The organism is Corynebacterium phocae (genome assembly GCF_008693075.1).
Lineage (GTDB): Bacteria > Actinomycetota > Actinomycetes > Mycobacteriales > Mycobacteriaceae > Corynebacterium > Corynebacterium phocae.
In genome coordinates this window covers 172,826-230,496 of the sequence record NZ_VXKJ01000037.1, presented here as the reverse complement: position 1 = coordinate 230,496, position 57,671 = coordinate 172,826, and the positions used below count along the sequence as shown (strand labels likewise).

The following is a 57,671-nucleotide window of genomic DNA, read 5'->3' as shown; positions in this document are numbered from 1 at the left end:
TCCCCCATACCAAGGCAGTGAAGGAGACTAAGGACAAGGTCTTGGCCGTCCGTGACTCCCCCAAGCCGCCGGCGGAGCGCGTGACCCTTACTCTCCCCGCAGTCAATTCCGCCAGCCAGGTGTGGTTCCTGGTAGCGGGCCAGGAAAAGGCGGAGGCGGCAGGCCACATCCTGGCCGGATCTGACTTCCTTCAGTGGCCGGCAGCTGGTGCCCGCGGCACCGCGGAAACCGTCCTATACCTTGCCGATGACGCCGCTGGTCCAGCCGGCGGCACCCCAGCGGCGAACAGTTAGGCACCCGCCGGACCACACTAAGGTGGTTCACACTAGGGCGGTCCGCGCGGGCGAGGCCACGGCAGAAAACAGAGAAAATCCGCGGTGCTCAAGAATTTTTCTTTAAGCAGCGCGGATTCTTGCTGGGTGCGGGTTTCTTAGACCCCGTATGCCTGAATCAGGTTGAGGCCCACAATGCACGCCAACCAGATGATAACCATAACCAGCGTGTAGCGGTCGAGGTTCTTCTCAACCACGGTGGATCCGGAAAGGTTTGACTGTACGCCACCGCCGAAGAGGCTGGACAGACCGCCGCCCTTACCCTTGTGCAAGAGCACGAAGATAGACATCAATAGTGACGCAATCACCAAGATGATCTGCAGTGCCAAAGTCATGAATACATCCTTGTTTTTGTAGAAAATATCTTCTGCGTCCAGCGCCGGAGTCCGGCGCGACGCAACTTCTCGAACAACTTTACACCACTGCGGGCCAGTTGCCAGAACTGACCCGCGTGGTCTAACTATACCTTCGCGGCGTTAGCGGCCAGCTTGGCAAAATCCTCACCGTCAAGCGAAGCTCCGCCCACTAGCCCACCGTCAACGTCAGGCTGGCCAACGATCTCGGCTACGGAATCAGTCTTCACAGACCCGCCGTAGAGGATGCGCATACCAGCGGCAACCTCGTCGTTGGCCAGTTCTTTGACCAGGGCGCGGATTGCTGCACACACCTCTTGGGCGTCGTCGGCGGAAGCCACCTTGCCGGTACCGATAGCCCAGACGGGCTCGTAGGCAATAACAGACTTTGAAAGGTCCTCTGCGCTCAGGCCAGCCAGGGAGTTGCGGGTCTGTTCAACCACGTACTCGACGTGCTTTCCGGACTCGCGCACGTCCAGGGGTTCTCCCACGCACACGATTGGGGAAATGCCGTTGGCGATTGCGGCGCGGGCCTTATCCGCTACCAACTGGTCCGTCTCACCGTGGTACTCACGGCGCTCGGAGTGGCCTACTACGGCCCAGGTGCATCCCAGTTTGGCCAGCATAGCGCCGGAAACTTCACCGGTGTAGGCACCGGATTCGTGCTGGGAGATATCCTGAGCGCCGTAAGTGACCTGCAGCTTATCTCCGTCTACTAGGGTCTGGACGGAGCGCAAGTCGGTAAAAGGAACCATGAACGCCACGTCAACGGACTCGTAGTATTCCTTGGGCAGGGCAAAGGCAAACTTCTGGACCTGGGAGATGGCCTCGAGGTGGTCAAGGTTCATCTTCCAGTTGCCGGCAATAAGTGGGGTACGGGACATATGCATGTCTCTCTTTCTTTTGTTTTAAGGGGGATTTAGGCTTCGAGAATGCTGACGCCGGGCAGTTCCTTGCCCTCGAGGAATTCGAGGGAGGCGCCGCCGCCGGTGGAAATGTGGGAGAAGCCGTCTTCATCTAGGCCCAGACGGCGGACCGAGGCAGCGGAGTCGCCGCCGCCCACAACGGTGAAGGAACCGTTGTTCTTGGTGGCATCGATGATGGCCTGCGCAACGCCCTTCGTGCCGTTGGAAAAAGCGTCCATTTCGAATACGCCCATGGGGCCGTTCCAAAATACCGTCTTGGACTTCGCGATTACCTCGCCGAACTTCTTGACGGACTCCGGTCCGATATCCAAGGACTCCCAGCCCTCGGGAATACCGTCTAGGCCCACGACCTTGTGTTCTGCGTCTGCAGCAAATTCCGATGCCGCTACTAGGTCGACGGGAAGGACAATCTTGTCACCGAAGCGCTCTAGAAGCTCCTTGCAGTTGTCGATCTGGTCTTCTTGCAGCAGGGAATTCTGCACATCGTAGCCCTGGGCGGCCAGCAGGGTGTAGCACATCCCGCCACCGATGATAACGTGGTCGGCTTTGCCGGCCAGCGCCTCAATGACGCCCAGCTTGTCGGAGACCTTGGCACCACCGAGAACCACTACGTAGGGGCTCTCTGGATTCTTGGCAACGGCTGCCAGCGTATTGACTTCCTTTTCCACCAGCTTGCCAGCGAAGGCGGGCAAGCGCTTAGCTACGTCATAGACGGAGGTCTGGGCGCGGTGGACAACACCGAAGCCGTCGGAAACAAAGGCACCGTTGTCGGCCGCTAGGGAGACGAGCTCGTCTGCGAACGCGCCGCGCTCAGCCTCATCCTTGGAGGTCTCGCGGGGATCGAAGCGAACATTTTCTACCAGGAGGACGTCACCGTCGTTGAGTCCGTTGGCGCGCTCATGAGCGTCCTCGCCTACCACGTCACCGGCCAGTGCTACGTACTGCCCAAGCGCCTCGGAGAGTGCCTCAGCTACGGGAGCTAGCGAGTATTTTTCATTAACTTCACCCTTGGGGCGGCCCAGGTGCGCGGTCAAGATAACCTTGGCGCCGCCGTCAACGAGTGCCTTGATGGTGGGAAGGGAGGAGGTGATACGTCCGGGATCGGTGATGTTGCCGTCTTTGTCCAGGGGAACGTTGAAGTCCGAACGGACCAGTACGTGGCGGGATTCCACGCCTTGGGCCAGCAGATCATCTAGGGTTTTGAAAGCCATATGAATGAGGGTTTCCTTTCTCAGTGCGCGGTAGCACGGTGCGGGTTAAGTCTGGTGATAAGTCTATGAGAAAAGCCGGCCCTGCTAGCCCGTCTGGGCAAAGCGAGGGCCGACTTTCAGGCATTCTTGGCTAGTGCGCTAAAAGGGCCTAGCGAGGAGTGCATTATAGGTTGGTTGCTACCTGGTTGGTAACGCGCAGCAGCTGGGAGGTGTAGCCCCACTCGTTGTCGTACCAGCCCAGAACCTTAACCAGGTTGCCGTTGGACACCTTGGTCATGCCGGCGTCGAAGATGCAGCCGTGGGAGTCGGTGATGATATCGGTGGAAACGATTGGATCCTCGGTGTAAGCAAGGGTCTCACCTAGCTCGCCCTGAGCGGCTTCCTTGATGGCGGCGTTGATTTCCTCAACGGTGACGTCGCGGGAGGCGGTGAAGGTCAGGTCGGTTGCGGAACCGGTGATGGTAGGTACGCGCATTGCGTAGCCGTCCAGCTTGCCCTCAAGCTCAGGAAGAACCAAGGAAACAGCCTTAGCTGCACCGGTGGAGGTAGGAACCATGTTCACGGCAGCGGCGCGGGCGCGGCGTAGGTCCTTGTGAGGAGCGTCCTGCAGGCGCTGGTCGCCGGTGTAGGCGTGAATGGTGGTCATCAGACCCTTTTCAACGCCGAACTTCTCATGCAAAACCTTGGTCATTGGTGCCAGGCAGTTGGTGGTGCAGGAAGCTGCGGAGATGACGGTGTGGTTTTCTGGGTCGTACTTGTCGGAGTTGACGTTGTACACGAAGGTGGCGTCCACGTTGGTTGCAGGTGCGGTGATGATAACCTTCTTGGCGCCAGCCTCTACGTGAGCCTTGGCCTTCTCACCGTCGGTGAAGAAGCCGGTGCCCTCGATGACGATGTCAACGTTGTGTGCGGACCAGTTCAGGTTCTTTGGATCGCGCTCAGCGGTAGCGACGATCTTCTTGCCACCAACGGTGATGGAGTCATCATCGTAGGTGACCTCCTCGCCGAGGCGGCCGAGTACGGAGTCGTACTTCAGCAGGGTGGCAAGGGTCTTGTTGTCGGTCAGGTCATTGATGGCTACAACCTCAAGGTCGTAGTCGCTCTGCAGAACGGCACGGAAGAAGTTGCGGCCAATGCGGCCAAAACCATTAATACCAACGCGGATAGTCACTTTAAATATTCTCCTGTAAATGTAGACGTAGGATGTCATGTCATCGGGAATGAAACGAGGCTTAAATTGCGCCCGTGGTCTTCTCTTCGAATCACCGGCCCGGTTACACAACCGAGGGGCTAACCACTGGTTGTATTCCGGCTTCGTTGTCCTCGACAACTTCCCAACACCGTCGAGTGTACCGGGGGTTTTGAAGCGATGCACGAAAATCGTGCAGAATTCCACAATTTCGGACATTTTGGAACGCAACCGGAAATCATCGCGCTACCAAAAGACCACCCCAAGACGGGTATTTTCGCAGTTTAACGCCATAAGTCCGTTTCTGCCCGGTCATTGACTCCGCCAACAGGAGGTGGAGCGAAATTGGTCACATTGCCGGAACTAACACCCGCTTTGTGTAGCGCCGGGGTTGAATTTTAGGGCTTTGCAGGCTTAGCGCACCGGCTGGAATCGTAGCCGGCGCAGCCCAGGAATAGCCGCCCGGCCACCCCAGTCCTACTCCGAGGGGTCGTGGTGGGTATCCGGGATACCCAACCGATCCGCCTTTTTATCGGCCATGGTGAGTAGACGGCGGATACGCCCGGCTACCGCGTCTTTAGTCATCGGTGGGTCGGCGTGGCGCCCTAGCTCTTCGAGGGAAGCCTCCCGGTACTTCACCCGCAGGTAACCGGCGTCTGCCAGGTGCTCGGGCACCTCATCGCCGAGGATTTCCATGGCTCGGGACACCCGGTTAGCGGCCTGCTCAGCCGCGCGGGCGGAACGGCGCTGATTGGCATCATCGAAATTCTCCAACCGAGTATTCGAGGAAACTAGCGCCTCGGTCCGCAGGCGCTTGTTATCCCATTCCAAGCGCGTAACGTGGGCACCCATACGGGTCAGCAGCGCACCTATCGCGTCGCCGTCGCGTACTACTACGCGATCAACTCCTCGGGACTCTTTGGTTTTTGCGGCAATTCCTATCCGTTTCGCGCACCACACCAGGGCCGAGGCCACTTCTGGTCCCGGGCAATATACCTCTAAGGAAGAAGACCGCCCCGGTTCAGTCAAAATACCCTGCGCCAGGAACGCTCCCCTCCACGCCGCCTCCGCGTCTGAAACAGAGCCCAGCACTACTTGGGAAGGCATGCCCACTACAGGGACTCCGGAACGCGTTACCAACCCCAGACGCCTGTTGAGTTCCTTGGCGTTTGGAATTGTTACATGGATGTGCGGGCGTTTAGTAGCGGTGCCTGCGGCCATTACTTCGGCGTTTATCTTCGCACCAAGGAGTTCGTCTAAAAATCCCCGCAACCGTTCAACGACCGCCTGGCTGTCAAAATCCGCCTCGAAACAGATCCCGTCCTCGTCCCGGCTAATCTCACCGGAGAAGCGCAGTAGAGCGGCAGCCTCTGCAATCTTTCCCGACTGCCGGGGAAAATTGACAGCCGCCAGTTCCTGCTTGACCTTGTCAGTCAGCGATACGGCCATCCGCGCGCTCCTTTTTCTTGGAAAGACTAGCTACATTGTTTAAAGGCTACCCTCCCACTTAGACCTCACGCGTGGCGGCCGTGCGGGTGCCCGGGTGGGAATCTAGGATACTGAGGGTCAGTCTTGTCTATCATAAAGACTTGTCAGGACTTGTCCCAATTTAGCCGGGTCGTGAACGCCAAGGGTGGTGCCATCTTCCTTACGTTTGGACACGTCCGCGAATTTAACTTCCGCCCCCAGGACCTCGGCTGCTCTGCACAGATGACTTCTCTCCCCCGCGCTGAACCTCAGGTAATTGTCCACCACAATGTAGTCAACCTCTAACCCCGGGGCGTGCTGGTAGAGCATGTGAATATGCCGTTCGGAGGAAAAGCCTTGGGTCTCCCCTGGCTCCGCAGACAGGTTTAACACCACGACCCGCAACGCGTTGGCTTTTGAGATAGCCGCGACAACGTCCGGGATTACTAAGTGAGGAATTACGGAGGTAAACCAGGATCCGGGGCCAAGCGTGATGAGGTCTGCCTGCGCCAGCGCTTCAAGAGCTAGGGAATTTGCAGGAGGCAGGGCCGGCGCGATCTTCACCCGGTTGACGTTCCCGGGGGTCGTGGCCACTGCAACTTGTCCACGGACCGTGCGCATGACCATCGGATCTTCGTCCAGCCCCGAAACCTCTGCTTCAATTTCTAGGGGTTCGTTGACCACAGGGATAACCCGGCCCTGGGCTTGGGATAACTCCCCTACCTTGTCTAACGCGGCCTGCATGCTTCCTGTCGCTTCAGCCAGTCCGGCGATGAGTAGGTTGCCCACCGCGTGGCCCGCCAAGCCGCCAGTTCCACCGAACCTGTGCTGCAAGACGCTGGCGCTCAAGCCGGTTTCGTCGCTGGACTGCGACAGCGCCGCCAAGGCCATGCGAAGATCACCGGGAGGGATTATATCCATCTCCCGGCGCAAGCGCCCCGAGGATCCACCGTCATCGGCAACCGTGACTATTGCGGATATTTGTTTAGCGTTCATCTCCTGGGCGGCTAGCAACGTCTGATAGAGGCCGTGACCACCACCAAGGCAAGCCATATGCCGGGGGGCGAGATGAGTATTAACCATGGTAAAAGCTTCCTTCCGGACTGCTAGTTTCTGGTGATGTCCCGGTGCAGGGCGCTAACGTCCAAGGAGTCGTCCTTGCGAAGGCGCCGTGCAATCTCCTCGGTCACGGCCACGGATCGGTGGTGCCCGCCAGTACAGCCGATCCCCACCGTGACGAAGTTCTTCCCCTCGTGCCGGTAGCCATCGAGCATGGAGTAAAAGAGGTCGAGGAAGTTATCAATGAACTTTCCGGCGGCCGGCTGGGAGAGCACGTAGTCGCTTACGGGTTGGTCCGTGCCCCGGTATTCGCGCAGCTCCGGGATCCAGTAGGGGTTGGGCAGGAACCTAACGTCCATCACTAGGTCAGCGTCACGGGGAGAACCGTGCTTGAAACCAAAGGATTCGACAGTCACGTGCTGGCGGTCACCGTCAAGCGAGCCCAGCGAAGCCTCGATGGCCCGGCGCAGGTCGTGGACGGAAAGGTTGGTGCTGTCAATAATTACGTCCGCGCGGGCGCGAACGTCAGCCAAGGCTTCGCGTTCGCGTTGGATTCCCAGTTTCAGAGTGTCTTTTTCCTGCAACGGGTGTGTGCGGCGGACGGAATCAAAGCGGCGGATAAGAACGTCATCACGAGCATCCATGAACAGCACAATAGGGCGCGGGCCATTGCTATCAAGCTTGTCTATCGTGCCCTTGAGCGAGCCCGGGAACATCCGGGAGCGTACATCGATTACCACCGCAGCCTTATTGACCGGGGAATCATCCCGCGAGCATAGCTGAAGAAGCTCGATGACCATGCTGGAGGGAATGTTATGGGCAACAAAATACCCTTTGTCTTCCAACACCTTCGCGGCGGTGCTCAGGCCGCCACCGGACATGCCGGTGAGGAGGATGGGGGGCGCTACAAACTGTGACATAGTCCTAGAGTGTAGTCAGTTTTACTGCCCCGGCGGGCAAAGTTAGCTAACCCTTTACTACTTTTTTAATAACGCCTGATAGACCGTCTCCGCCAGCTTGGGACCAAACCCCTTGACCTGCGCTATTTCCTCCACACTGGCTTCCCGCAGTTTCTTCACTGACCCGAAGTGCTTGACCAAGTCGGTGCGCCGCTGTGGACCTAAGCCGGGCACGCTGTCCAAAACTGAGGACCGCATTCGCTTAGAGCGCTGCTGCCGGTGGTAGCTAATGGCAAAGCGGTGCGCCTCATCGCGAATCTGCTGCAAGAGAAACAGCGCCTGGGAGTTCCTGGGCAAAATCACCGGTTCATCATCCCCGGGTACCCAGATTTCCTCCAGCCGCTTGGCTAGCCCGACCAGGGTAACGTCAACTATTCCCAACTCATCGAACACTGCTTGGGCGGCCTTGACCTGGGGTGCGCCACCGTCAACAATGAACAGCTGGGGCGGATAGGCGAATTTACGCGCCGCCTCAGAACTGGACTCCTCTACCTTTTCATCCGCGAAAGTCGCCGCCTCCGCCTCTTCATCGGGAAGGGCCAGCTTATCCTGGCTATGGCGTTTGAACCGGCGGCGGGTGATCTCCGCAATGGAGCCCACGTCATCTGACCTGCCGTCCCCAGCGGCTTCTTTGACGCGGTAGCGCCGGTAGTCCGCTTTACGGGGCAACCCGTCTTCAAAAACCACCAGAGAGGCCACCACGTCAGTGCCTTGGATGTGGGAGATATCCGTACACTCAATGCGCAGCGGGGCGTCTTCCATGCCCAGCGCTTCCTGGATATCTTGCAGCGCGGCCGAACGCGCGGTGAGATCCCCCACCCGCTTGAGCTTGTGCTGGCGCAGTTGGTCCTTGGCGTTGCGGGCCACCGTGTCCAGCAGCGCCCGCTTGTCGCCGCGTTGCGGGACCCGCAGATCCACCTGGGAGCCGCGCAGGGCACTCAAAATCTGGGCTACATCATGGGCTTCCGCGGGCATTGCTTGGACCAGGATTTCCCGGGGCACCGGCTGGACCTGCTTGGCCTGGATGTGGGATTCTTGGTCCACTCCGCGCCTGGTGACGGACTCGGCCAACACTTTGGCGTCCTCGGCGGCTTCTTGCGCCTGGCGCTGGGCGGCATCGGAGTAAAACTGCACCAGGAAGTCTTGCAGCAAACCCGGCAGTGCGGGGTCTTCGTCACCGATCTTTTCCACGACCCACCCGCGCTGGCCACGGATCCGGCCGTCGCGGACGTGGAAAATCTGCACGGCCGCCTCCAACTCATCGGTGTGAAAGGCAATGAGATCTGCGTCCGTGCCGTCGCCAAAAACCACGGCTTGCTGTTCCATGATTTTCTGAACCGCGCCCAGGTCATCGCGCAGCCGTGCGGCCTTTTCAAAATCCAGGTCTTCGGCCGCCTGCTCCATCTTGGTGGTCAGGTCCCGGATGACCTCGTTGGTGCGCCCGTTCATAAAAGACACCAGGCCATTGACTATCTCCCGGTGCTCCGTCACGCTTACCCGGCCCACGCACGGGGCGTCACACTTGCCGATGTAGCCTAGCAGGCACGGCCGCCCCAAAGACTGGTGCCGGTTGTAGACGCCCTTGGAGCACGTGCGCATGGGAAAGACCCGTAACAGCAGATCCAGGGTTTCACGCACCGCCCAGGCGTGCGAATAAGGGCCAAAGTAGCGCACCCCTTTCCGGCGGGGTCCGCGGTAGAAAAAGGCCCGGGGAACCTGCTCCCCTACCGAAACCGCCAGCATGGGATAGCTCTTATCATCGCGGTATTTAACGTTGAAATAAGGGTCAAAACGCTTGATCCAGGTGTATTCCAGCTGGAGCGCCTCAACCTCACTGGCCACCACCGTCCACTCCACTTGGGAGGCGGTGAGCACCATCTGCCTGGTGCGCGGGTGCAGCTGGGTGAGATCCTGGAAATAGCTGGACAGGCGGGAGCGTAGGTTCTTCGCCTTACCCACGTAGATGACGCGGTTAGAATCATCGCGGAACTTGTACACCCCCGGGTCCGTAGGAATACTTCCGGGCGCCGGGCGGTAGGTTGACGGGTCGGCCACCGTTTTAACTCACCTTAATCTTGCGGCATGTAGGCGGCTTCGAGCTCACGGAATGTGCGCACTTTGTCAATTACCTGTGGCTTATCCCCCGCCTGTAGCGCCCATACTGGCACGAATTCAAACTCGGGTAGCTCTATCCGCGCCATCCGCGAGCCCTCCGGGAAAGACAAGCCGTAGATAACCTGCCACGGGTAGAAACGAGTTCCCACGATGTTGCGGATCTCCACGCCGTCGGAGTTAGCCCGCAGGCGCGGACGCGTTAGCGCCAGCCATGCCAGTACGGAGATCAGCAGGCCCACGCCGGGGAAGGCGAACTTGTCAATGGTGGTCACGGTGGCACCGGTGAACTTAATGTCCAACGTCACGCCCATGAAGATGTGGATGGCCATGACCACTACCACCACCGCGATGGCGATTTTGCGCAGGTAGGGCGATTTAGCCTCGTATTCCCACGGCTTGGTGGACGTCATGGCAAAGGGGTCAGCGTTGGTATAGGCCAACACCTCGGATTCGCTTAGCGTGCGTTGGGTTTGTTGAGTACGCGGTGCCTGATCCTCGTGCCGGGGTGTGTCAGTCATTCGCTTCCATCCTTTTCACGGGCGGCTTGGGGGTCTTTCGGGGTTTTACAGACCGCGCTGCGCGGCCAACGTGCTTAGTTTACGCATTTTTAGCACGGTGTCTAAAGCGGCCACCATGGACTCAGCGCCTTTGTCCTCAGCCGAGTCCGCAAAGCCCGCACGGTCATAGGCCTGCTCCTGCTCATTCACGGTCAAGATCCCGTTTCCCACCGGGGTTGCGGTATCCAATGCAATGCGGGTCAGGCCTTGGGTGACGGAGTCACACACGTAATCAAAGTGGGGCGTGCCTCCGCGCACCACGCACCCCAGCGCCACGACGGCGTCGTAGTGTTGGGCCGCTAGCTGCGCGACCACGGGGATCTCTAGGGCACCTATCACGCGGACCTCATCCACGGTTGCACCGCAGGCGGTGGCGGTTTCCACGGCCCGAGCGTGCAGTTGGTCACAAATCTCCGCATTCCACGTGGCGGTAACTACGGCCACGGTCAAGCCGCTGGCGTCTACGTGTGCCACTGCAGGTAGTCCTTGTTTACTCATGATTGTCATTGTCCTTATCCCAGCGCGCCACCTGCGGTAGGTCGTGCTGCATACGGTCGCGTTTAGTGCGCAGGTAGCCGATGTTGTCTTGGTTTGGCTCTACAACCAACGGCGTGCGGGCAACGACCTCCACGCCAAAGCCTTCTAAGCCTTCCCCTTTGTGGGGATTGTTGGTGACTAGGTTTATTGATTTCAGGCCCAGGTCGCGCAAGATTTGCCCAGCGGCAGAATACTCCCGGGAGTCCTCCGGCAGCCCTTGTTCCAGGTTGGCGTCCACGGTGTCTAGGCCCGAGTCTTGTAGCTGGTACGCCTTGAGCTTGTTGATAAGCCCAATCCCGCGGCCTTCGTGGCCCCGGATGTAGACCACCACGCCGCGCCCGGCCGCGGAAACCGCGCCAAGCGCCGCTTCCAGCTGGGGGCCGCAGTCGCAACGCCGGGAGCCAAAGATGTCCCCTGTCAGGCACTCCGAATGGACCCGTACCAGCACGTCGCGCGCCCCGGCTAGGTCTTCCACCTTGCCCGCCACCAGGGCCAGATGTTCTTGTCCGCCCACGCTGTGGCGGTAGCCAATAGCGGTGAAATCACCGAACTTGGTGGGAAGACGCGTTTCCACGGCACGCTCTACCTGCGATTCGTTTTTCCGACGCCATTCGATGAGCTGCTCGATGGAAATCATGGTCAACCCGTGGGTGTCGGCGAAGCTGCGCAATTCCGGTGAGCGGGCCATGTCCGTGGGGTCTTCCTCAGAAACGATTTCGCACAGTACCCCGGCCGGGTGCAGCCCCGCTAGGCGGGCTAGATCTGTGGCGGCCTCCGTGTGCCCGTCGCGGGTGAGCACCCCACCCGCGCGCGCGGTAAGCGGCACCACGTGGCCTGGGCGGGTGAATTCATTGGCCTGGGCATCCGGTTGCGCCAAGCGCCGGATAGTCTGCGCGCGCGAAGTCGCAGAAATCCCGGTAGATCCGTTGGCCAAGTCCACCGTCACCGCGTAGGCGGTGCCCCGAACGTCCTCGTTACGCGCCACCATGGGCGGCAGCGCCAATCGCTGGGCGGCTTCGCCTTCCAAAGTCACGCAGATGTACCCGGAGGTGTAGCGCACCATAAAGGCCACTAGCTCCGGGGTGGCAAGCTCAGCGGCGAAGATGAGATCCCCTTCATTTTCGCGATCTTCGTTATCAACGACAACAACGGCTTTGCCTGCAGCGATATCCGCGATGGCTTGTTCTACCGGATCTAGGGTGACGGTCTGGCTAGTCATGGGGATCTAGCTTAGCCCGTGAAGGACCATTTACCGTTTTTGGGGCTAACGCTGACCCCAACATCTTCTCCGCATATTTAGCCATCACGTCCACCTCCAGGTTGACGCTGGCTCCTTGCAACAGCGTGCCCAGTATGGTCCCGTGCAGCGTGGCTGGAATCAGGGAGACCTCAAACCAGCCTTCCCCTACCTGGGACACGGTCAAGGATGTGCCACTGACAGCAATGGATCCTTTCTCCACCACATACCGCGCCAAAGACGCGGGCAGCTCGAAGCGCAGGACTTCCCAATGCTCCGAAGGCGTGCGTCGCAGCAGCCGGGAGGTGCCGTCCACGTGCCCTTGCATCAGGTGGCCACCCAGGCGCGTGGTGGGCAGCAGTGCGCGCTCGACGTTAACGAGCTCGCCCGGGTTCAGCTGCCCCAAGGAGGTTCGGTCCAGGGTTTCTTGCATGACATCGGCGGTAAAAACATCATCCACCAAGTGCGCAACGGTCAAGCACACGCCATCGACCGCAATGGAATCACCCAGCCGGGCGTCACTGGTGACCTTCGGCCCGCGAATACTTAGGCGAATGGAGTCTCCTTGGCGCGCCTGGGCCTCCACGACGCCAATCTCTTCAACAATTCCGGTGAACATTTCTTTAAGATTTCCCCTAGGTTCGGCTACTAGCTTTGTGCAAGCAACCATAATACGTCCTCACCAAGGTGGCGTACCCCAGCGGTGCGCCAACGGCCGGCATCCGCCAGGGTCCCGGCCAAGCTGGCGCTGACTACACCGCGTCCCTCACCCAACAACACCGGCGCGAGGTAGGCCTGGATAGCGTCTACTTTGCCTGCTTTAAGAAAGCCGTAGGCCAGGCTGGCCCCGCCCTCTACTAAGACATCGCGCGCGCCGGTATCCCATAGCTGGCTAAGCGCTTGGTCAATGGTTCCGTATTGCTCATAGCCAGCCGCGTGGAGCTTAGAAGCAGCGGAAATATCCCTAGTTCCAATGACTACCCGGCGGGGCTGTTTCTCGCGCAACCGCCCGTCCAGGTAGCGCGCCGTGAGCGAGGGGTTGTCGGCTAGCGCCGTCCCCGTACCAATGATGATAGCGTCGCGCCGGGCCCGGTCCTCGTGGACGTGGTTGCGCGCGGTTTCTCCGGTTATCCATTGGCTAGTGCCGTCGGTGGCGGCGGTGAATCCGTCCAGGGTCTGGGCAAATTTCAACGTCACGTGGGGCCAGCCCAACTGAGTCGCGGTTAGCCACGGCAGCAGGGCGTCTTCTGCGCCCTCCGGTGCCTGCACCTGCTGTACCGCAATCCCCGCTTCCTGGAGCGCCTTTGCCCCACCGCTGGCCACTGGGTTGGGATCGCTGTGCAGGAACACCACTTGCGACACCCCGGCGTTAATCAAGGCCTGCGTGCAGGGCCCAGTGCGGCCGGTGTGCGCGCACGGCTCTAGGGTCACAACGGCCAGGCCACCGCGCGCTGTGTTCCCCGCGCTGCGCAGGGCCATAATTTCCGCGTGCGGCCCGCCAACCGGCTGGGTGTGACCCCGGCCAACCACGCGCCCTGAGCTGTCAACTATCACCGCACCCACCGGCGGATTGGGGCTCGTAGTGCCCTTGGCCGCCAGGCCCAGCTCCATGGCAGCGCGCAAGGCCACCTGGTATTCGGCGGTGTTTCCCAGCCCGAAATCGATATTCATTCTTTAACTGCGCCCGTGGGAATACGGTGGCTAAACAGTGGCTTGTTCACGCAGTTTTTCCACCATTGCCGCGCGGTCGGACTGCTTGAACACCGCTGAACCAGCCACGAAGGCGTCGCAACCGGCCCGCGCACCCTCACCGATAGTGTTTTCATCCACGCCACCATCAATTTCAATCAGGGTATCTAAGCCCGCGTTATCGATAGCCTTGCGGAGTTTACGGACCTTTTCCAGCATCTCTGGCATGAACTTCTGGCCCCCAAAGCCCGGTTCCACGGTCATTACTAAGACCTCATCGAAGTGCGCGAGCTTATCTAGCCACGGTTCGATAGGGGTACCGGGTTTGACGGAGAATCCGGCTTTAACTCCCAAGTCCCGAATCTTCGCGGCCAGCGCCAGCGCAGCCTCCTGGTCCGCTACTGCTTCCACGTGGAAGACGATGGTGTCCGCGCCTGCCTTGGCAAAATCTTCGACCCACTTTCCCGGATTCTCGATCATCAGGTGAACGTCTAGGTGCTGGTCTGTGATTGTATTTACAGTTGCGGTAACGTCCGCGCCGAAGGACAGATTGGGGACAAAATGCCCGTCCATTATATCTACGTGGATTCGGTCGGCGTTGGCCACACTGCGAAGCTCTTCACCCAGCTGGGAGAAGTCAGCGGCCAGAATGGAAGGCAAGATAATAGGTGCACTCATGCCCCAAAGTCTAACAGTTTCACCACAGCTTTTAAGCCCACCCCGGCCACACCCAGCCGCCACGCCTGTTCGTTCACTGTTCAGCCGTGGCAGATACGTTCCAAGTTGGCGCTCGTCACCAACATGGCAACGCACCAACATGGCAACGCACCAAGCTAGCGGTATTGGCTTTCCAGACACAGACCAAGGCCAGTCGGCCATCCATACGGGCGTTGATGAGACCGGGCGTTGATGAGACCGATTAGCTAGCTTTTTCCTAAAAGTTTGTTAACCAAGACGGATTAGACTCACCCCTTTTGGGGGTACTTTTATTCACGGTTAATTAAATTTCCCGAGTTTTTTCTCCAAATATGTAACGCTCCAAACCGGCCATTTTTAAAGGTTTTCCGCCAATCTTTTAAACCAGAATTTCGCCACCGGGAGAAAAATCCTCCGGCTGGCCAACTACCCCAAAATACGAATTCGCTGGTCAAACCGCCGAAAATCACGCCAGAGGAATCCGGTCTTAAAATCTGCGCCCCAGCTAAGAGAAAACGATAAAGCCTTAAGGCATACATCTGGAAACACGGACTCTTCTAAACCAGAATTTATGTCACTCATAGAAATATTTGTTAAACAATAAAATCCTAACCCAGCTAGTAGTCTATTGAGATATAGAAACTCTACGGAATATGTAGTCTGCGAAAGCTACTAACCCTCGCTGCTTATTCCCGGTCTTTCTACGGTCCTATGAAACTAATCGAGGTCGCCGTCTCCTTTTTTGACTACACAAAAATCCGGCAGCACCCGACCTATTCACACTTGGAGAATAAATGAGAAAGTGGAAACTTTTTCCCGCACTGGTGACTGCGATAGCAGTTGGCTCAGCTTCCGCAGTAGTGGTCACCCCAGCCGCGTCAGCGAAGACAGAATTCATCGATTACTGGTCAGAATCGGACCAGATGGTCAAAGACCGTCGGATAAATCAACCAGGAGCGCAGGATAGCTGTCACGCCACAACCGGAGGCAGGCTGAATTCAACCAGTTTCACCTTCCCTGGATTGACCTACCACCGCTACCAGGGCCAAAAAACTGCAGCCGGACCGGACGCTCCCGCAGGCGCTACCCATGAAATCACCCAACAATTCGGGGTGTCTTATGATCCTGATGCCGCCAATGCACGCTACATAGCTCGCTCTGGCTTTAGCTTGCACTACGCCCGAACGTTGATTGAAGGCAACCGGCATCCCGCCACTTCCCCAGAACAACTCAAGGCCGGCGATGAAGTCTTTGGTAGCCTAGCCGACTTGGACGGTCTCCTGCCCGCCGATCCAACGCAGGAGTCGACCAAAATAGCAGTAAATGTGAACCCCACCGCCCAGGGCGTTGACGAAGACACCTACTCTTACGAGTTGAACCAAGATCCGGAATTTATGAAGGACTTGCATTCCAGGAAACATGGCTACGCTCTCATCTCCAAAACCTACACCAATAGCAATGCCGGAAACTTCGAATATGACGCGTCCTTCGAGTACCTTCCCTACCCATGGGAACGGCATGATTGCATCAACATCACCCTTAACTCGGACCAAGCCACAACGCTTCCAATCGTCGTTGACGGGCATACGGAAGCCACCGGAATCAAAGTCAACACCAATAGCGAAGATCTGCGAGATCACGCCGCTGACACCCGCTTTGTAGCAGCCGCTTACTACAAGGACGGGGTAACCCCCATCCAAAACCCAGACGGAACACACGCCACGGCAGAGGTTAAAGACGACGGCACCATCGACCTGATGCTGCCAAACGAGGCCTTCGCCAACGGAATTAAAGACACCCAAGGCAACGTCGCGGAAGATACCAACATCACACTCAAGGTATTTGCTTTGCCACGCGACGAAGACGCCATGAAGTTCCAGGTGACCCCTGGTGACCGCTCTACCTCCGGGCCAATGAAGGCAGACTCCCTGACTGAGGTGTACAAAGACGCACTTCGCAATGCACCGCAAGGGTCGGACGGAAATGGTTTGAATGCCTACTTCCGCGATTACTCCTACATCGGTAAAGCCAGTGTCCCGGTCGATGATCAGGTAAATCACCGCTACACTTACGCGGATTCCCGCGAAGATAGTGAACGCGGGTTTATTAAGCCCGGCCAGACCGTGGAGCTTGCCTGGGATTACGAGGCACTCCTTGATTCTCGCTCCGAATACACCGGAAAAACTGCTCAGGAAATCAAAGAAGCCTTCAATGTTGACTTTGGCATCGTTGAAGAAAGCCTTCCACAAGATTGGAAAGTTAGCTTCTCCGATGACCTTTCCAAGCTGCTGGTAACCGCGCCCAAGGACGCGTCCTCCAAGGACACCCTCGTGTTTAACACCGAGCTGACCTTCTCCAATAACTCCAAGTTACAACGCCACTTTATCTTCAAGATTAAGCCGCAGCCAAACGAACTCTTTGCCGCTGAATACCCAACCCAAGGAGTCTGGCAGGGCGCTACGGTCACCTCCTCAATCGACATTCACAGTGATCCAGTTCTGTCTGGCTACGAGAATTCGAAGCCTACGAAGTACGCGCTCAAGGGTGCGGACAATCAACCGGTTTCCACGTTGTCCAAAAACGGTTGGAAATTTAGCATTGACGAGGCAACCGGCGACGTTACCGCTACCGCGCCAGTTGACGCGGATCCGCAAGAAACACTCTCCGTACCTGTCTTGGCTCTTTTCGACCCAAACGATGAACCTTATAAGACCAAGGCAGACTTCTACCCCTTGGAGGTCAAACAGGTTCCGGTCCCTAACTACACTCTGGTCACCGGTGAACCAGGCACCGCCGTGGACAACACGCCCACCATTCCGGAGCTCAAAGACGGCGAAACCCTGACACTTGCCTCCCCAGACACCGTCACTGACGCCCAGGGCCGCGAATGGAAACTGTCCATCGACCCAGCAACCGGTGTGGTAACCGCCCAGATTCCAGATGGCGCGGTAAACGGCGACACCCTCATTGTTCCGCTGGATTACGCTTTCAACCCCGCGAACAGCCCGTCCTTCCAAGGCACCACCAACGCCTACTTCGCCGTGGTCACCAACCTCGCGGACCCCTCCTTCCCGCCATCGGTGACTACTCCGGGAGCAGACCCGTTCCGGGTGGCCATTGACAACGCGGACGACGTTGATCTCTCCACCATCAAGGTCACAGAAGTGCCAGATGGCTGGGACGTCAAGGTTGAAGACGGTGGCATCCTCGTGATAACCCCGCCGGCAGACCAGCCGGAAAGCCCCCTCGTACCGATCAATATCAGTTACGAATTCAACAACGGCAAGCCTGGTAAGACCACGGAATGGGTCACCATCACCGAGGACGCCGTACCGGCTCCACAGCCCATTACTGGCGCTGTTAACAAGGAAGAGCGCAACGAGTTTGATATTCCGGGCAGCACTATCGTCGATATCGCTGATTCCACAAAGATCCCGGACTCCTGGACGGTCGGCATTGAGGGCGGCAAGCTAGTTGTCACCCCGGGCCCGGATTCCACGCCCGGCCAGCGCGGCGAGGTGACGGTCAATACTACCGACGCCGAGGGCAATAAGGTACAGCGCACCTTCATCTTCATCAATGTCCCGAAGTCTGCCACCCCGCGCACAACGCCTGACACCATCGTTGAGGTCGTAGAAAACGGCAAGACCGAAAAGATTAACGTTGGTAAAAAGATCACCAACATCAACAAAACCCCAGACAACTGGAACGTTACCGTTGATGGACCCAACCTGGTTGTTTACCCGGATTCTTCTGTCCCCAACGGTGAGAAGCTCACCATCACCATCACCACCGATGACGGCGAGCGTGAGGTTGTCCTGGTCAATCTGAAGCCAGGCGAAGACAATCCGATCGTGACACCCGGCGTAGGTGACGGCAGCATTGAACTACCCATCCTCATCAACATCACTAACATCGAGTCTTCGGACATCCCCAACGGTTGGGATATTAAGACCGAGGACGGAAAAGTCATTGTTGTTCCTCCGGCGGGTACGCCTCCAGGAAGCTACGAGTTCAACATCACCACTACTGACGGTGACGGCAACAAGACTAATCACAGGATTATTGTGGTAATCCAAACCAAGGAAAAGGAAGTCATTGTCCAGAACAACGGCAGCTCATCTGACGGAATCAACCAGTGCGTCTACAACATTGTTGACTCGCCACTGCTGTTCCTGCTGCCGATAGGCCTCCTGGCCGCCATCGGTGGGCCAATTCTGCAGACCATGGGTCCCGAAGTCCAGCGCGTGGCAGCTTCCATCGGCGCGGAAGCCGGGTCTTCTCAGAACAACAACCCATTTGGACTAGGCAACTTCCAGGAACCGGAGTGGATGCGAAACCTCCGCATCCAGCTCAATACGCTTATCGAGCCGCTTAACCGGGCGCTGGGTATCCGCACCGACGTGGTCCAAATCATCGGAGGCAGTCTGGCTGCTATCGCAGCTATCGCCTACTTCGGTCACATGTGTACCGCAGGGAAAGGCGAAACCGGCAGCAGCACCGGCCTGGGAGCCAAGCTCTTGGGCGACGGCTCTAAAGACGGAGACAAACCCGCCGGTTCTTCCAATTCCGAAAACCCGGAGCAATCCTCCACGGACGCCAAGGGTTCCTCGGACGCCAAGGGTTCCTCGGATGTAAACCCGACCACCACGGCTAAACCGGAGGAAGGTTCCAGCAACTAAACCCTGCTTGTAACCCCCGCGCTAAAGCCCCTCCCGTCACGTAAAAGTGGCGGAAGGGGCTTAAAAGCCTTTTGGCTAAGAATCTTTGCGGCGCAGCGCCGCGAAGAACATGGCGTCCGTGCCGTGGCGGTGAGGCCACATCTGAACTGACTTAAAGCGCCCGGTGTCTCCCATATCGGGGACAAGCTGGTGGGCGTCCAACTCCTGCGCACCCAGTTCCGCCACCGCGCGGTCAACTATAGCGCGCGTTTCCCGCAGATCCGGTGAGCAGGTTGAGTACACCACTACGCCGCCCGGGCGCACCAGCTTAAGCGCTGAGGCAAGCAGCTCGAACTGCAGCGGGACCAGCTCAGCGATATCGGACTCTTCCTTGCGCCAGCGGGCTTCCGGACGGCGGCGCAGCGCACCCAGGCCGGAGCAGGGCGCGTCCACTAGCACGCGGTCATAGCCGGGTTCTAACCCCGGGTCGCGGCCATCAGCCACCTTGACCTTCACCGGCAGGCCTTCGGCGGTCCTGCGTACTAGCTCAGCCCGGTGCGCGGAAACCTCGACGGCGTCCACCGCAGCCTGGTCGATCCGGGCTAGTGCGCCCAGCAAAGCAGCCTTACCTCCGGGGCCGGCACACAGATCCAACCACCGGCCGCTATCTTCGCCTTCCACAGGGGCCTGCGCCACGGCGCGGGCAACCAACTGCGAGCCCTCATCCTGGACCGCCGCCAACTTCTGCTGGATGGGTTCCAACGCCCCCGGATCCCCGGACTCCATATACACGGCGTAAGGCGAGTACTTTCCTTGCTCGCAGCCAGTTATTAGCGCCAATTCTTCCGCCGTGATTTCACCGGGGCGCGCAACCAGGTGGACTATGGGCCGCTGGGAATCCCCGGCAAGCGCCTCGGGAAGCTCACTGAGACCAACGGTCTTGGCAAAGGACTCGGCTATCCACGCGGGGTGGGCGTGCTCGAAGGCAATACCGGCTACTTCGCCATCCGGGCGCAACTCATCCATCCACTTGGGCCCCGGCTTGCGCGTGACCTTGCGCATGATGGCGTTGGCAAAGCCCTTGGCGCGCTCGTGGCCCGCTGCTTCCACCAGGCGCACAGTCGTATCGACAGCCGCGTGTGGCTCCACGCGCGTGTAAAGAACCTGATAGACGCCTAACCGCAGGGCGGTCAGAACCTCCACGCTCAGCTCGCTTAGGCTCCGGTTGGAGCACTTAGCTATAACCGCGTCCAAGACCCCTTGGGTACGCAACGTACCGTAGGTAACCTCCGTAGCAAAGGCGGCGTCCCGGCCGGAAAGCTTAGCTTTGGTCAGCGCCTTGGGTAGCACCAGGTTGGCATAGGCTTGATCTTGTTCCACGCGCAGCAGCGTGTCGAAGGCAACTGCCCGCGGGATGTCTACGCCCACCTTGCCGGCCGCCACAATCATGTTGCTGGCCTGGTGTTGGCGGTGATTTTCTCGCGCCGGGGGGCGCTGTGAACGTCCGCCCTGGTCCTTGTGGGGCCGGCGGCCCTTATCAATGTCCGCCCGCGCTTTCGTGCGCTGCGCAGGCTTTTCTTCTCCGGATTTTGACCGTGACCTAAAACCACCGCTCATTGAAACATCACTCCGCTTTCATCTTTGTCCGCACCCGTCTTGAGGGCACCGCGTGCCCAGTCCGCTGCCGCCATCATCTTCTTTCCTGGTGGCTGGATTTTTCCTAACTCTACCGCCACACTACCGGTGCCCACGAATAGCGCTGACTTGGTCTGTGCTATCTCACCCGGGCTCAGATCCTCCCGCTCCGTGATGGTCACGGGGCCTACCTTGAAACGCTGTCCTTGCAGCTGCGTCCAGGCGCCTGGGCCCGGGGTGTGCGCGCGGATGTGGCGGTCCACCCCAGCGGCATCAGTATCCCAGGGGACGCGGGCGTCCTCGGTGGTGATTTTGTGCGCGTACGTCGCCTGACCCACCTGCTCCTTGCCTGTGATGTCCCCCGCTTCTAGGCCGTCCATGGTCTCTACCAACAGGTCCGCGCCTTTGTAGGCTAGGCGGGTCAAAAGGTCATCGGCAGTGTCGGTGGGCAGAATCTCCTCTTTCACCGTGCCTAAAATAACACCAGTATCCAGGCCTTCATCTATCCGGAACGTAGTAGCGCCCGTGACCCGGTCTCCAGCGGCAATGGCCGCCTGCACAGGTGCCGCGCCCCGCCACGCCGGAAGCAGCGAAAAGTGGAGGTTCACCCAGCCGTGCGGAGCCGCGTCTAACAAATCAGGCGTGATGAGGTTTCCGTAGGCAACCACCGGGATAGCGTCCGGGCGCAACCGCTCCAACGCGGCGCGCAGAGCCTGTCCATCCTCAGTGTCGGGTTTGAGGCTAGTTGGGGTCAACACCTCTATGTCATGCTCCAGGGCTAGCGCTTTCACAGGACTAGGGTGTAGCGTCCTGCCGCGACCCTTACGCGCGTCAGGGCGGGTTATAACGGCCACTACCTCGTGTTTTGAGGCAAGGAGGCTTTCCAAGGCCACCACCGCGGGCTCGGGTGTTCCGGCAAAAATAATTCGCATAATCTTCGTTGCTTTCTGTTGTCGATTGTTTTTAAGACGGTCGGTCCCCTAGGAATTAAACCAGTCAGATTGCCGGATTTCCCGCATGGCCGCCTTGCGGTCCTCCGGATCCAGCCGCTGGAGGAACAGCACGCCGTCCAGATGGTCCGTTTCGTGTTGGACGCAGCGGGCCATCAGGCCAGAGACCACAAAGCCAACTGGGCGGCCTTCCATATCGAAACCGCTGACAGTGACAGTCTGGTAGCGGGTGGTGTCAACCGAAATGCCGGGGATGGACAAACAGCCCTCCCTACCCCGCTGCAACTTTGACCCATACGGCTGCCAGGTGGGGTTGATGAGCACCCCGCGCATTCCGGGCTGCACCTTAGTGCAGTCGTAGACAAAGATTCGCTTGGCAATCCCCACCTGGTTAGCGGCCAGGCCTACCCCGCCGGCGTCTTCCATGGTCTCAAGCATATCGAGCGCCAACGTGCGCACGGAGGGAGAAAATTCCGTGATCTCTGCTGCTTCCGTGTTAAGGATCGGATCTCCGAACAGACGAATGTCCCTAATTGCCACGTGGTGTCCTTTCCAGTGAACGTTTCTGCCCTCAAGGATAGTTGACTGCCGGCTAGCCAAAGTGGATTGGATCAACTTGCACGCGCAGGGGCAGGTCCTCTTTGCGGCCGGCTCGCAGCGCCAGCGCCTTGCGCAGCGCCTTGCCTAAAGCTGCCCGCGGACCCGGTGGCGTGCGAATTATCAGGCGCTGGGCTGGGCCAAACTTGGCTTCATCGTACTCACCGGGCAAGCTGGTTCCAACGGGTAAGGGAACCGGGCCTAGGACCTCGGCTTCTGCGGGCAGCTCCACAGTGTCCACGAATGCCCGCAGGCTAGACGCGGGCCCGTCAACGGCGGCGGTGGGAACTGCCGGGGGAAACCGTACCTCGCGGCGCTGAGACAACTCTGCGCTAGCGGCTCCTGTCATGTTCCACGCCTGCAGATACTGGACAATTTCTAGGTTGGGCTCTGCCGCCACGATAACCGTCCCGCCAGCGCTTGCGGGGGCCACTAAGCGTGCGGCATTAGCCCAGGCCGCCAGCGTTTCTTCCGATGCCCGCAAGTCTTGGCGCCCCAACATCACACCGGTGTCTAGTAGGAGGGCCGCGCCATAGAGCCCGCCTTCTACTCGGGGTTCTGCCCCCGGGGTGCAGATCACTAAAGCCGGCTGGTTTGGCACCGTATCAATAACCTTGTTGCCGCCGGAGATAATCACCCGCGTGGAGGGGAAGGCCTGCCCCATTTGTTCAGCCGTGCGCTCCGACCCCATGACCAGCGCGCGCAGCTTGGGGGAACCGCACTCCGCGCACCGATGCCTGGCTTCTACCCTGCCGCACCACGCACACGTGGGGACTGACGCCACGTTGGAGCTAGGCCCTCCTGAGGACGGTGGAAAACCCAAGGGGCCGTTGCAGGCGCGGCAGCGGGCGGGCTTTTTACAACTGCTACACGACAGGACCGGAACGTAGCCCTTGCGGGGAACTTGCACCACCACCGATTGATCCCGGTCCAGTGCGCTGCGCACAGCTTTATACGCGGGGCCTTGTAGCCGAACGGTTCCGTTTTCATCCCTTGCCAGGTCCACGCCGTACTGGCCTACGGCAACAATGTCCGGGCGGTTAGCCAGAATGGACTTTTCCTCCCCCACCAGGTCGTGCAGCCATCCGGACTCCACCAAGAGTTGGGTTTCTGCGGTGCGCGTATAACCGGCAATGATGAGGCTGGCCTTTTCCATCGCGCTGCGGGTGGTGATTACCTCCCGGGTGTGAATATACGGTTTGTGCGGTTCCACCAGGCTGTCATCGCCGTCGTCGAAGATAACGGCCAGCTGCAGGTTGTCCACCGGAGCGAAAGCGGCAGACCGGGTTCCAATGACTATTCGCGCCTGCCCGGTCACGGCGGAGAGATAGCGGCGGTACCTAGCCTGCGCGCCTAAAGAGTTGGCCAAGACGGTAATCTGCTTTGCGGAAACTAGCTCCCGAAGCGCTGCCTCTAACTGGTCTAGGTCGCGTTGATTGGGCACCACCATGACCACCCCGCCGCCGCCTAGGGCCACCTTAGTTGCCAGGGCTGCCAGCGGCCTTGCCCAGCTGGTTCCCGGTGTCACTTGCCAAGCGGCGCGAGCAATGGTTTCTTTTAGCACAGCGTCCACAAAGGATTGTCCATGGGCATAAGTTGCCCACGCAGAAAGATCCGGTTCGCTGGCGGTGCCCAGTTCCTCCCACGGAGTGTCAAAGTCGGATTCCTCCGCCTTGCCGTTTCGTGGCGGGATTGCCAACCGGACAATATCCGACCTGGTTCCCGCGTAGCGGTCCGCAAGGGACTCAACCAAGTCGCGGAGCAGCTTAGGGTAGACCACGAAGGGAGAAACTACATCGGTGATGTAGAGCAGTTCTCCGGTGAAGTCGGACTGCTCACGCCGCTCAATGACCAGGGCGTCCTGCGTGGTGCCGTTAAAACGCACCCGTACCCGGATTCCGGGCCTAACCTGCTCGTGCAGGCGCTCAGGAACACAGTAATCAAAGGGACGGTCGAGGTGCGCCACGCGCAATAATGGCAACACCCGCACGACTGGCTTGGTCGGTGCGGGCGTATTTTTAGGCATAGTGCCAGATTCTAGCAACCTCTAGACTTTGACGGCGGCGCGCAGCTGTTCAACGCGGTTAGTCTTTTCCCACGGGAGGTCCAAGTCCGTGCGCCCGAAGTGGCCATAGGCGGCTGTCTGCGCATAGATTGGGCGCAGCAAGTCCAGCTCGCGGATAATTGCGGTGGGGCGAAGGTCGAATACCTCCTTGACGGCTGCCTGGATCTGGGCGTCGGTTAGCCCCTCCTTGGCAGTGCCAAAGGTCTCTACGTAGAGGCCCACTGGATTAGCCACGCCAATGGCATAGGCCACCTGGACTTCCGCCTTGGCAGCTAAGCCCGCAGCGACGATATTCTTGGCAACCCACCGCATTGCGTAGGCACCAGAACGGTCAACCTTGCTGGGGTCCTTGCCGGAGAAGGCTCCGCCACCGTGGCGGGCCATGCCGCCGTAAGTATCCACAATAATCTTGCGGCCGGTGAGCCCGGCGTCGCCCATGGGGCCGCCCAGGATAAACGAACCCGAGGGATTGACCATCAGCTTGGTCTGGGCGTCGTAATATTTCTCCAGGCCAGCGTCAGCGATAACCCACTCCACCACATCTTCACGGATTTTCTCCTCCAACCACTGGCTGGTGACCTCTGGATCATGCTGCGTGGATACCACAATGGTCTCCAAGTGAACCGGCTGGCCCAGGTCGTTGTAGGCGAAGGTGACTTGAGTCTTGCCGTCCGGGCGCAAGTGCGGGACAACATCTTCCTTACGAACCTGGGTCAACCGCCGTGAAAGGCGGTGGGCGGTGGCTATGGGAAGTGGCATAAACTCGGGGGTTTCATCAGTGGCGTAGCCGAACATTAGGCCCTGGTCACCTGCACCGGATTCATCACCCGCAGCGAAGTTTCCGGAACGCACCTCACTGGAGGCGTCCACGCTAGCCCCGATCTCCGCTGACTGCTCACCAATAGCCACGTTTACCCCGCAGGTAGTGCCGTCAAAGCCCACGTCGGAGGAGGTGAAACCAATTTCTTTTAAGGTGGTGCGGACCAGCTGTGGGATTTCCACGTAGCCACTGGTGCGGACTTCTCCGACCACGTGAACCTGACCTGTGGTGACCAATGTCTCCACAGCCACCCGCGCGTGCGGGTCAAGGGCCAGCATGGCGTCTAGGATGGTGTCAGAAATGGCGTCACAGATTTTATCCGGGTGCCCTTCAGTCACAGACTCCGAGGTAAAAAGCCGGTGCGCTACGGCGTCGTTAGTCACTATTGGTTGTCCTTTAACTAAAATTTAAAAACTGGAAGTATCTGGTGCGTGGCTATGAGTCCAAGCGTTGACTTCACCAAAGTATAGACCAAGCGGTCTACACGGGCAAACTTTAATTTCTGGCCCTGGCTAAGCCATCAACGCAGTCAAGAATCTGGGCAGCTACCACCTGCTTGGAGCCCGGCTCCACAACAGTGCTTTCCACTTCCCCAGCCGCGGTTTCGCTCAGCACCCAACCGGAGTTGTCCAGCTGGCCAAAAACCTTGCCCCGCCCAACTTCGTTGACCATCAGGAGATCACAGCCCTTGCGACGGAACTTTTCCAGAGCATACTCAAGGGCGGAGCCGCTTTGGTCACCGGTTTCAGCCGCAAACCCCACCAACAGGCACTGGGATTTTATCTGCCCTGCCTCCCGCTTTTCAACCAACCCTTTGAGGATATCCGGATTTTCCACCATCTCTAACGTAGACAATGCGGTACCGCTGCTGCCCTTTTTCAGCTTTGACTCCGCTGCGTCCGCCGGGCGGTAATCCGCCACCGCCGCCGCCATAATCACTACGTCCGCGGCCTGACTGTGCTTGTCCATGGCATCATGCAATTCGCGCGCTGTTTCCACCCGGACTATTTCAGCGCCGCTAGGCACTGGCAGTTCGTCGGTAGCTCCAGCAACCAACACCACCTTCGCACCACGCTGGGCGGCTACCTCAGCTAGCGCGAAACCTTGCCTCCCGGAAGAGCTATTACCAATAAAACGCACCGGGTCCAGGTACTCCCTAGTTCCCCCGGCTGAGATGACAACCTTCTTGCCCGACCAATCGAAATTCAGGCGGTGGCCCGCCAGTTCGGTGCGCACCAGTTCTGCTATCTGCGCTGGATCCGGCAGCCGGCCGGGACCAGTGTCCTTACCGGTTAAGCGGCCGTGAGCTGGTTCCAGGACAGTAATACCACGCCGGCGCAAGGTGGCTACATTGTCGCGGGTAGCGCCATTTTCCCACATCTCTGTATGCATAGCGGGTGCGAGAATAACCGGGCAGGTAGCCACCAAGACCGTGGCGGTGAGCAGATCGTCCGCCCGGCCGCAGGCAATCTTGGCCATGATATCGGCGGTAGCGGGCGCTATCACCACCGCGTCAGCACTCTGGCCGATGTTAACGTGCTGGACCTCGTCGACATTGTCGAATACATCGGTGGACACCGGGTTCCCGGAAAGCGCCTCAAAGGTGGCCTTTCCCACAAACTTCAGCGCGTTGGCGGTGGGGACCACGCGCACATTGTCACCGTGTTCCTTCAGGTTTCGCACCAGGTGGCAGGCCTTATACGCGGCTATACCGCCAGAAACACCTACCACTATATTGCGGGGAGAACTGCCAGGTTGTGTCTTGCTCATTGGGTTGATAATACACCAAACCCCGGAGGCGACCGCAGTGTAGGCGGTGCATCCGGGGATGGGTTACAAGGCTTTTTAGTTGCCTTCTTCGTGGTCCAAAAGACCAGAGTTAATCTCACGGAGGGCGATAGACAAAGGTTTTTCGCCGGGCTTCGGGGAAACCAGTGGTCCCACGAATTCAAAAACGCCCTCGTCTTGCTCCTGGTAAAAGCTGTTAATCTGACGCGCGCGCTTAGCGGCGAAGATTACCAACGCATACTTCGAAGAAACCCTGTCGAGGAGTTCGTCGATGGGGGGATCGGTGATCCCGGTGGGCTTGTCAAAGACAGCTTGCACCTTGGTTTCCGTGTTTACAGTGGAGGTCACGTTAGTCACATGCACCTTTTCGTCGAATGGGTAATACTGAAAATTTTTCCAAGTCAGCGTGTACTAATTACGCGCGTCCTAGGAGGATAGCACTAAGTTCGGCCACAGCGTCATCCAGCGTGTGGTTAACCACAATCTGATCAAACTCCGACTGTGCGGCCAACTCGTTGCGGGCCGTGGTCAAGCGTCGCTCAATAACTTCAGCCGTCTCAGTCCCGCGGCCGGTCAACCGTTCAACCAACACATCCCACGAAGGGGGTGCCAGGAAAACCAAGTGGGCCTCCGGATGAGAGCGCTTAACGTTGCGCGCACCTTCCAAATCAACCTCGACCAAGACCGGCCGCCCGCTATTCATAGCTTCAAAGACTGGGCCTGCCGGGGTTCCGGACCTTTGCAGGCCCCCGTGGATTTCCGCCCACTCGAGCATTTTCCCGGAATCGATACTGTCCTGAAACTGCTCTGGAGTGACAAAGAAATAATCCACCCCGTCGCGCTCACCGGGACGCGGTGCGCGCGTGGTCATAGAAACGCTGAAGTACAAGTCCGCAATGTCTCTGCGCAGGCGCGAGACCACGGAAGACTTGCCCACGCCGGCGGGGCCCGCAAGGACGATGAGACGACCAGTGTTGTTTTCGCCAGACACGATGGGGCTTTTTATGCCTCGTAGCCGAAACGCTCGAGCAGAGCGCGACGCTGACGGTCACCCAGGCCGCGCAGACGGCGGGTCTGAGCAATCTCTAGGTCATCCATGATTTCCTTGGCCTTGACTTTGCCGACCTTTGGAAGGGCTTCGAGGAGTGCGGAGACCTTGGTCTTGCCAATAATCTCGTTGGACTCGGCCTTCTCCAGGACCTCCTTCAGGTTGGTTTCACCGCGCTTGAGGGCTGCCTTGAGCTCTGCGCGAGCCTTGCGAGCCTCAGCTGCCTTTGCGAGTGCTGCCTTGCGCTGTTCGTCGGTCAGTTTTGGAAGTGCCACGTCTTTTCCTCCGATAATAGTAATTGTTTGGTTAGTTTCTTTTGACTGTCGTGCATTGGGGATTAACACACCACGCCGGCCGGGGCCGCCCGTAGGGTCTTGGCAATCCTAGCACTACATGGGTGTGATTCGCGCTAATAGGTTAGCAAAATCTTAAAATACATTATGCCACGTTATAGCGCCGCCTTTCATAAAGTACCAGGTTACGGCCATTTAACTAAAATAAGGACATCCTGAGTGAGTCTATCCCCTGCTCAATGACCCGTTTTAGCCGAATTCCGCCACCTGGTTTAGGACTGCTTCCCGCAATTTCTCTACATTTGGCCCAGCTTGCAAAACCGAGCGGGACACGTTGGCAAAGCCCAATTCGGGTGCCTCCCGCATGATCTTGGCCACATCGCTAGCACCGGCGCCTTGGGCTCCCACCCCGGGCAGCAGGACTGGTCCGGACAAGGACGCCAACCGCGGCGGTGTGGCCAAGGTAGCCCCCACAACAACGCCTATATTGCCGTAGCCGCCCGGATGGGCACTGGCGTTAATGGTCGCACACTCATCCACCACACGCTGGGCAACGGTCCTGCCCTCCCCATCGGTGGTAGCCTGCAGCGCCACGGCCTCCGGATTGGAAGTAGCCGCGAGAACGAATACTCCCCTGCCCGTCTTCTCCGCCAAGTCAAAAACCGGGCGCAACGCACCTACACCTAGATAAGGTGAGACGGTGACGGAATCTGCGCACAAAGGCGAGGTGTCGGACAGCCAGGCATCAGCGTAGCCGGCCATGGTGGAGCCAATGTCCCCGCGCTTGGCGTCAGCCACGGTAAGGCAGCCTGCCTCCCGTAAATCCGCCAGGGCGCGCTCCAAGACGGCAAAGCCGCGAGAGCCAAAGCGCTCGAAGAATGCCACCTGTGGCTTAACCAGCGCCGCAGTGTCAGCGAAGGCTTCCACGCAGGCCATAGTGAAGCGCTCCAGGCCCTCCACGGAGTCTTCCAGACCCCAGGCGGACAGCAGGTGCGCGTGCGGGTCAATGCCCACGCACAGCCGCCCCCGCGTGCGCCCGGCTGCAACTAGGCGTTCGCCGAAGGGTGCACCCAGCAGGGCCTTCGCTGTCTCCGCAGATTCTGGCTTATCAATCGGCTTAGTTGGCTGGTCCATGAGTGAGCTCCTGTAGGGCGCGGACGGTGAGCTCGCCTGCGCGCAGGGCCTCAATACCCTGCACGGCGGCGGTTACGCCCTGGACGGTGGTCACAAGCGGGGTTCCGGAGGCCACGGCGGCGGCACGGATCTCGTAACCGTCGTGGCGCGCTCCGGAAGAACCGGCCGGCGTGTTCAAAATGAGGTTGACCTTGCCAGCCTGGATTTGGTCCACAATGGACTCCTGGCCCTCCTTGGCCTCGTAACCCTTGACGGCAACTTCGCACTCCACGCCGTTGCGGCGCAGCATCTGCGCGGTACCGGAGGTCGCCACGATGTTGTAGCCCATGCTGGCCAAGCGCTGGATGGGGAAAATCAGAGTGCGCTTGTCGCGGTTGGCCACGGAGACAAAGATGGTCCCCTCGGTGGGCAGCTCACCGAAGGCGGCGGCCGACCCCTTGGCATAAGCCGCACCGAAGTTATCGGCCAGGCCCATGACCTCGCCCGTGGACTTCATCTCCGGGGAAAGCAAGGTATCAAGTAAGGACCCGTCCGGCCGGCGGAAGCGGTTGAATGGCAAGACCGCTTCCTTGACCGCAATGGGGTGCTCGATGGGCAGGGATCCGCCGTCGTAATCGGTGGGGATCATGCCTTCCTTCTTCAGGTCGGCGATGGACTCGCCCAGCATGATCCGGGAGGCCGCGCGGGCCAGCGGAACGCCGGTGGCTTTGGACACGAAGGGCACGGTGCGCGAAGCGCGCGGGTTGGCCTCAATGACGTAGAGGGTGTCGTCCTTCAGTGCGTACTGGACATTCATCAGGCCCTTGACGCCAATCCCGAAGGCCAGCTTGCGGGTGGACTCGCGCACCTTCGCGATGTCTTCGGGGCCCAGGGTCATGGGCGGCAAAGCACAAGATGAGTCACCGGAGTGAATGCCGGCTTCCTCAATGTGCTCCATCACGCCGCCCAGGTAGACGTCCTCACCGTCGCACAGGGCGTCCACGTCGATCTCAATGGCGTTGTCTAGGAACCGGTCCACCAACACCGGGTGGTCAGCGGTGATCTCGGTGGCGCGGGAGATGTAGTCACGCAATGCGTCCTCGTCGTAGACAATCTCCATGCCACGTCCGCCCAGGACGTAGGACGGGCGCACCAGCACGGGGTAGCCAATGGAGGCCGCTACCTGCTGTGCCTCCTCGAAGGAGGTGGCGGTACCAAAATCGGGTGCGGGAAGCCCAGCCTTGTCCAAGACCTTGCCAAATTCCCCGCGGTGCTCCGCGAGATCAATGGCGGCGGCGGAGGTGCCCACCACGGGCACGCCGGCATCGGTAAGTTTTTGAGCCAAACCGAGCGGGGTCTGCCCGCCCAGCTGCACGATAACGCCAGCCACAGTGCCGGACTGGGTCTCCGCGTGGTAGACCTCCATGACGTCTTCAAAGGTCAGCGGCTCGAAGTAGAGGCGGTCAGCAGTGTCGTAGTCGGTAGAAACGGTCTCCGGGTTGCAGTTGACCATGATGGTTTCATAGCCAGCGGCGGACAGCTCCAGCGCGGCGTGAACGCAGGAATAGTCAAACTCAATGCCTTGACCAATACGGTTGGGTCCGGAGCCCAAAATGATGACCTTCTCACGCTCACGCTGCTCGGCGACCTCGGATTCTGCTTCCGGGTCCAGCTCGTAGGCGGAATAGTGGTACGGGGTCTGTGCCTCAAACTCGCCGGCGCAGGTATCCACGGTCTTAAATACCGGACGGATCCCTAACTGCCAACGCAGGCGGCGGATTCCGTCTTCTCCCGCGAACTCTGGGCGCAAAACGGCAATCTGCTCGTCGGATAGGCCCAGGTATTTCGCCTCGCGAAGCAATTCCTCGGTAAGCACGGGCTCATCTAGCAAACGCTGGCGGAAATCCACCAGGGCCTCCAGCTCAGCCAAGAACCACGGGTCAATCTCGGAGTATTCATGCAGCTGCTCCACGGTGGCACCCAGGCGGAAGGCCAGTTCCACGTCGTAGAGGCGGCCTTCGGTAGGCCGGCGCAGATCCTCTAGCACGGCCTGCAGGTCATTTTCCCGGCCTTCAGCGAAGTAGCTATCCGGCTTGGTCCAAAAACCGGCCTGCTTTTGTTCCAGCGAACGCATGACCTTGTTGAGCCCAGCAATGTAGTTGCGGCCAATACCCATGGCCTCGCCCACGGACTTCATGGTGGTGGTCAGGGTGTCGTCCGCACCCGGGAACTTCTCAAAGGCAAAGCGCGGGGCCTTAACAATGACGTAGTCTAAGGTGGGCTCGAAGGCGGCCGGGGTAACCCCGGTGATGTCATTGGTGACCTCATCAAGCGTGTAGCCAATGGCCAGCTTGGCGGCCAGCTTGGCAATGGGGAAACCGGTGGCCTTGGACGCCAGTGCGGAAGAACGGGACACGCGCGGGTTCATCTCGATGACAATGATTCGCCCGTCGTCCGGGTTGATGGCGAACTGGATGTTACAGCCGCCGGTATCCACGCCCACCTCGCGGATAATGGCGATACCCAGGTCGCGCAGCTTCTGGAATTCGCGGTCAGTCAAGGTCAGGGCGGGTGCCACGGTCACGGAGTCACCGGTGTGCACGCCCAGCGCGTCAACGTTTTCGATAGACGCGATAACCACCACGTTGTCATCCCCGTCGCGCATGAGCTCGAGTTCGAATTCCTTCCAGCCTAGGATGGATTCCTCGATGAGCACGTTCGCTTCCGGCGAAGCCGCCAGCCCGCCACCGGCAATCCGGTCCAGGTCAGCGTCATTATAGGCCAGGCCGGAGCCCAGCCCGCCCATGGTAAAGGAGGGCCGTACCACTACGGGCAGGCCGAGTTCCGCCACGGTCTCACGGACCTCATCCATGTTGTGGCACACGCGCGAGCGGGCGGACTCCCCGCCCACCGTTGTCACGATGTCTTTAAACTTCTGGCGGTCCTCACCGCGCTCGATGGCGTCGATATCCGCGCCGATGAGCTCGATGTCGTATTTTTCCAAAATTCCCGCGCGGTCTAGCTGCACTGCGGCATTCAGCGCGGTCTGGCCGCCAAGGGTGGCCAGCACGGCGTCGATGGGATGGCCTTCCGCGGCCTCTTTGACAAAGATCTTCTCGATGAACTCCGGCTCAATAGGCTCCACGTAGGTGTGGTCCGCGAATTCCGGGTCGGTCATAATGGTGGCCGGGTTGGAGTTGACCAGGGTCACCCGCAGGCCGTCCTCCTTGAGGACGCGGCAGGCCTGGGTACCGGAGTAGTCAAACTCACAGGCTTGACCAATAACGATGGGTCCGGAGCCGATAACCAGGACGTGGTTGATATCAGTGCGCTTTGGCATAGTGTTATTCCTTAAATCTCTTTCCTGGTTTTCCTATTTACTCTCACCGCTGGTGGAGTTCTTCTCCAACAGCTCGAGGAACTGGTCAAACAACGGGTTGGCGTCCCGCGGGCCGGCGGCGGCCTCCGGGTGGTACTGCACCGAATAAGCCATGCCGTTTTCTAGGGCCACTCCCTCCACGACGTCGTCGTTTAAGCAGGTGTGCGTCACCAGGGCCGGGCCAAAGTCCGACTCCCAGGTAGCGCCCGCGGCAGGTTTTCCCTCACCCGCCGGGTTTTCCAGCGCGAAGCCGTGGTTCTGGGCGGTGATATCAATCTTGCCCGTCAGGTGGTTGCGCACCGGCACGTTAATGCCGCGGTGGCCGAATTTGAGCTTGTAAGTGCCAAGGCCGAGTGCTCGGCCTAGGATTTGGTTACCGAAGCAGATGCCGAAGAAGGGGATCTTGGCAGCCAACACCTCGCGAACAACCTCCACCATGGCATCAGCCGTAGCGGGGTCACCAGGGCCGTTGGAAACGAAGACGCCATCCGGGCTGTACTGCTTAATCTCTGCAAACGGGGTGTTAGCGGGAACCACTACGGTCTCAATCCCGCGCTTGGAGAAGTTCACCGGCGTGGCGGTCTTCACCCCCATGTCGTAGCAGACCACGGTGTAGCGCTTTTTCCCCTCCGGGGCCACGGTGTAGGGGGCATCGGTGGAGACTTGCTCAGCGATATCCATGCCCTCCATGGACGGCTGGGCCTTGACCTCCTCAATAAGCTCTGCGACGGGGCGCAAGGCGGCGTCGCCAGAAAAGATACCGGCCGGCACGGAACCGAAGTTGCGCAGATGGCGCACCAGCGCGCGGGTGTCCACGCCGCGGATACCAATGACGCCCTGGGAGGCCATCTCCTCCGGCAGGCTACGCGCCGCGCGCCAGTTGGACACGCGGTGGGACAGATCGCGGATGACCAAACCGGCCACCCAAATCTTGTTTCCGGCGGACTCGTTGTCCTCATCATTCCACCCCGTGTTGCCAATCTGCGGGGCGGTGGCCACCACAATCTGGCGGTGGTAGGAAGGATCCGTCATGGTCTCCTGGTAGCCGGTCATGCCGGTAGTAAACACGGCCTCACCCAGCTGGGTGCCGGTGGCGCCAAAGCCGAAGCCACGGAAAGTGCGGCCGTCGGCAAGGACCAAGATTGCGGGAATGTTGTCAGTCATGGTTTTACTTCTCCAGCTTGTAGGTCAGGTTGCCGCGCAGGAAGGTGTGCGTGACGTGGGCGGAAAATTCCTCCCCCTCGTAAGGATTGTTTTCACTCTTGGACTCCAGCTTGGCGCTATCGGAGGTCCAGGCGTGCTTGGGGTCCACGATGGTTAAGTTGGCGGGCTCTCCCACCGCGATGGGCCGCCCGTGGTCCGGGGTGCGGGTGATCTCCGCCGGTTTTTCACTCATCACGCGCGCTACGAAACGCCAGTCCGCGAGTCCAGATTCCACGAAGATCTTGGCCACTACGGCCAGGGAGGACTCCAAGCCCAACATGCCTGGCTTGGCGTTTTCGAACTCCACGCACTTGTCCTCCGCGCCGTGCGGGGCGTGGTCGGTGGACACGCAGTCAATCACGCCGTCCAGCAGCGCCTGGCGCAAAGCCAGGGTGTCGTGCTCCTCGCGCAGCGGCGGGTTGACGCGGAAGACGCCGTCGTAAGTGACCAGCTTGTCATCGGTGAGCATAAGGTGGTGCGGGGTGACTTCCGCGGTCAACGGGATACCCTGGTCCTTAGCCCACTTGAGCAGCTCCACGGTGCCGGTGGTAGACGCGTGGCAAATGTGCACGCGGTTGCCGTAGTCGCGCGCCAGGAGGGCGTCGCGGATCACAATGGATTCCTCAGCGACCCGGGGCCAGCCGCGCAAGCCCAGCTTGGCGGCGGTGGCACCCTCGTGCGCGCAGGCGCCGTCGGTCATACGGTGGTCCTCGGCGTGCTGGGCCAGCAGCACGTCCAAGCCCTTGGCGTACTCCAGCGCGCGGCGCATGAGCTGCGGGTCTTGTACGCACTTGCCGTCATCGGAGAACATGCGGACCTTGGCGTCCGAGCGGGCCATCATGCCAAACTCGGTGAGCGTCTTGCCCTCCAAACCCTTAGTAATGGACCCCACCGGGTGGACGTCGCACAGGCCCAGTGCCTGGGACTTGGCCCACACGGATTCGGCGATGATGGGCTGATCGGTTACCGGGCTGGTATTAGCCATGGTGTAGACGGCGGTGAAACCGCCCTTGGCGGCGGCGCGGGAACCGGACTCGATGGTCTCGGTGTCCTCGCGGCCGGGCTCGCGCAGGTGGACGTGCATGTCTACCAGTCCGGGAAGCAACACGTTGCCGCCGCCGTCAATAACGGTGTCGGCGGCGGCGCTGACCTTACCCAGCTGGGTGATGGTGCCGTCTTCTACCAAAACGGAGACGGGCTCACCCTCACCGTAGGGGCGGACGTTGTCAATGCGCAGGCTGCCAGCGGCGGGAAGGTATTGGCGGCCGGTGGAAGGATAGTGAGTCATGGTTATGGGGTTCTCCTTTTAAAATCCGGCGGTTTCGCCATTGGCCAACAGGGTAAATAGGACTGCCATGCGCACATGAACGCCGTTATTGACCTGCTGCAGCACGGCCGCACGGTCGAAGTCTGCTACGCCGTGGTTGATTTCCATGCCACGCAGCATGGGTCCGGGGTGCATGATGATGGCGTCTTTTTTCATAGCGCGCTCGCGCGCCTTGGACATGCCGTAGAGCGTGGCGTATTCGCGGTGGGACGGGAAGAACCCGCCGTTCATGCGCTCCTGCTGGACGCGCAACATCATAATGACGTCCGCGTCCGCGACCTCGGAGTCAAAATCATAGGAGACCTTGACCGGCCACTGGTCCACCCCATGGGGCAGCAAGGTGGGCGGGGCCACCAGGGTGATGTCCGCGCCCAGGGTGCTAAGCAAGTCCACATTCGAGCGCACCACGCGCGAGTGCAGGCAATCGCCCACAATCTTGACCTTCATGCCCTCGAAAGAGGTGGTGGACCCGGTGCCCAGGCCCAAGCGCTGGCGCATAGTCACCGCGTCCAGCAACGCCTGAGTGGGGTGCTGGTGTGAGCCGTCACCGGCGTTGATGACGCTGGGGCCATCACCGTTTGGTGCCACCCACTCGGCCAGCTGCCGACACGCGCCGGAGGAAGGATGCCGCATAATGATGGCGTCCGTGCCAATCGCGGCAATCGTCAGGCCGGTGTCTTTGAGGGATTCACCCTTTTTCACGGAAGAGGTGGAGGCGGAAATATTGATAACGTCCGCGGACATCCACTTGCCCGCCGTTTCAAAGGAAGACCGGGTGCGCGTGGAGTTTTCAAAAAACAGGGAGTAGATGGTGCGCCCACGCAAGGTGGGGAGCTTTTTCATCTCCCGCCCATTGAGCGCCTCGCGGAAGCGGTCCGCCTCATCTAGGATTTCAACAATGTCATCACGCGTTAGGTCCGCGATGTCGATGAGGTGTTTCATTAAAATTAGCCTTTTCGGGTCAAGACAACGGCGTCACGGCCGTCGATATCTGAGATAAGTACGGCAACGTCTTCATCACGCGAGGTGGGAATATTCTTGCCCACGTAGTCCGCGCGAATAGGGACTTCCCGGTGGCCGCGGTCAACCAGGCACGCTAGCTGAATAATCTGGGGCCGGCCGATATCGCGCAGCGCGTCCAGCGCCGAGCGGATGGTGCGCCCCGAAAACAGGACGTCATCGACCAAAATGACCACGGCGTCGTCTACTCCGCCCGCCGGAATGACGGTGGGCAGCAGCGCCCGGTGGGGTTTGCCGCGCAGGTCATCGCGGTACAAGGTGATGTCGAGGGAGCCACAGGCTATGTCTACGCCCGTGAATTCGGAAATCTTTTCGCTCAACCTCTGTGCTAATGGCACGCCCCCGGAGGGAATACCAAGCAGGACTACGCGCGGCGACTCCGGGGAGCCGAGCGCGGTTTTTTCAATAATCTGGTGCGCGATTCGTGCAACAGTACGCGCTACGTCATCGGCCGATAATAGGTCGGTGTCGTGGTGCGATAAGTTATCAACACTCATCGTGACCTCCTTCCCCGCCTCACAGTGCGGTCTTTAAAGGATGCCTACAGTTAATCCGCACACGCGGATGCGCGCGGAGTTCGTTTTTTCAAACAACCACAGCTTAGCAGTTCGTAGAAACGAATACACCCTTTCTGGTCTATTCTAGGTGGTAGCAAAAATTTAACCGAAGGGAACACATAAGTTGAGTTTTCAAGCAACGCATACCGTGGCAGCGCCCCGCGAACTGGTGTGGCAGTGGCACACCCGGCCGGGCGCGCTGACCAGGCTTTCGCCCCCCTTCGTTCCCATGGTGCCCCTCAAGCAAGCCGAACGCCTTTCCGACGGCACCACCATCCTGGGTCTGCCGGCCGGGCTGAAATGGGTAGCGCGCCACGATCTCTCCCGCTACCAGCGCGGCTACCAGTTCGCTGATGTGTGTATCAGCGCTCCCTTGCAGAAGCTGGCCAACTGGCGCCACATCCATACCTTTGCCGACGCCCCGAACTCCCACACCCTTATCACCGACACCGTAGACACCCGTATCCCGGGTGCCGCCCTGGAAAGCGTCTTCGCCTACCGCCAGCGCCAGCTCATCGGCGACTTCGACTTCCTTGCCCGCATGCACTCCCTCAACGGTGCCGCCAAGCCGCTAGTCATTGCCATGACCGGCTCCCGGGGCGGCGTGGGCCGAGCGCTGTCCGCGCAACTAACTACCGCCGGCCATGACGTCATCCAGTTGGTACGCGGCAAGACCAAGCCGGGCCAGCGCCACTGGGATCCGGACTCCCCTGCACCGGAGCTCCTTGAGGGCATCGACGTCCTGGTGCACCTGGCCGGTGAGCCCATTTTTGGGCGCTTCAATGACTCCCACAAGGCAGAAATCCGCGACTCCCGCGTAGGGCCCACCCGGAAACTCGCCCAGCTAGTGGCGGAAAGCAAGTCAACCACGGCGCTAGTCTGCGCCTCCGCTGTGGGCATCTATGGCCCCGACCGCGGTGAGGAACCTCTGGATGAAAATTCCGCCCGGGGGGAAGGCTTTCTTGCCGACGCCGTCTCTGATTGGGAAGCAGCCACGCTCCCCGCCCGGGACGCCGGCAAGCGCGTGGTCAATATCCGCACCGGCGTGGCACTATCCAGCGCCTCCGGACTCCTGCCGCTGCTGCGTTTGCTTTTCCAAACCGGGCTTGGCGGGCCGTTTGGTGACGGCGAATTCTGGTTTAGCTGGATTGCCCACGACGATCTCACGGATATCTATTTCCGCGCCATTGTCGATGAGTCAATGGAAGGGCCCATCAACGCCACCTCCCCCAACCCCGTACTCAACCGGGAGATGGTCAAAGCGCTGGGCAAGGAGCTTGGCCGCCCCACCGTCATCCCAGTGCCCACCCTGGGCCCCGCCCTACTGCTGGGTAAAGAAGGAGCACGTGAGCTGGCCCTTGCGGACCAGCGGGCGCTTCCGGCCTACCTGGAAAACCTGGGCCACACCTTCCGCTACCCGCATATTCAGCAAGCCTTTGCCCACGAGCTGGGGGGCGAGGAACTCGTTTGCGTAGCTGATTAGTTAAGGTGGAGTGTAAACACCGTCGTCTACCGTAAAAGGGACATTTTGTGACCACTCCAGAACCGCAGATTTTGCCGGATACCCCGGTAATTGACGTAAAAATTGACCGCATTGAGGAAATCCTCACCGAACAGGGGCTCAAGTACCGAATTGAAGACGCCCCCGCCCCTGCCCCTAACGGGGAAGACAAGGAAGGCGAACAAAGCGCGGAAACCACCGTCAAGGTGCTGCGCACCGGTTTTATCAACACCGCTATCGCCATGCAGGTGCGCGGCGATGTCCTGGTGATTGACTCCATCTGGCGCGGCCGGATTCCCAGCTCCGAAGGCCCCCAGGTACTCCAGCTCATCAACGAATGGAACTCCCAGCACTTCGCGCCCACCCTGCGCTTTTTCGAATCCCCGGAACAAACGTTGGCCATCTCCGCCGTCCGCGAACTCAACGTAGCGGACGGTGCCAGCCGCAACCAGCTGGGAGCCTTTGTCATGGCCTCGCTCAACGCGTTGCTTGAGGCATTTGCCTTCGTTGAACAGAAATACCCGCAGCTAATCACCTGGCAGGAGCCTCACAATGACTAAGACGCTGAACCCTAACGACCCAAACTCCCTAGCCATCGTTGATATCGACCGGATCATCGAGGCCATGGCCACCTTCGAAATTGAGCTAGAGCGCGTGGAGGGCCGCGATGACGCCGCCACCGCCAACCTCAATGGCTTGCCGTGCCTGTTCGCGGTTCTGGACTCCGTGGCGCTGGTGCGCTGCGACGTCCAAACGGACGCCACCTTCTTGGGCGCGGACGCCGGGCTGTTCCTGGCGGCTAATCAGATCAACTCCGTGGCCTTCGGCGCGCGGGCAGTTATCTCCGAATATGAGGGCACCCTGGTGGTGCGCACCGAACGCGAGCTTCCCATCGCCGCCGGCATGAACGACCAGCAGCTGCGGACCCAGCTCAAGGCCGCCGTGGACGGCGTGCTGCGGGCGCAGGACGCCATGGTTTCCGCCGCCCAGGAGATGGCTAAGTTGGGCTCCGAGACCGCCGGTAACGAAGCCCCACAAGAGTCCTAAATAACCACATCCCATACCGGTGACAATCGGCCACCTGGCCGGCCCCTGGCTGCCCTTGGCGCGGAATGTGAATTCATCAACGCAACGAAGTCCCACTCCAAGGGCAAAGCTTCCTACCGGTGTGGGCGCCGGCCTGGGCTCCAAACAGCTCGAGTACTGTGCGGTTACCGCCTTCGGGGTCTTCGACCACACTTCCCAGCACGTGAAAGAAAGTTTCTCCAGCGCGTGGGAGTCAAGGGAGGAAGCCTCAGATGATGCCACGCCTAAGCACCACGGACGCAGTAGGTCTTTCGGCACAAAATATAAATGGTAGAAAAGGGGCCTTGTCAAGGGGATTACTTAGTCTTGAGCAGAGTTAGATTTAAATCTTTGTAGGAATAATGCAGTGAGCATTAGACTCAAAATACTGGCGAGCAGCATTTTAAAACTGGTAGGGGTATCCAGAACGAATAGTAGGTGCTGTGCTCGCGTGCCACTAAAAACTGTCCATAATGCTGTTTGTGCAATAAATTGAGCAAAAAGCAATAAGGATAAAGTATCTGTTCGTAGCACGCTTCCTAACACGACGCAGACTGCTAGTAGCAAGGTGGCGATATAGGCAAAGCGGGTACTAAAAAGGCCGGCGACTGCGCCAATCCAAGGAGTGAACCAGAGCGTGGCTAAGACACCCAAATCGCTTAACATCCAAGACTTAGGAGAAGCGATTTCTAGCCGGGAAATCTCATTACGGAATACGATGATTGGTAACAGGCTGTAGGCGAAGGCCAGGAGTACGCCAATAGTGAAGAACTGATAGGAATGGAGCCAGGGTATCCCGACTATGACCTGTTCAAATAAAGTTGCGACTATTCCTACGCTGATAATTGCCGGCATGAAAATATGAAGTTTATGGCCACGCGAATAGAGCTTAAGATAGCGGTTCATATCATCACCTTCTTTGCGGACAGTAATTATCTTCGAGCCTTTCGTGCACCACACTAAGCTCAACAACTTGTTCGGGAGGCCACGGGAGGCTCGTCATAATGATCCCTAGCTCCTGAGCGGGGATGCCACATATACTTTTACCTTCACGGATCAGCTGTGCTGAGGCTGCCTGATCTACAAATGCGCCAAGTACTCCGTCTACGTTATTTAGCCCAACAAAAGTTAAAGAATCTCTAGAGCCACTACCCCATAAAATGGGGTTGTTTATATAGCTATTCCAGGATTCTGGTGCGACTTTTCGCAGCTCATCAAGGGCTAGGACGTTGTTTTCAAAATATGAATCGGGGATTTCTGGCCACGCGCAAATATTATCCCGGCACTTCATCTCAGAAGGATCACGTGGAGCGCTACCAGTAGGGTTCATCGATTTACCTATACTGAAGGTCATTGCCATGGAAATGATTCCTAGGCATAACAGCAGCATACCGGTGAACCGTGATAACTTCCAGACTAAGCATAAACCAGTGATGATGAAGGCTGCGCTCGCTATTCCAAGCATTGCCAGAAAGATAGCCTGGCTATTTAGAACTTCCCCGTAAGAACAACAAACCAAAAATTTACCAGTCACCCGGTCGATTGGCCCGGGCGGGATAGCTACTATAAGTGCGTACCATGCGAAGGATATGCCGCCGGATAGACACATTGCCAGAACCGGGCTCAGGGTAAACCCTAATATAGTCCCTATCAACGTCCATGAGACTCCAACAACCAGGGCGTAGAAAAGCATCAGCCAAAAGCTGATCTTAGTGAAAATAAAGGTATTGGAGCTTTGGACAAGGATGGCAAAGAAATATCCAATAGGTACCACGAGACACCACATGAGTGTGCGGTCTCGCCAAATTTTCAGTGCTATAGACAGACCGTGTTCGGCCAAGAACCGGAACCGTGAGGATTCCCATGCAGTTGCTATTGCTACAGCTGGAGCTAATAAAAAAAGTGCCATTGTAGACGCTGCTAATACTTGCTCAGAATAAAATGTTCCGCGAAACTGGAGAATTGGCACCAGGCTGAGTAGAGCCAGCACCAGACATATCCACGCAGAAGGCCTACGTGCCCAGTGTGCTAGACGGAATTCAGGAACCATAGCCCTGCCTCCTGCTTCTGAAAGAACGGGCTAGCACCTGTGCTGCAGAGTTGCCTTCCGTGTCGGCTAACTCTAAGAACTCTTTTCTATCGCCATCAAACTCTATTGTCCCGCTGGCGAGCACGATCACTCTGCTGAAAGGTTCCTGTAGCTCACCGGAGTCGTGGGTGGAGACGACTAGATTTTGGCCTGCATCAACTATTTTCCGGTAAATCTCGGTAATATGCTGCTTATTGACGGTGTCAAGAGCCGCACTAGGCTCATCAAGAAGTAGTGTAGTTGCCCCGGTGTTTAATGCAGTTGCTATCGCCAAGCGGGAGCTTTCACCACCACTTAGATTTTCGCAACGCTGATTCGCCAGATGGTCTAGGTTGGTGAATTCTAGACAGCTTAGGCTATTTTTAGCTGCAGCCTTCCTATCCTGGCCGAACAACCATGCCACATATGCACAGTACTCTGCGCAAGTGAAACCAACGATTGGCTTAAACTGCTGCTCAACGAAGGCTATGGAATCAGTGGCTGAAATTGTTCCGCTAGTTGGTTTCATGCGCCCGGAAATCAGAGATAATAAGGTAGATTTCCCGGCGCCATTTGCCCCCAGCAGTAAAGTCGGCCGGTTGCCTATCTCGAGATGCGGAATATTGAGTACGCACCTCCCCTGCCGAACAACGGTGAGTGCTTGCAGCTCTATAGGCACTAATACACCACCTTGGGCCATTCGATGGTGAGTTGATTCCAGTCGAAGGTCTGCACCTCTCCATAGTAGAGTCCGCTGGCTACGTTACCCCAGTTTCCCCTGTCCCAGCTCCGGTAGCAATGATTGAGGTTTCTTGAACCCAGATTAACGTCTGGCCAGAACTTAATTGCTCGATGCAATGTGAATTCCACCTTTCCGGGAGAACCATGCGGGTTATTTAGACACCGGGACGCTGTTATCTCAGTGTTGTAGCTATCGAGGGCTGCACCTGTCCATGTGCGCGTCTTGAATCCTGTTCTCACCCCATGCATTTGGGTCTCAAAAAATCCTTCAGCGTTGGCAGTTCCCGGTGAGACTACCAGATGAAGGCTAGTAATGGAAAGATCAGTTGTTGGCGATTAATAAATTTCAAAATAGACCCCTTATATCTGTGCGTAAGAAATGTAGATCGATTTTCCAAAGAAACAGCAGGCTTCGCGGTCACTTCGTGAGCCAGCTTGGCCTATTGCTGCTAAGTAGAATATTTTAGCTCACTCTAATCAGTGATTGTTCCAGTGTTAAGCGACATCCCGAAACGTGCTTGCCAGCGTCTCTAAATTGTTCCAGGTTATTGGGTTATTCGATGACTCTACTCCTTGCCAGCTGTTGCTTGATTAAGCCGAACGGATTCGCTTTTGGTGGTGACGGTGCGGGCGTCGTTGCCAGCGCCATCACGGATCCTGCTGTCACGAATGAATTGTTGGCCGGTAAGGAGACTGACTCAAAGACCAACCAGCAGCATTGGCAGCGCCAACGCGACCGAGCTGAAGACCACTTTGCCGCCCAACCCATCGACCAACACCCCAGTACCTAAAATCCCGCCGGATCTGTAAAAAGCTATGACATCGTGTGCGGACCTGACATCATATTAGGAGTTCTTAATCCGTTCACGTTCGGTTTCTGGATCGAAGTCTGCGGGAGGCCACGCCAAATCCAAGTGGCGGAGCAGATCCACCATGAGGGCCTTGAGCGCGGTGCGCGCGTAACGCTTGTTGTCGGAGGGGATGACGTACCAAGGGGCGTGGAAGGCGTCGGTGCGCCGGATGGCGTCCTCGTAAGCCCGCATATAGTCATCCCAGTATTGGCGCTCCTCAACGTCTGAAGGGTCGTACTTCCAGAATTTATCCTCCCGCTCGGTGCGCTCTATGAGGTTTTCTTTTTGGAAGTCCTGTGAGATATGCAGCATAACCTTGATGATCCGCACGCCCTTGGCGGCCAGCTCCGCCTCGTATTCGCGGATGGCCTCGATCCGCCGGTCTATCTCATCCTCGTCCACCCACTCGTGGACACGCTGGATGAGAACATCCTCGTAGTGCGAGCGGTCGAAGGCCACAATCTGCCCTGGCTGGGGATCGTGCTTGCGGATCCGCCACAGGAAGTCGTGTTCCAGCTCTTCCTCGGTGGGCTTGCCAAAGCCGGTGGTATAGGTCCCCTGCGGGTCGAAAGTCGAAAACACGTGGCGGATGGCACCACCCTTGCCGGAGGTGTCCATGCCCTGCAGGATAAGCAGTACCGAAGGAGCGCTGTCACCGTGGGCCCGCCCGTTGGCAAACAGGCGCTCCTGCAGATCATAGAGCTCATCGTCGAACTTGGAAAACTCTTTCTTGAGCTCGTCTTTGTCACCGTCAAAGCCCGGCGTGGAGGTGGGATCCACGTCCGAAATGTGGAAGTTCTTGCCTGCGCGCAGCTTAAGTGCGTCCGCTATTGTGAATTCAGCCATACTCTTCAGCATAGTTGCCGGCGGCCTGTTCCACGAGGAAGTCCCCCGGTTTTGATAAATCGGGGGACTTCGGTGCTCTTGGTTCTTATTAAGGCTCCAGCGGCGGGATGTCGCTGTCTGAACCGTGGTCGTCCTCTTGATCGCGGTCATCATCGAGACCACTGTCCAACTCTTCATCCAAGCCATCGGACTGTTCAGGCTCGGATTCAACGCCGCCCACGTTCATGGGGTTGGCGTCCGAACGCGACTGAGCAATATCATCCAGCACGGCGTGGATGTATGGCGCTGCCTTATCCGTGGAGTATTCAGAGGCAATTTCCACCGCCTCCACAATCGCGGTAGCGGCGGGAACCTCCGGGTTAAACAGCAGCTCCCAGCAGCCCACGCGCAAGATTGCGCGGTCAACGGCAGGAAGGCGGTGGTATTCCCAGTCCTCAGACAAATAACGGGTGATGGCTTCGTCGATAGCGTCAAGCTCGGTGGCCGCACCCTCGATGATTTCGCGAGTGTAATCAGAAATAGGAGCCACCCCGTTGTTTACATCACGAGCCAAGGCCACGCGGTCTTCGACAATGGCCACAGGGTCCACGTCACGGGTTTCCGCCTCAAACAGAATGTCCGCTGCGCGGCGGCGGGCCCGATAGCGCGCCGTGTGCCGCTTGTAGTTGACTTCTTCTGATTTCTTTTCTGCGCTCACTGAAAGTCTCTAACCTAGCTATTCACGCGGGATAGGTACTCACCCGTGCGGGTGTCAATCTTTAGGACGTTGCCGATCTCGATAAACAGGGGCACCTGAATGTCAGCGCCGGTCTCCAGGGTGGCAGGCTTGGTGCCGCCGTTGGAGCGGTCACCCTGCAGGCCAGGTTCGGTGTGCTCAACCTTCAGGTCAACGGAGATGGGGAGCTCGCCGAAGAGGGCTTCACCTTCGTGGAAGGAGATCTGGACCTGCATGTTTTCCAGCAGGAAGCGTCCGGCGTTGCCAAACTTGTCAAACGGAATCTCGAACTGCTCGTAGGTCTTGTCATCCATGACAACAAAGTTCTGGCCGTCGTTGTAAAGGTAGGTCATGGTGCGGCGGTCAACGGTGGCCGTTTCAACCTTGACGCCGGCGTTGAAGGTCTTGTCGGTGACCTTGCCGGAGACAACGTCCTTGAGCTTGGTGCGCACGAAAGCCGGGCCTTTGCCTGGCTTGACGTGCTGGAATTCGATGATTTGCTGCAGCTTGTTGTCGATCTTGAGGACAAGACCGTTCTTGAAGTCAGTAGTATCAGCCATGGATTTAAAGATTCTCCCAATAGTTGGTGTTGAAAACAGGCCTTAAGCGTACCAAAGCACGCGGTTCAAATAACAGTTAAGGAACCCAAGGCCCAAAATAGTCGTTGAGCGCTGAGGCCCTTGAAGATGTTCCAGGAAACCTAGAGGACGCGGAGTTGCTTTGGCAGTGTGGTGATTACCTCCGGGGCACCCTCGGTGATGATGAGTGTGTCTTCGATCCGGACGCCGCCCTTGCCCGGGACGTAGACACCCGGCTCGATGGTCAGGGTCATACCGGGTTTAAGCTCACCGCTGCCCGTGGTGGCGGCGTAGGGGGCTTCGTGGACGTCAAGGCCAATACCGTGACCCGTGGAGTGCACAAAGTATTCGCCATAACCGGCTTCCTTGATAATGTCCCGGCACGCCGCGTCCACGTCAACCAAGCTGGCCCCCGGCACGGCGGCTTTAACGCCTGCCTCCTGGGACTTTAGAACCAACTCGTAGATTTCACGGGCAAACTCCCCCACCTCTCCGAGGACGAAGGTGCGAGTGCAGTCCGAGTTGAAACCATCCACGTGTGCACCGTAATCGATAGTGACAATGTCACCGCTGGCCAGCACGCGGTCGCCCGCGCCGTGGTGAGGCTTGGCAGAGTTTGGTCCCGAGGCCACAATCGTGTCAAAGGACACCCGCTCCGCCCCGGCTACGCGCATACGGTACTCCAAGTCCGCCGCTACCTGCCGTTCGGTGCGCCCGATAGCAACTTCGCCGGCGTCAAGGCACGCCTCCAGGGCATCCGAGGCCAACTGCGCTACCTGTGTCAGACCGTCCAACTCCGCCGCGTCTTTGACCAGGCGGATTTTTTCAATAACCCCGGTCACCGGCACCAGGTCAATGCCCTCGGGCGTCTCCTCTTTTAGCTTGTCTAGCTGTGACACGCTAACGTAATCGGCTTCAAAACCCACGCGGAGCGGAGCTTCGACCGTTGCCAGCAACGCGGGTCCTACTGCACGCCCGGTAATGGCTTCGATATCGGGGACTTCTTCAGCAATCTGGGTCGTGTAGCGACCGTCCGTTGCCATGGTGGCGAAGAGATCCCCGGAGAGCAACAGCGCGCCGTTTGACCCGGAAAAGCCAGTCAGGTAGCGGACATGGGTGAGGTGGGTGACCAACATCGCGTCAACCTGCTGCTCAGGTAGTTGAGCGGCTAGTTTCTGGCGGCGGTTGCTAAAACTTGTGTCTGTCTGGGCCATGGGTGGGCTCCTCCTTAAAGCGAAAAATCAGGGATAGGCCACCCATTTTAACCCGGTCAGGCTTAAGCGAATTAACCCGGTCGGGCTGGGGCCAATTAACCCGGCTGGTCTTGGGCAAAGTATTCCAATGCGGCAAGGTATCCGAAGGTTCCCAGACCAGCGATAACGCCTTTGGCAATGGGGCTGAGGTAGGAATGGTGCCGGAAGGGCTCCCGTGCGTGGACGTTAGAGATGTGGACCTCAACGAATCCGGCGGCGTCGGCAATTTCGGCCAAGGCGTCGCGCAGTGCCACGGAGGTATGTGTCAACCCACCAGGATTGATGATAACGGCTGCTCCCCTGTCCGCAGCGCCGTGCACGGCGTCAATTAACTCACCTTCGTGGTTGGACTGCGCAAAGCTAACGTTGAGCCCTAACTGCGCCGCGCGCTCGCGGATCTGGGCCTCCACGTCTGAGAGAGTGGTGGAGCCGTAGACCTCCGGCTGCCTTTTGCCCAGGCGGTTGAGGTTGGGGCCGTTGAGGACAACAATATCCATCTTTTACTCCGAAATCGCGGCATAAGCCGCGCGTAGTTCATCCACGGTAGCGTCTTCTATCCGCGTGGTGGAGCCAATACCAGTCAAGGCCACAAACCGTATGTGCCCGCCACGGTTTTTCTTATCCCGCGTCATCGCAGAATACAGCTCATCAAAGTGCCCGGGCTGGTAGCGGGTATCAAGTCCCACGGATTCCAAGATCCGGCGGTGTGTCTCCACTAGCTCCGCGTCGATGAGACCGCGGCAATGCGCCAGATGGGCGGCAAACATCATGCCTACTCCAACCGCCCGGCCGTGGCGCCAGGTGTAGTATTCCCGCAGCTCCACGGCGTGGCCGAAGGTATGCCCGTAGTTGAGGGTCTCACGCAGGCCGGCCTCTTTAAGATCCTCGGAAACCACGGCAGCTTTGACCGCCACGGAGCGCGCAATAAGCTCCGGGAGGAACCCGGTAGACTCCAGGCATTCCTTGGAGTTGTCTAGGTAGCGCTCGATAATAACGGGATCATGGATGAAACCAGTCTTGATTATCTCCGCGGACCCGGAAATCAATTCCTCTACGGGCAATGTGTCCAGGCGGTCAATATCAATAAACACTGCACTGGGCTCGTGAAAGGCTCCTACCAAGTTCTTCCCGGCGGCGGTGTTTACTCCGGTTTTTCCGCCAACTGCGGCGTCCACCATGGCCAACAAGGTGGTGGGAACCTGGATGACCTTGATACCGCGCATCCACCCGGCTGCCACGAACCCCGCCAGGTCCGTCACGGCACCGCCACCTAGTCCAACGACCGCGTCGGCGCGGGAGAAGTTCTCCTCCCCCAGGCGGTCCCAGAGGCCTTCGCATACTTGCAAGGTTTTGGCGGCCTCCGCGTCTGGTACCGCAAGTAACACGACCTGGACGTTAAGCGACTCCAGCTCGCCCGCCAGCTGGCGGGCGGGTGCGGCCAACGGCGGTTGATGGATGATGGCTACCTTGTCAATCCCGCGCAATTTTACAAAAGCAACTATATCTTCACCCAGATTGTGCCCGATTTTCACTTCGTAGGGACTAGGGCCGTTGACTTTGATGATGGTCATGATTGCAACCCCTCTGCTGCCTCTAAGAACCCTAAAATGTCACCCACGGATTGCTGGGGTGTTCGGCCATCGGTGCGTACCTTGAAATCGGCAACACTTCTATAACACTCACGCCGCTGGTCAAGGAGCTCTTGGTAGCGGGCTATGGGGTTACCGGAAGCTAGAACTGGGCGCGAGTCATCCTCTCCGGTTCTCCTAACACCTTCTTCAGCGGTGACGTCTAGGTGAATGACGGTCATGGCTTCCAGCAGGTGGCGGGTGGACTCCGCCAGCACGGCGCCGCCGCCCAAGCTAACCACCCCGTTGGATTCCAGAGCCTTGGCCACAATGGTGGCCTCAAACTCCCGGAAGGCAACTTCGCCGAGCTCGGAATAGACCTCACCACAGGGCTTGCCTTTGGCCTGCTCAATCATGGCATCGGAATCAACAAGGTCACAGTTTAGGGCTCGCGATAGCCGCCGCCCGATGGTGGTCTTTCCGGAGCCGGGAGGGCCCACCAGCACTACGCGTGGCTGGTGGCCGAAGTGAACGTTGCCGTTAGTCATGAGCTTCCTCCTCGAAGCTTAGGCGGTAGGATACGTAGTCCAGGTAGGACTCCGCGTTGCGCTTGGTTTCTGCCAGGGAGTCTCCCCCAAACTTCTCCAGTACGGCGCGCGCGAGTACCAAGGCCACCATGGCTTCAGCCACCACGCCGCCCGCAGGAACCGCGCACACGTCCGAGCGCTGGTGGATCGCGGTGGCTGCGGCACCGGTAGACATGTCCACGGTCTTGAGCGCGCGCGGGACTGTGGAGATTGGTTTCATAGCTGCCCGCAGCCGCAAGTCTTGGCCGTTGGTCATGCCGCCCTCAAGTCCGCCGGCGCGGTTGCTCAGCCTGCCAACGCCCCCTTGGGTTTCGCGAACCATTTCATCGTGCGCTTGGGTGCCGCGGCGGCGGGCTTCCTCGAAGCCGTCGCCCACCTCAACGCCCTTAACCGATTGGATACCCATGAGCGCGGCGGCCAACTGGGCGTCTAGGCGGGCCTCACCGGAAATATGCGAGCCTAGTCCTACCGGAAGCCCTGAGACTACTACCTCAACAATGCCACCGAGTGTGTCCCCGGCCTTCTTGGCGCTTTCAATCTCCGCAACCATGGATTCCTCAGCTTCCTTGCTGGCGGAGCGCACTGGAGAGCTATCAATATCATTGAGGTCAGCAAAAGACGGAGCGGCCGCAGAGGGAGTTGACGCGCCAATGCTCACAACGTGGGAAAATACCTCCACGCCCAAGGTTTCACGGAGGAAGTTCCGGGCCAGGGTGGCTGCGGCCACCCGGGCAGCGGTTTCGCGGGCAGATGATCGCTCCAAGATGGGGCGCGCGCCGTCGTGATTGTATTTGACCATGCCCGCAAAATCCGCGTGGCCCGGGCGGGGGCGGGTAAGTTTGGCACCGCGCCCAGAAGTCAGGGCCGCCTGTGTTGCCGGATCCTCCGGGTCTAGGGGGTGCGGGCTCATAATGGTGGTCCATTTGGGCCATTCGGAATTGCCAATCATAATGGCGATGGGAGATCCGATGGTCTTGCCGTGCACGATCCCGGATAGGAGCGTGAGCTCATCCTGCTCGAACTTCATCCGCGCGCCCCGGCCGTAACCAAGCCGGCGGCGTGCGAGCTGGTGGGAGATTTCCTCTGCAGTGACTGGAATTCCAGAAGGCAGATTTTCTACCATGGCAATAAGCGCTTGGCCGTGGGATTCCCCGGCAGTTGTCCATCGAAGCATGGGGACTATTATCGCACGTCCAACCCCCAAAGGTGTGAATTAGGTTAGCTTCATAGCTACCAAAGTCGCCGCCAGCAGCATACTTGGCCCGTGCGGGCAGCCGCGACGCGGTTTCAAAGCCGCAGTCAGGACCACTGTAATCAGACTGGCCGCCACCATGGCCACCAACACTGCCCACAGACCGCCAAGATGCGCGACGACCATCCCCAACGGCAGCGCCAGCTTGATATCCCCGCCACCGATCCCGCCTATGAGCACCGCCAGGACGAGGTACGTCCCACACCAGGCCAACCCGGTGGGGCTAAATACCGCCAGGCTGATTACCGCAGCGGGCAATGTCAGCCGGTCCGGCAAACGCCGGAACCGGATGTCGTAATAACTAAGCGCCAGCGCCCAGATCCCCCATAAAATCCCCCACATACTTGGAAGACCTTAGCGTATCCGGTAGGACAGCGCCTCTTCTAGCTTTGCCACCATGTGCGCGCGCGGGGCCGGGTGCCCGGTAAATTGCTCGAACTGGCTAAAAGCCTGATGCGCCAGCATCACGTGCCCGCCCACGGTTTTGTGGCCATTCGCAGCTGCGTATTTCATCAGCGGCGTGGGCATCCGATCGTAGATGACATCAATGACCGGTGCGTGCCCCAGGTGATGGAGGTAGCCGGCGATAGCCGGGCTGGGAACGGTAGAAATTATTACCCCCGCTGCCATGGCCAATTCACGAAGATCGGTGTGGAAAGTCTGCGGAACCACCTCCATGGGCGGGCGTCCGGCTGTGGCGTTGTCCTCGTTGAGCGCTTCTATCAGCGGGGCGAGCTCGTCGGTACGGTCCCTCCGGTTGAGCAGGTCCACGCGAGTGACGCCGCGCTGGGCCAACGCCCACAGGGTGGGGCGCGCGGTACCGCCGGAGCCGATAACCAAAGCCCGCTCTATTGCGCGTGTGCCCAACAGTTCCCCGAGGGCACCCGCCATTCCCTCAGTGTCGGTGTTATCCGCGCGCCAGCCCTTAGGAGTGCGCAGCAGGGTGTTCGCGGAGCCGATCGTCTTCGCCCGCTCGGTGGCAATATCCGCAAATTCCAACGCCGCGAACTTGCACGGCATGGTCACGGACAGGCCCACCACGTCTTCTTCGAACCTGTCAATAACGGCTGGCAGGGAAAGTTCCGTGACCTCGATACAGCCATACGCCCAGTCATTTAATCCCAGGGCCTTGTACCCGGCATTGTGTAATACCGGCGACAAAGAGTGGTTGATGGGGCTTCCAAGAACAAAGGCGCGTGGCATATCTAATCCTTATCGTTGGGAATCAAGAACACCGTTGTCAAGCGCCTCCTGGACTAAGCCAAGGTGCTGGTCAAAAGTGTCGGAGAATTTGGTCGTGCCGTCGTTGTCAACGGTGACAAAGAACTTCCAGTTACCCTCAGCCGGATTTTCCATGGCTCCGATAGCCTCTTGGGACGGCGACGCGATGGGAGTCTCTGGCAATCCGTCCTTAGCGTAAGTATTCCACGGCGTCACAGCGTTGCGGGCCTCATCCGTGGTGGCTAGCTCCACATCGTCCAGGGAGTAGTTGACGGTGGAGTCGAACTCCAGGCGCATTGGCTCAGCCAAGCGGTTGAGAATAACGCGGGCCACCTTGTCGAACTCCCCGGCGGGTGCTTCGCGCTCCACCAGTGACGCGGCGGTGAGCAGTTCGTACGGGCTCAGTCCAATGGTGCCCGCGCGTTGCTCAATGTTGGTCTTGTTGTATTCCTCTGCGGAACGCGTGATGAGATCGGTAAGGATTTCCTGCGCCCCCATGGTGGGGTCCAGGATGTACTGACCTGGAGCGATGAGGCCTTCAATCCGCTTGGGGTCATCACCGCGGGCCCTGATGGGCTCGTGGGTCCACACCGGCGCGCCCAATTCAGCCGGATCCACGGTGGCGGCAACGCGTTCCAGCTCAGCTTTATCCACGCAGGCACCTTCAGCGCAAGTGACCTGGGAAATCATGGAGTAGATGCCGTAGCGAACATCCCCACCAACGACAACCACGTCAGACAAGGTGGAGCCACCCTGGACTTCGAGCAAATCGACCATATTTTCCAGGTTTAGTAGGGCCTCTACTGCAGATTTCGCGCTCTGCTGCTTACGGAGGGTGAAGAACCCGGGCTTTATGGAAGCTGCATCCGGATTGTTGGCCGCGGCGGTCTGGAAAGCCTGGTTTGAGGCCACGACGTCTTTTTCTTCCAGCACCGGCCCCAGCGCCGACATGGAGGAGCCTTCCGCGACCTCCACGAGTACGGTTTCTTCAATGCCATTGCCTTCATAATCATCGGCTACCGCAGGATCGTTACTAAGCATACGAATTCCTAAATACCCCACAACTCCCACGATGAGCACCAATGAGGCGATAATTATAGCCAGACTGTTTTGCCGCTTGGTTCTTCGTTGGGCCACCACGGCGGTGTCATTGTACCCGGTGTTAGTCATCTAAATTCTCCTTGTTAAACGTTTCGCTAGCTGACGAGCAAGCGCAGTTTGTCAGCACGCGAGCACGTGCATCCAACCACGATTGCAAGATTTCTACGGCAGCGGCTTGGTCGATAACGCTGCGGCCCTTCCGCATATTCACGCCGGAAGCGTGCAACGCTTGAGTTGCCACCACGGTAGTTAGTCTTTCATCAGCCATCCGAACTGGCGGAACCACTTCATCCATAGTCGCACTATTTTTCAGCCTGCGGGTGATCCGGAACGCGATTTCTTTGGCGTGTTTGACACTTTTGGATCCGTTGCCATGTAAATCCCTTGGCAAACCCACTACAATTTCCACGGCTTGGTAGGAGCGGACCAACTCTACTAGGCGGTCGATATCTGCTTTGTCCTGGTCTTTAAAACCGGTTTCCCGCTTTATAGTTTCCACGGGCATGGCCAGCTTCCCGTCCCGGTCAGACACCGCTACCCCGATCCGCACAGTACCCACGTCCAGCCCCAGCCGACGGCCGGGACCTGGGTCTTCCACCCCCGGTTTGTCGGGCTGAATGGACATGCGGACTCCTTGAAAGGTTTTGTGAATGAAATCTTGGGTTCTTATTGTATCTAACTGGCGGCGGATAGCGTAGGTAAACCCCACTAAAAAAGTGGCACCCGCGTGGATGCCACCTTCTGCTCGTGGGGCTGGGGCCAGCTACAGAGTCTCCAGGAGGTCCTTGATTGCCTGGAAACCTTGCTGCGCGCCGTCCGGGTGAGAGCCAGAGCCCTGCGCCATGTCCGGCTTGCCGCCGCCGCGGCCTTCGACATATTCGCCGAAGCGCTTGACCAGGTCACCGGCCTTCACACCACGCTCAATCGCGGGCTTGGTGGCTGCCACGATGAACGGCAGTTTCGCGCCGTCTCGAGCGGTAAGGAGGATGACGGCTGGCTCGTCCTTCACGCGGTTGCGCAGGTCGGTGGCCACGGTCCGCAGGTCCCCGCCGGTAGCACCTTCAGGCAACGCGGCGGTGAGCACGCGGAATCCGGAGACGTCTTGTGCCTGGTTGAGCAGCTCGCCCACGCCGGCCATGAGCTGGGCCTTGCGCAGCTGAGCGATCTCTTTTTCGGCGGCGCGAAGTTTCTCCGTCAGGTTGGCAATCCGCTCCGGCAGGTCCTCAGGTTGGACCTTCAGCTCGCGGGACACGCCCTCGATGAGCGCGGCCTCCTTGGAGTAGTAGCGGAAAGCGTCCATACCGGAGTATGCCTCGATGCGGCGGGCTCCGGAGCCCACGGAGGACTCGCCCAACACGGAGACAGGGCCGATCTCCGCAGAGTTGGCCACGTGGGTGCCGCCGCAAAGCTCAATGGAAAATGGGCCACCGATTTCCACGACGCGGACCTCCGAGCCGTAGTTCTCACCGAACAGCGCCATTGCGCCCATATCCTTGGCGTGGTCCAGGGTGGTTTCAATGGTGTTGACGTCAAAGTGGGCGTCCACGGCCTGGTTGGTGATAAGGGCGATCTCCTCCAGCTGAGCGGGCGTGAGCTGCTCGGTGTAGTTGAAGTCAAAGCGCAGGTAACCCGGCCGGTTCAAGGACCCCGCCTGGACGGCAGTGGGGCCAAGCACCTGGCGCAAAGCGGCGTGGATGAGGTGGGTGGCGGAGTGGGCTTGGACCGCGCCGTGGCGCCAGCGCGGGTCCACCTCGGCGCTGACAGTGGAACCTAGGTCCAGGCCGCCGGCGGTGACCTTGGCCTTGTGAACCCAGAGCTGCTTGCCAATCTTTTGCACGTCGCCCACCTCGAGCAGGGTGTCCCCTGCCACGATCCGGCCGCGGTCGGCTAACTGGCCACCGGCCTCCGCGTAGAGCGGGGTGCGGTCCAAAATAACCTCAACCTCGTCACCCACCTGCACGTCGGTGACCTTCTGACCATCGCGCACCAGGCCCAGGACCTTGGCGTCTGATTCCAGAGTGTCAAAGCCGGTGAACTCGGTGGGGTGATTGTCCAACCACTCGCGGTAGATGGACTGGTCCACGTGCCCATGCTTCTTGGCCTGGTTATCAGCCTTGGCCCGGCGGCGCTGCTCCCCCATGGCGGCGTTAAAGCCCTCCATGTCTACCTCCAGGCCGGCCTCAGCCGCCATCTCCAGGGTCAAATCGATAGGGAACCCGTAAGTATCATGCAGCTCAAAGGCCTTATCCCCCGTGAGCTTTTTCGCAGCAGCAGACTTCAGCCCGGCCACTGCGTCATCAAAGAGCTTGGTGCCGGACTCCAGGGTCTTGAGGAAGGCCTTTTCCTCAGCTACCGCAACGCGCAGGATTCGCTCGCGGTTTTCCCCAATCTCTGGGTAGGAAGGCTCCATGGTGTCCATGATCGAGTTCATGAATTTACTCATGGTGGCGTCTTTGGCACCGAGCAGGCGGGCGGAGCGAATGATCCGGCGCAGCAGGCGGCGCAGGATGTAGCCGCGTCCCTCATTGGAAGGGGTAACGCCGTCCAGGATCAGCATCATGCCGGTGCGTGAATGGTCAGCGACCACGCGGAAACGGATGAGGTCTTGCGGGTCGGCGTCCTCGGTATAGCGCGCGCCGGTGAGCTGTTCGGCCACATCAATGACGGGGCGTAGCAAGTCGGTTTCGTAGACGTTTTCCACGCCCTGCAAGATACAGGCCACGCGTTCGACGCCCATGCCGGTATCAATATTTTTCTTCGGCAGCGGGCCTAAGATTTCAAAGTTGCCTTTGCCAATCCCCTCCCCGCGTTCGTTTTGCATGAATACCAGGTTCCAGATTTCCATGTAACGGTTGTCATCGGCAACGGGCCCGCCTTCTTTGCCGTATTCCGGACCGCGGTCGTAGTAGATTTCCGAACACGGACCACATGGCCCGGGAATACCCATGGACCAGTAGTTATCCTCCATGCCCAGGCGCTGGATGCGCTCGCGGGGAACGCCAATTTTTTCATGCCAAATATCGGCGGCTTCATCATCGTCTAAATACACGGTGACCCACAGGCGTTCCGGATCAAGGCCAAAGCCGCCTTCTTCAACCGAGTTGGTCAACAGGCCCCACGCTAGGGTGATGGCACCTTCCTTGAAATACTGGCCAAAGGAGAAGTTGCCGGCCATCTGGAAAAATGTATTGTGCCGGGTGGTAATGCCCACCTCCTCAATGTCCAGAGTGCGCACGCACTTCTGGATGGAGGTAGCGGTGCCGTTGGCAAAGGGGGGGTTTTGCTGGCCTAGGAAATAAGGCTTGAAGGGAACCATGCCCGCGTTAACGAAGAGCAGGTTGGGGTCATCCAGAATCAGCGAGGCGCTGGGGACGGCCTCGTGTCCAGCGTTAACAAAGTGCTGGGTAAAGCGATTGCGGATCTCATGGGTCTTCACGGCGGTCTGTTCCTTTTTAATTGCCTACACTAACCCGCAATACTTTACCCGCCAGCCCGGCCAGCGCCAACGAGGCGCAGCAAAGCGCCGCTATTTCCCCCGGATAAGCCGCCGCAGCCGCCCCAAGTATTCGGCTATGCGCTTTTCCGCCCCGAATTCCGTGGGCTGGTAATACTCCGCTCCCGCAAGGGCGTCCGGCAGGTACTGCTGCGCCGCCACCCCACGTGGCTGGTCGTGCGGGTAGATATACCCCACCGCGTTGCCCATTTCCTTGGCCCCGGCGTAGTGGCCGTCGCGTAGGTGCGGCGGCACATGGCCCACCTTGCCTGCGCGGATATCGGCCTGCGCTGCACCAATCGCCCGGTAGACGGCGTTGGACTTCGGCGCTGTGGCCAGGTGGATGGTGGCCTGGGCCAGTGGCAGCCGGGCCTCGGGCAGTCCGATGAGCGCGGCGGCATCGGCAGCAGCGACTGCCACCTGCAACGCCTGCGGATCTGCCATGCCGATGTCCTCGGAGGCGTGCACTATCAACCTTCGCGCGATAAAGCGTGGGTCCTCCCCGGCCTCAATCATGCGGGCTAGGTAGTGCAGCGCGGCGTCAACATCACTGCCGCGAATGGATTTAATAAACGCACTAACCACGTCGTAATGCTGGTCCCCGTCACGGTCGTAGCGCACCACCGCGCGGTCAATGTTGGCCTTGATGGTTACCGGCGTGATCTCCCCGCCGTCTTCTACGGCAGCAGCCACGGCCTCCAGGTAGGTCAGCGTGCGGCGCGCGTCACCGGAGGCCAACATGACCAGCTGACTAAGCGCCTCTGGGGTCATGCTTACCCTGCCGCCGATACCCCGTTCATCGGCTAGGGCCCGGGTGGCTAGGGCCTTAAGGTCATCTTCCGCCAGCGGTTTGAGCTGCAATAGCAACGAGCGCGACAACAGCGGCGAAACCACGGAGAAGGAGGGGTTTTCGGTGGTGGCGGCCACCAGCAACACGAAGCGGTTTTCCACGGCCGCCAGGAGCGCGTCTTGCTGGGTCTTAGAAAAACGGTGGACCTCGTCGATAAAGAGTACGGTCCGCTCGCTGCGGATGGCGTCCTGGCGGGCTTGGGTGATGACCTCGCGAACCTGTTTGACCCCGGAGTCTAGAGCGGAGAGCCCCACAAAATTTTGGCCCATGGCCGTGGCAATGAGCGAAGCGATGGTGGTCTTGCCCGTACCCGGCGGGCCGTAGAGAATGACGGAGGCCTCACCGGAGCCCTCCACCAGGCGGCGCAGGGGCTTACCGGGTTCTAGGAGGTGATCTTGGCCCAGGACCTCGTCGAGTGTGCGTGGGCGCATACGCGCGGCCAGTGGGGAGCCGGCGTGGGTGTCGAACATGTTGTGTCCCAGCCGTGCGGGTTGCCCGCTGGGGGTTGTGGCAGCGGGCCCAAACAGCGCGTCCTGGTCCATCTTATTTAGCGGGGCTAAGTCGTTCGGCTACCGCGGCAGCAAAGCCGGCTACGGCACGGCATTTTTCCCCTCCCGTGGAAGAATACCGGGACAAGGCCTCAAAGGTCTCATAAAGATCCTGGCGCACCAGCAGTTCATCCTCAGTAAACGGGCCTTGGGAACTTGGGCGCAGGAACTCCGCCTGCTCCTGCTCATCCAGACCCTGATTAAGCATGGCCAGCAGTGCATCCATGCCGTCAGCGCAGAGCATGCTCACGCTAGATAGAGCCCAGCCAATGAGCGAGGAGACCACTAGGCGGTGAAGGTTGAAGTCATTTTCATAGCGGGGCCAGGTCTCTATGATCTCCCGGCGCCAGGCGCTGAGGAATACTTCCGATTCCTTGTTGGTGAAGGGACGGAAGAACAAAAACTGCGGGAAACCCGCGATGACGGAGGCCGCGTCAAAGCCCACATTGCGAAAGCCCGCCCACTCATAGTCGAGGAAGTGAATCTTGTCCCCCACCACAATGTTGTCCGGGGAAAGGTCAAAGGGCGTGAAGGCGCGTGCGCGCCCCGATTGCTGGATGTCGGCCGCGTGCTGTGCGTAGTCGCGGAACTCTGCGGGCGGTTCCAACCCGGCCGCCGCCAAGATGTCCTGGCCAATCTTGATGGAGTAC

General features: G+C 59.1%; 53 protein-coding genes (2 of these 53 running past the window's edge). 6 read left to right on the top strand and 47 right to left on the bottom strand.

The window, feature by feature from the left end:
* Positions 1–293, top strand: the final stretch of a protein-coding gene (pgl, locus tag F4V58_RS05370) for a 6-phosphogluconolactonase (RefSeq protein WP_075734012.1). 496 nt of this gene lie to the left of the window's left edge; 293 of the gene's 789 nt are visible here — the last part of the coding sequence; the start codon falls outside the window, past its left edge; the stop codon is at positions 291–293.
* A gap of 137 nt (positions 294–430) precedes the next feature.
* Here the strand turns inward: pgl and secG are convergent, their stop codons facing one another.
* The 14 genes from secG to rpe form a co-directional block, all read right to left on the bottom strand.
* A complete protein-coding gene (gene secG, locus F4V58_RS05365; protein WP_075734010.1) occupies positions 431–667 on the bottom strand; it encodes a preprotein translocase subunit SecG in 237 nt (78 codons plus the stop codon).
* Positions 668–792: 125 nt separating this feature from the next.
* Complete coding sequence (tpiA, locus tag F4V58_RS05360; protein WP_075734009.1) at positions 793–1,569, bottom strand: triose-phosphate isomerase; 777 nt, start codon at positions 1,567–1,569, stop codon at positions 793–795.
* 35 nt (positions 1,570–1,604) lie between these two features.
* Positions 1,605–2,822, bottom strand: coding sequence for a phosphoglycerate kinase (locus F4V58_RS05355; protein ID WP_075734007.1), 1,218 nt, complete (start codon positions 2,820–2,822; stop codon positions 1,605–1,607).
* A gap of 163 nt (positions 2,823–2,985) precedes the next feature.
* The gene (gap, locus tag F4V58_RS05350) at positions 2,986–3,993 is read right to left on the bottom strand and encodes a type I glyceraldehyde-3-phosphate dehydrogenase (protein WP_075734005.1); all 1,008 of its coding nucleotides are present in this window, start codon (positions 3,991–3,993) and stop codon (positions 2,986–2,988) included.
* Between the two features lie 495 nt (positions 3,994–4,488).
* On the bottom strand, positions 4,489–5,460 hold the full coding sequence (gene whiA / locus F4V58_RS05345) for a DNA-binding protein WhiA (RefSeq protein ID WP_075734003.1): 972 nt from the start codon (positions 5,458–5,460) through the stop codon (positions 4,489–4,491).
* 117 nt (positions 5,461–5,577) lie between these two features.
* Positions 5,578–6,561: a gluconeogenesis factor YvcK family protein gene (locus F4V58_RS05340; RefSeq protein WP_075734002.1), complete on the bottom strand. Its 984-nt coding sequence runs from the start codon at positions 6,559–6,561 to the stop codon at positions 5,578–5,580.
* A 23-nt stretch (positions 6,562–6,584) separates the two neighbouring features.
* The gene (gene rapZ, locus F4V58_RS05335) at positions 6,585–7,457 is read right to left on the bottom strand and encodes an RNase adapter RapZ (RefSeq protein WP_075734000.1); all 873 of its coding nucleotides are present in this window, start codon (positions 7,455–7,457) and stop codon (positions 6,585–6,587) included.
* A gap of 57 nt (positions 7,458–7,514) precedes the next feature.
* Positions 7,515–9,551: an excinuclease ABC subunit UvrC gene (gene uvrC, locus F4V58_RS05330; RefSeq protein ID WP_075733998.1), complete on the bottom strand. Its 2,037-nt coding sequence runs from the start codon at positions 9,549–9,551 to the stop codon at positions 7,515–7,517.
* Between the two features lie 14 nt (positions 9,552–9,565).
* Entirely contained in the window at positions 9,566–10,129 is a 564-nt protein-coding gene (locus F4V58_RS05325) for a PH domain-containing protein (RefSeq protein ID WP_075733996.1), read from the bottom strand.
* A gap of 45 nt (positions 10,130–10,174) precedes the next feature.
* The gene (gene ribH / locus F4V58_RS05320; RefSeq protein ID WP_075733994.1) at positions 10,175–10,666 is read right to left on the bottom strand and encodes a 6,7-dimethyl-8-ribityllumazine synthase; all 492 of its coding nucleotides are present in this window, start codon (positions 10,664–10,666) and stop codon (positions 10,175–10,177) included.
* Entirely contained in the window at positions 10,659–11,924 is a 1,266-nt protein-coding gene (locus F4V58_RS05315; protein ID WP_075733992.1) for a bifunctional 3,4-dihydroxy-2-butanone-4-phosphate synthase/GTP cyclohydrolase II, read from the bottom strand. Before F4V58_RS05315 ends, ribH begins: the two co-directional genes overlap by 8 nt.
* Positions 11,917–12,561, bottom strand: coding sequence for a riboflavin synthase (locus tag F4V58_RS05310; RefSeq protein ID WP_075733990.1), 645 nt, complete (start codon positions 12,559–12,561; stop codon positions 11,917–11,919). The genes F4V58_RS05315 and F4V58_RS05310 overlap by 8 nt, the downstream gene beginning before the upstream one ends.
* Before the next feature lie 29 nt (positions 12,562–12,590).
* Positions 12,591–13,613 carry a bifunctional diaminohydroxyphosphoribosylaminopyrimidine deaminase/5-amino-6-(5-phosphoribosylamino)uracil reductase RibD gene (gene ribD, locus F4V58_RS05305; protein ID WP_075733988.1) on the bottom strand — a complete coding sequence of 341 codons (1,023 nt, stop codon included), beginning with the start codon at positions 13,611–13,613 and terminating at the stop codon, positions 12,591–12,593.
* Positions 13,614–13,643: 30 nt separating this feature from the next.
* Positions 13,644–14,309 carry a ribulose-phosphate 3-epimerase gene (gene rpe / locus F4V58_RS05300; protein ID WP_075733986.1) on the bottom strand — a complete coding sequence of 222 codons (666 nt, stop codon included), beginning with the start codon at positions 14,307–14,309 and terminating at the stop codon, positions 13,644–13,646.
* Positions 14,310–15,121: 812 nt separating this feature from the next.
* Between rpe and F4V58_RS05295 the strand changes: the two genes are divergently transcribed.
* Positions 15,122–19,009: a hypothetical protein gene (locus F4V58_RS05295; protein WP_075733984.1), complete on the top strand. Its 3,888-nt coding sequence runs from the start codon at positions 15,122–15,124 to the stop codon at positions 19,007–19,009.
* Positions 19,010–19,084: 75 nt separating this feature from the next.
* Here F4V58_RS05295 and F4V58_RS05290 read toward each other — a convergent pair whose 3' ends face one another.
* The 15 genes from F4V58_RS05290 to pyrR form a co-directional block, all read right to left on the bottom strand.
* Positions 19,085–20,605, bottom strand: coding sequence for an RsmB/NOP family class I SAM-dependent RNA methyltransferase (locus F4V58_RS05290; RefSeq protein WP_075733982.1), 1,521 nt, complete (start codon positions 20,603–20,605; stop codon positions 19,085–19,087).
* Positions 20,602–21,555, bottom strand: a complete 954-nt coding sequence (gene fmt, locus F4V58_RS05285) for a methionyl-tRNA formyltransferase (protein ID WP_075733980.1) — start codon at positions 21,553–21,555, stop codon at positions 20,602–20,604. Before fmt ends, F4V58_RS05290 begins: the two co-directional genes overlap by 4 nt.
* Positions 21,556–21,603: 48 nt before the next feature.
* Positions 21,604–22,113 carry a peptide deformylase gene (gene def / locus F4V58_RS05280; RefSeq protein WP_075733978.1) on the bottom strand — a complete coding sequence of 170 codons (510 nt, stop codon included), beginning with the start codon at positions 22,111–22,113 and terminating at the stop codon, positions 21,604–21,606.
* Between the two features lie 52 nt (positions 22,114–22,165).
* Entirely contained in the window at positions 22,166–24,196 is a 2,031-nt protein-coding gene (locus F4V58_RS05275) for a primosomal protein N' (protein ID WP_075733976.1), read from the bottom strand.
* Positions 24,197–24,217: 21 nt separating this feature from the next.
* Positions 24,218–25,438, bottom strand: a complete 1,221-nt coding sequence (metK, locus tag F4V58_RS05270) for a methionine adenosyltransferase (RefSeq protein ID WP_425429753.1) — start codon at positions 25,436–25,438, stop codon at positions 24,218–24,220.
* A gap of 112 nt (positions 25,439–25,550) precedes the next feature.
* Positions 25,551–26,825 (bottom strand): bifunctional phosphopantothenoylcysteine decarboxylase/phosphopantothenate--cysteine ligase CoaBC, encoded by a 1,275-nt coding sequence (coaBC, locus tag F4V58_RS05265; protein WP_075733972.1) that lies wholly within the window; start codon positions 26,823–26,825, stop codon positions 25,551–25,553.
* Positions 26,826–26,900: 75 nt separating this feature from the next.
* Positions 26,901–27,200, bottom strand: a complete 300-nt coding sequence (rpoZ, locus tag F4V58_RS05260; protein WP_075733970.1) for a DNA-directed RNA polymerase subunit omega — start codon at positions 27,198–27,200, stop codon at positions 26,901–26,903.
* Between the two features lie 58 nt (positions 27,201–27,258).
* Positions 27,259–27,834 carry a guanylate kinase gene (gene gmk, locus F4V58_RS05255; RefSeq protein ID WP_075733968.1) on the bottom strand — a complete coding sequence of 192 codons (576 nt, stop codon included), beginning with the start codon at positions 27,832–27,834 and terminating at the stop codon, positions 27,259–27,261.
* An 11-nt stretch (positions 27,835–27,845) separates the two neighbouring features.
* Positions 27,846–28,166, bottom strand: coding sequence for an integration host factor, actinobacterial type (mihF, locus tag F4V58_RS05250; RefSeq protein WP_075733966.1), 321 nt, complete (start codon positions 28,164–28,166; stop codon positions 27,846–27,848).
* Positions 28,167–28,433: 267 nt separating this feature from the next.
* A complete protein-coding gene (gene pyrF / locus F4V58_RS05245) occupies positions 28,434–29,318 on the bottom strand; it encodes an orotidine-5'-phosphate decarboxylase (RefSeq protein WP_084559694.1) in 885 nt (294 codons plus the stop codon).
* Positions 29,302–32,637 (bottom strand): carbamoyl-phosphate synthase large subunit, encoded by a 3,336-nt coding sequence (carB, locus tag F4V58_RS05240; protein ID WP_075733964.1) that lies wholly within the window; start codon positions 32,635–32,637, stop codon positions 29,302–29,304. The genes pyrF and carB overlap by 17 nt, the downstream gene beginning before the upstream one ends.
* Positions 32,638–32,670: 33 nt before the next feature.
* Entirely contained in the window at positions 32,671–33,840 is a 1,170-nt protein-coding gene (gene carA, locus F4V58_RS05235; RefSeq protein ID WP_075733962.1) for a glutamine-hydrolyzing carbamoyl-phosphate synthase small subunit, read from the bottom strand.
* A 4-nt stretch (positions 33,841–33,844) separates the two neighbouring features.
* Complete coding sequence (locus F4V58_RS05230; RefSeq protein ID WP_075733960.1) at positions 33,845–35,167, bottom strand: dihydroorotase; 1,323 nt, start codon at positions 35,165–35,167, stop codon at positions 33,845–33,847.
* An 18-nt stretch (positions 35,168–35,185) separates the two neighbouring features.
* Positions 35,186–36,148, bottom strand: a complete 963-nt coding sequence (locus tag F4V58_RS05225; RefSeq protein ID WP_075733958.1) for an aspartate carbamoyltransferase catalytic subunit — start codon at positions 36,146–36,148, stop codon at positions 35,186–35,188.
* A 5-nt stretch (positions 36,149–36,153) separates the two neighbouring features.
* Positions 36,154–36,723 carry a bifunctional pyr operon transcriptional regulator/uracil phosphoribosyltransferase PyrR gene (pyrR, locus tag F4V58_RS05220; RefSeq protein WP_075733956.1) on the bottom strand — a complete coding sequence of 190 codons (570 nt, stop codon included), beginning with the start codon at positions 36,721–36,723 and terminating at the stop codon, positions 36,154–36,156.
* A gap of 184 nt (positions 36,724–36,907) precedes the next feature.
* Between pyrR and F4V58_RS05215 the strand changes: the two genes are divergently transcribed.
* Genes F4V58_RS05215 through F4V58_RS05205 form a run of 3 tightly spaced genes read left to right on the top strand, consistent with a single transcriptional unit; the run spans position 36,908 to position 39,331 of the window.
* Positions 36,908–38,266, top strand: a complete 1,359-nt coding sequence (locus F4V58_RS05215) for a TIGR01777 family oxidoreductase (RefSeq protein WP_075733954.1) — start codon at positions 36,908–36,910, stop codon at positions 38,264–38,266.
* Between the two features lie 47 nt (positions 38,267–38,313).
* Entirely contained in the window at positions 38,314–38,844 is a 531-nt protein-coding gene (locus F4V58_RS05210; protein ID WP_075733952.1) for a YbjN domain-containing protein, read from the top strand.
* The gene (locus F4V58_RS05205; RefSeq protein ID WP_075733950.1) at positions 38,837–39,331 is read left to right on the top strand and encodes a YbjN domain-containing protein; all 495 of its coding nucleotides are present in this window, start codon (positions 38,837–38,839) and stop codon (positions 39,329–39,331) included. The genes F4V58_RS05210 and F4V58_RS05205 overlap by 8 nt, the downstream gene beginning before the upstream one ends.
* 339 nt (positions 39,332–39,670) lie before the next feature.
* Here F4V58_RS05205 and F4V58_RS05200 read toward each other — a convergent pair whose 3' ends face one another.
* Genes F4V58_RS05200 through F4V58_RS05190 form a run of 3 tightly spaced genes read right to left on the bottom strand, consistent with a single transcriptional unit; the run spans position 39,671 to position 42,096 of the window.
* Positions 39,671–40,255 (bottom strand): hypothetical protein, encoded by a 585-nt coding sequence (locus F4V58_RS05200; RefSeq protein WP_075733948.1) that lies wholly within the window; start codon positions 40,253–40,255, stop codon positions 39,671–39,673.
* Between the two features lie 4 nt (positions 40,256–40,259).
* The gene (locus tag F4V58_RS05195; RefSeq protein ID WP_150385715.1) at positions 40,260–41,339 is read right to left on the bottom strand and encodes a hypothetical protein; all 1,080 of its coding nucleotides are present in this window, start codon (positions 41,337–41,339) and stop codon (positions 40,260–40,262) included.
* Between the two features lie 49 nt (positions 41,340–41,388).
* A complete protein-coding gene (locus tag F4V58_RS05190; protein WP_245803037.1) occupies positions 41,389–42,096 on the bottom strand; it encodes an ATP-binding cassette domain-containing protein in 708 nt (235 codons plus the stop codon).
* Positions 42,097–42,745: 649 nt separating this feature from the next.
* On the opposite strand from F4V58_RS05190, the gene F4V58_RS05180 reads away from it, so the two are divergent.
* Positions 42,746–42,949, top strand: coding sequence for a hypothetical protein (locus F4V58_RS05180; RefSeq protein ID WP_150385713.1), 204 nt, complete (start codon positions 42,746–42,748; stop codon positions 42,947–42,949).
* A 54-nt stretch (positions 42,950–43,003) separates the two neighbouring features.
* On the opposite strand, the gene F4V58_RS05175 is transcribed toward F4V58_RS05180, so the two are convergent.
* The 15 genes from F4V58_RS05175 to F4V58_RS05105 form a co-directional block, all read right to left on the bottom strand.
* Positions 43,004–43,855 carry a PPK2 family polyphosphate kinase gene (locus tag F4V58_RS05175; RefSeq protein ID WP_075733940.1) on the bottom strand — a complete coding sequence of 284 codons (852 nt, stop codon included), beginning with the start codon at positions 43,853–43,855 and terminating at the stop codon, positions 43,004–43,006.
* 88 nt (positions 43,856–43,943) lie between these two features.
* Positions 43,944–44,552, bottom strand: a complete 609-nt coding sequence (gene nusB, locus F4V58_RS05170; RefSeq protein WP_075733938.1) for a transcription antitermination factor NusB — start codon at positions 44,550–44,552, stop codon at positions 43,944–43,946.
* A gap of 14 nt (positions 44,553–44,566) precedes the next feature.
* Positions 44,567–45,130 carry an elongation factor P gene (gene efp, locus F4V58_RS05165; RefSeq protein WP_075733936.1) on the bottom strand — a complete coding sequence of 188 codons (564 nt, stop codon included), beginning with the start codon at positions 45,128–45,130 and terminating at the stop codon, positions 44,567–44,569.
* Positions 45,131–45,270: 140 nt separating this feature from the next.
* Positions 45,271–46,362 (bottom strand): M24 family metallopeptidase, encoded by a 1,092-nt coding sequence (locus F4V58_RS05160; protein WP_075733934.1) that lies wholly within the window; start codon positions 46,360–46,362, stop codon positions 45,271–45,273.
* Positions 46,363–46,457: 95 nt separating this feature from the next.
* On the bottom strand, positions 46,458–46,898 hold the full coding sequence (gene aroQ / locus F4V58_RS05155) for a type II 3-dehydroquinate dehydratase (RefSeq protein WP_075733932.1): 441 nt from the start codon (positions 46,896–46,898) through the stop codon (positions 46,458–46,460).
* A gap of 3 nt (positions 46,899–46,901) precedes the next feature.
* Complete coding sequence (aroB, locus tag F4V58_RS05150; protein ID WP_075733930.1) at positions 46,902–47,972, bottom strand: 3-dehydroquinate synthase; 1,071 nt, start codon at positions 47,970–47,972, stop codon at positions 46,902–46,904.
* Positions 47,969–48,517 (bottom strand): shikimate kinase, encoded by a 549-nt coding sequence (locus F4V58_RS05145; protein ID WP_075733928.1) that lies wholly within the window; start codon positions 48,515–48,517, stop codon positions 47,969–47,971. The genes aroB and F4V58_RS05145 overlap by 4 nt, the downstream gene beginning before the upstream one ends.
* Complete coding sequence (aroC, locus tag F4V58_RS05140) at positions 48,510–49,730, bottom strand: chorismate synthase (protein WP_075733926.1); 1,221 nt, start codon at positions 49,728–49,730, stop codon at positions 48,510–48,512. The genes F4V58_RS05145 and aroC overlap by 8 nt, the downstream gene beginning before the upstream one ends.
* Before the next feature lie 39 nt (positions 49,731–49,769).
* Complete coding sequence (locus F4V58_RS05135; protein ID WP_075733924.1) at positions 49,770–50,150, bottom strand: prepilin peptidase; 381 nt, start codon at positions 50,148–50,150, stop codon at positions 49,770–49,772.
* A gap of 12 nt (positions 50,151–50,162) precedes the next feature.
* A complete protein-coding gene (locus F4V58_RS05130; RefSeq protein ID WP_075733922.1) occupies positions 50,163–51,011 on the bottom strand; it encodes a shikimate dehydrogenase in 849 nt (282 codons plus the stop codon).
* Between the two features lie 9 nt (positions 51,012–51,020).
* The gene (locus tag F4V58_RS05125) at positions 51,021–52,199 is read right to left on the bottom strand and encodes an endolytic transglycosylase MltG (RefSeq protein ID WP_075733920.1); all 1,179 of its coding nucleotides are present in this window, start codon (positions 52,197–52,199) and stop codon (positions 51,021–51,023) included.
* The gene (ruvX, locus tag F4V58_RS05120; protein ID WP_075733918.1) at positions 52,192–52,755 is read right to left on the bottom strand and encodes a Holliday junction resolvase RuvX; all 564 of its coding nucleotides are present in this window, start codon (positions 52,753–52,755) and stop codon (positions 52,192–52,194) included. The genes F4V58_RS05125 and ruvX overlap by 8 nt, the downstream gene beginning before the upstream one ends.
* A 138-nt stretch (positions 52,756–52,893) precedes the next feature.
* The gene (gene alaS / locus F4V58_RS05115) at positions 52,894–55,566 is read right to left on the bottom strand and encodes an alanine--tRNA ligase (RefSeq protein ID WP_075733917.1); all 2,673 of its coding nucleotides are present in this window, start codon (positions 55,564–55,566) and stop codon (positions 52,894–52,896) included.
* A gap of 90 nt (positions 55,567–55,656) precedes the next feature.
* Positions 55,657–57,015, bottom strand: a complete 1,359-nt coding sequence (locus F4V58_RS05110) for a replication-associated recombination protein A (RefSeq protein ID WP_075733916.1) — start codon at positions 57,013–57,015, stop codon at positions 55,657–55,659.
* A 1-nt stretch (position 57,016) separates the two neighbouring features.
* Positions 57,017–57,671, bottom strand: partial view of a phosphotransferase gene (locus F4V58_RS05105; protein ID WP_342743306.1) — the 3' portion only. It continues 581 nt past the right edge of the window; only the last 655 of its 1,236 coding nucleotides appear in the window; the start codon falls outside the window, past its right edge; it ends in the stop codon at positions 57,017–57,019.

What these genes read in the sequence shown, in the direction of transcription:
- secG (WP_075734010.1), bottom strand. Translation starts at nt 667, where the DNA reads ATGACTTTGGCACTGCAGATCATCTTGGTGATTGCGTCACTATTGATG.
- tpiA (WP_075734009.1), bottom strand. Translation starts at nt 1,569, where the DNA reads ATGTCCCGTACCCCACTTATTGCCGGCAACTGGAAGATGAACCTTGAC.
- F4V58_RS05355 (WP_075734007.1), bottom strand. Translation starts at nt 2,822, where the DNA reads ATGGCTTTCAAAACCCTAGATGATCTGCTGGCCCAAGGCGTGGAATCC.
- whiA (WP_075734003.1), bottom strand. Translation starts at nt 5,460, where the DNA reads ATGGCCGTATCGCTGACTGACAAGGTCAAGCAGGAACTGGCGGCTGTC.
- F4V58_RS05340 (WP_075734002.1), bottom strand. Translation starts at nt 6,561, where the DNA reads ATGGTTAATACTCATCTCGCCCCCCGGCATATGGCTTGCCTTGGTGGT.
- rapZ (WP_075734000.1), bottom strand. Translation starts at nt 7,457, where the DNA reads ATGTCACAGTTTGTAGCGCCCCCCATCCTCCTCACCGGCATGTCCGGT.
- F4V58_RS05325 (WP_075733996.1), bottom strand. Translation starts at nt 10,129, where the DNA reads ATGACTGACACACCCCGGCACGAGGATCAGGCACCGCGTACTCAACAA.
- ribH (WP_075733994.1), bottom strand. Translation starts at nt 10,666, where the DNA reads ATGAGTAAACAAGGACTACCTGCAGTGGCACACGTAGACGCCAGCGGC.
- F4V58_RS05315 (WP_075733992.1), bottom strand. Translation starts at nt 11,924, where the DNA reads ATGACTAGCCAGACCGTCACCCTAGATCCGGTAGAACAAGCCATCGCG.
- F4V58_RS05310 (WP_075733990.1), bottom strand. Translation starts at nt 12,561, where the DNA reads ATGTTCACCGGAATTGTTGAAGAGATTGGCGTCGTGGAGGCCCAGGCG.
- ribD (WP_075733988.1), bottom strand. Translation starts at nt 13,613, where the DNA reads ATGAATATCGATTTCGGGCTGGGAAACACCGCCGAATACCAGGTGGCC.
- rpe (WP_075733986.1), bottom strand. Translation starts at nt 14,309, where the DNA reads ATGAGTGCACCTATTATCTTGCCTTCCATTCTGGCCGCTGACTTCTCC.
- F4V58_RS05295 (WP_075733984.1), top strand. Translation starts at nt 15,122, where the DNA reads ATGAGAAAGTGGAAACTTTTTCCCGCACTGGTGACTGCGATAGCAGTT.
- F4V58_RS05290 (WP_075733982.1), bottom strand. Translation starts at nt 20,605, where the DNA reads ATGAGCGGTGGTTTTAGGTCACGGTCAAAATCCGGAGAAGAAAAGCCT.
- fmt (WP_075733980.1), bottom strand. Translation starts at nt 21,555, where the DNA reads ATGCGAATTATTTTTGCCGGAACACCCGAGCCCGCGGTGGTGGCCTTG.
- F4V58_RS05275 (WP_075733976.1), bottom strand. Translation starts at nt 24,196, where the DNA reads ATGCCTAAAAATACGCCCGCACCGACCAAGCCAGTCGTGCGGGTGTTG.
- coaBC (WP_075733972.1), bottom strand. Translation starts at nt 26,825, where the DNA reads ATGAGCAAGACACAACCTGGCAGTTCTCCCCGCAATATAGTGGTAGGT.
- pyrF (WP_084559694.1), bottom strand. Translation starts at nt 29,318, where the DNA reads ATGGACCAGCCAACTAAGCCGATTGATAAGCCAGAATCTGCGGAGACA.
- carB (WP_075733964.1), bottom strand. Translation starts at nt 32,637, where the DNA reads ATGCCAAAGCGCACTGATATCAACCACGTCCTGGTTATCGGCTCCGGA.
- carA (WP_075733962.1), bottom strand. Translation starts at nt 33,840, where the DNA reads ATGACTGACAACATTCCCGCAATCTTGGTCCTTGCCGACGGCCGCACT.
- F4V58_RS05230 (WP_075733960.1), bottom strand. Translation starts at nt 35,167, where the DNA reads ATGACTCACTATCCTTCCACCGGCCGCCAATACCTTCCCGCCGCTGGC.
- F4V58_RS05225 (WP_075733958.1), bottom strand. Translation starts at nt 36,148, where the DNA reads ATGAAACACCTCATCGACATCGCGGACCTAACGCGTGATGACATTGTT.
- pyrR (WP_075733956.1), bottom strand. Translation starts at nt 36,723, where the DNA reads ATGAGTGTTGATAACTTATCGCACCACGACACCGACCTATTATCGGCC.
- F4V58_RS05205 (WP_075733950.1), top strand. Translation starts at nt 38,837, where the DNA reads ATGACTAAGACGCTGAACCCTAACGACCCAAACTCCCTAGCCATCGTT.
- F4V58_RS05200 (WP_075733948.1), bottom strand. Translation starts at nt 40,255, where the DNA reads ATGAACCGCTATCTTAAGCTCTATTCGCGTGGCCATAAACTTCATATT.
- F4V58_RS05175 (WP_075733940.1), bottom strand. Translation starts at nt 43,855, where the DNA reads ATGGCTGAATTCACAATAGCGGACGCACTTAAGCTGCGCGCAGGCAAG.
- efp (WP_075733936.1), bottom strand. Translation starts at nt 45,130, where the DNA reads ATGGCTGATACTACTGACTTCAAGAACGGTCTTGTCCTCAAGATCGAC.
- F4V58_RS05160 (WP_075733934.1), bottom strand. Translation starts at nt 46,362, where the DNA reads ATGGCCCAGACAGACACAAGTTTTAGCAACCGCCGCCAGAAACTAGCC.
- aroQ (WP_075733932.1), bottom strand. Translation starts at nt 46,898, where the DNA reads ATGGATATTGTTGTCCTCAACGGCCCCAACCTCAACCGCCTGGGCAAA.
- aroB (WP_075733930.1), bottom strand. Translation starts at nt 47,972, where the DNA reads ATGACCATCATCAAAGTCAACGGCCCTAGTCCCTACGAAGTGAAAATC.
- F4V58_RS05145 (WP_075733928.1), bottom strand. Translation starts at nt 48,517, where the DNA reads ATGACTAACGGCAACGTTCACTTCGGCCACCAGCCACGCGTAGTGCTG.
- aroC (WP_075733926.1), bottom strand. Translation starts at nt 49,730, where the DNA reads ATGCTTCGATGGACAACTGCCGGGGAATCCCACGGCCAAGCGCTTATT.
- F4V58_RS05135 (WP_075733924.1), bottom strand. Translation starts at nt 50,150, where the DNA reads ATGTGGGGGATTTTATGGGGGATCTGGGCGCTGGCGCTTAGTTATTAC.
- F4V58_RS05130 (WP_075733922.1), bottom strand. Translation starts at nt 51,011, where the DNA reads ATGCCACGCGCCTTTGTTCTTGGAAGCCCCATCAACCACTCTTTGTCG.
- F4V58_RS05125 (WP_075733920.1), bottom strand. Translation starts at nt 52,199, where the DNA reads ATGACTAACACCGGGTACAATGACACCGCCGTGGTGGCCCAACGAAGA.
- ruvX (WP_075733918.1), bottom strand. Translation starts at nt 52,755, where the DNA reads ATGTCCATTCAGCCCGACAAACCGGGGGTGGAAGACCCAGGTCCCGGC.
- F4V58_RS05110 (WP_075733916.1), bottom strand. Translation starts at nt 57,015, where the DNA reads ATGGACCAGGACGCGCTGTTTGGGCCCGCTGCCACAACCCCCAGCGGG.